Origin of the sequence: Microbacterium sp. MEJ108Y, assembly GCF_000834175.1 — a bacterium.
GTDB lineage: Bacteria > Actinomycetota > Actinomycetes > Actinomycetales > Microbacteriaceae > Microbacterium > Microbacterium forte.
The window spans coordinates 1-56202 of record NZ_JXQX01000006.1 but is presented as its reverse complement, the minus strand read 5'-3'; the positions used below and the strand labels follow the sequence as shown (position 1 = coordinate 56202).

The 56202-nt window shown below is 69.4% G+C and carries 55 protein-coding genes and 1 pseudogene (1 of these 56 only partly in view); 15 read left to right on the top strand and 41 right to left on the bottom strand.

Annotated elements, in window-relative coordinates:
- From RU09_RS03135 to RU09_RS03105, 7 genes are all read right to left on the bottom strand, one after another.
- On the bottom strand, positions 1-836 hold the 5' portion of the coding sequence (locus RU09_RS03135) for a molybdopterin-dependent oxidoreductase (RefSeq protein WP_042537388.1). It extends 706 nt beyond the left edge of the window; 836 of the gene's 1542 nt are visible here — the first part of the coding sequence; it begins with the start codon at positions 834-836; its stop codon lies off the left edge, out of view.
- Positions 837-879: 43 nt separating this feature from the next.
- Positions 880-2049: a glycoside hydrolase family 1 protein gene (locus RU09_RS03130; RefSeq protein WP_042537386.1), complete on the bottom strand. Its 1170-nt coding sequence runs from the start codon at positions 2047-2049 to the stop codon at positions 880-882.
- 32 nt (positions 2050-2081) lie between these two features.
- The gene (locus tag RU09_RS03125) at positions 2082-3803 is read right to left on the bottom strand and encodes an ABC transporter ATP-binding protein (RefSeq protein WP_156145860.1); all 1722 of its coding nucleotides are present in this window, start codon (positions 3801-3803) and stop codon (positions 2082-2084) included.
- Positions 3804-3808: 5 nt separating this feature from the next.
- Positions 3809-4723 carry an ABC transporter permease gene (locus tag RU09_RS03120; protein ID WP_042537384.1) on the bottom strand — a complete coding sequence of 305 codons (915 nt, stop codon included), beginning with the start codon at positions 4721-4723 and terminating at the stop codon, positions 3809-3811.
- On the bottom strand, positions 4720-5700 hold the full coding sequence (locus RU09_RS03115; protein ID WP_042537382.1) for an ABC transporter permease: 981 nt from the start codon (positions 5698-5700) through the stop codon (positions 4720-4722). Before RU09_RS03115 ends, RU09_RS03120 begins: the two co-directional genes overlap by 4 nt.
- Positions 5697-7361, bottom strand: coding sequence for an ABC transporter substrate-binding protein (locus tag RU09_RS03110; protein WP_228385543.1), 1665 nt, complete (start codon positions 7359-7361; stop codon positions 5697-5699). The genes RU09_RS03115 and RU09_RS03110 overlap by 4 nt, the downstream gene beginning before the upstream one ends.
- Before the next feature lie 179 nt (positions 7362-7540).
- Entirely contained in the window at positions 7541-7993 is a 453-nt protein-coding gene (locus RU09_RS03105; protein ID WP_042537379.1) for a MarR family winged helix-turn-helix transcriptional regulator, read from the bottom strand.
- A gap of 62 nt (positions 7994-8055) precedes the next feature.
- Here RU09_RS03105 and RU09_RS03100 point away from each other — a divergent pair, with 62 nt between their 5' ends.
- The gene (locus tag RU09_RS03100) at positions 8056-8424 is read left to right on the top strand and encodes a VOC family protein (RefSeq protein WP_042537376.1); all 369 of its coding nucleotides are present in this window, start codon (positions 8056-8058) and stop codon (positions 8422-8424) included.
- A 17-nt stretch (positions 8425-8441) separates the two neighbouring features.
- Here the strand turns inward: RU09_RS03100 and RU09_RS03095 are convergent, their stop codons facing one another.
- The 3 genes from RU09_RS03095 to rsmI are packed head-to-tail and all read right to left on the bottom strand — an operon-like array spanning position 8442 to position 11036.
- Positions 8442-9548, bottom strand: coding sequence for a LacI family DNA-binding transcriptional regulator (locus tag RU09_RS03095; RefSeq protein ID WP_042537374.1), 1107 nt, complete (start codon positions 9546-9548; stop codon positions 8442-8444).
- 49 nt (positions 9549-9597) lie between these two features.
- Positions 9598-10218: a class I SAM-dependent DNA methyltransferase gene (locus RU09_RS03090; RefSeq protein WP_042537372.1), complete on the bottom strand. Its 621-nt coding sequence runs from the start codon at positions 10216-10218 to the stop codon at positions 9598-9600.
- The gene (gene rsmI, locus RU09_RS03085; protein WP_042537369.1) at positions 10218-11036 is read right to left on the bottom strand and encodes a 16S rRNA (cytidine(1402)-2'-O)-methyltransferase; all 819 of its coding nucleotides are present in this window, start codon (positions 11034-11036) and stop codon (positions 10218-10220) included. The genes RU09_RS03090 and rsmI overlap by 1 nt, the downstream gene beginning before the upstream one ends.
- A gap of 48 nt (positions 11037-11084) precedes the next feature.
- Here rsmI and RU09_RS03080 point away from each other — a divergent pair, with 48 nt between their 5' ends.
- Positions 11085-12638 (top strand): dolichyl-phosphate-mannose--protein mannosyltransferase, encoded by a 1554-nt coding sequence (locus RU09_RS03080; protein ID WP_042537367.1) that lies wholly within the window; start codon positions 11085-11087, stop codon positions 12636-12638.
- Positions 12639-12642: 4 nt separating this feature from the next.
- Here RU09_RS03080 and RU09_RS03075 read toward each other — a convergent pair whose 3' ends face one another.
- The 7 genes from RU09_RS03075 to RU09_RS03045 form a co-directional block, all read right to left on the bottom strand.
- A complete protein-coding gene (locus tag RU09_RS03075) occupies positions 12643-13122 on the bottom strand; it encodes an Lrp/AsnC family transcriptional regulator (protein ID WP_042537365.1) in 480 nt (159 codons plus the stop codon).
- Positions 13123-13124: 2 nt separating this feature from the next.
- Positions 13125-14534 carry an amino acid permease gene (locus RU09_RS03070; RefSeq protein ID WP_042537363.1) on the bottom strand — a complete coding sequence of 470 codons (1410 nt, stop codon included), beginning with the start codon at positions 14532-14534 and terminating at the stop codon, positions 13125-13127.
- The gene (gene hisC, locus RU09_RS03065) at positions 14531-15604 is read right to left on the bottom strand and encodes a histidinol-phosphate transaminase (protein ID WP_042537360.1); all 1074 of its coding nucleotides are present in this window, start codon (positions 15602-15604) and stop codon (positions 14531-14533) included. Before hisC ends, RU09_RS03070 begins: the two co-directional genes overlap by 4 nt.
- A 217-nt stretch (positions 15605-15821) precedes the next feature.
- Entirely contained in the window at positions 15822-17621 is a 1800-nt protein-coding gene (locus tag RU09_RS03060) for a thioredoxin domain-containing protein (RefSeq protein WP_042537358.1), read from the bottom strand.
- A 37-nt stretch (positions 17622-17658) separates the two neighbouring features.
- Entirely contained in the window at positions 17659-18228 is a 570-nt protein-coding gene (gene msuE / locus RU09_RS03055) for an FMN reductase (RefSeq protein ID WP_042537450.1), read from the bottom strand.
- 76 nt (positions 18229-18304) lie between these two features.
- Positions 18305-19141 carry an aldo/keto reductase gene (locus tag RU09_RS03050; RefSeq protein ID WP_042537356.1) on the bottom strand — a complete coding sequence of 279 codons (837 nt, stop codon included), beginning with the start codon at positions 19139-19141 and terminating at the stop codon, positions 18305-18307.
- Positions 19138-20325, bottom strand: a complete 1188-nt coding sequence (locus RU09_RS03045) for a heparan-alpha-glucosaminide N-acetyltransferase domain-containing protein (RefSeq protein ID WP_231567455.1) — start codon at positions 20323-20325, stop codon at positions 19138-19140. Before RU09_RS03045 ends, RU09_RS03050 begins: the two co-directional genes overlap by 4 nt.
- A gap of 25 nt (positions 20326-20350) precedes the next feature.
- Between RU09_RS03045 and hrpA the strand changes: the two genes are divergently transcribed.
- Positions 20351-24241, top strand: a complete 3891-nt coding sequence (gene hrpA, locus RU09_RS03040; protein WP_042537352.1) for an ATP-dependent RNA helicase HrpA — start codon at positions 20351-20353, stop codon at positions 24239-24241.
- A 9-nt stretch (positions 24242-24250) separates the two neighbouring features.
- Positions 24251-25195: a quinone oxidoreductase family protein gene (locus RU09_RS03035; protein ID WP_052492839.1), complete on the top strand. Its 945-nt coding sequence runs from the start codon at positions 24251-24253 to the stop codon at positions 25193-25195.
- Positions 25196-25306: 111 nt separating this feature from the next.
- Here RU09_RS03035 and RU09_RS03030 read toward each other — a convergent pair whose 3' ends face one another.
- From RU09_RS03030 to RU09_RS02995, 8 genes are all read right to left on the bottom strand, one after another.
- On the bottom strand, positions 25307-25903 hold the full coding sequence (locus RU09_RS03030; RefSeq protein ID WP_042537350.1) for an alkylhydroperoxidase domain protein: 597 nt from the start codon (positions 25901-25903) through the stop codon (positions 25307-25309).
- Entirely contained in the window at positions 25900-26490 is a 591-nt protein-coding gene (locus RU09_RS03025) for a CMD domain protein (RefSeq protein ID WP_042537347.1), read from the bottom strand. Before RU09_RS03025 ends, RU09_RS03030 begins: the two co-directional genes overlap by 4 nt.
- A complete protein-coding gene (locus tag RU09_RS03020) occupies positions 26487-27506 on the bottom strand; it encodes a putative FMN-dependent luciferase-like monooxygenase (protein WP_042537345.1) in 1020 nt (339 codons plus the stop codon). Before RU09_RS03020 ends, RU09_RS03025 begins: the two co-directional genes overlap by 4 nt.
- Complete coding sequence (locus tag RU09_RS03015) at positions 27503-29131, bottom strand: dipeptide ABC transporter ATP-binding protein (protein WP_042537343.1); 1629 nt, start codon at positions 29129-29131, stop codon at positions 27503-27505. The genes RU09_RS03020 and RU09_RS03015 overlap by 4 nt, the downstream gene beginning before the upstream one ends.
- Positions 29128-30021, bottom strand: coding sequence for an ABC transporter permease (locus tag RU09_RS03010; protein WP_042537341.1), 894 nt, complete (start codon positions 30019-30021; stop codon positions 29128-29130). Before RU09_RS03010 ends, RU09_RS03015 begins: the two co-directional genes overlap by 4 nt.
- The gene (locus tag RU09_RS03005; protein ID WP_042537339.1) at positions 30018-30965 is read right to left on the bottom strand and encodes an ABC transporter permease; all 948 of its coding nucleotides are present in this window, start codon (positions 30963-30965) and stop codon (positions 30018-30020) included. The genes RU09_RS03010 and RU09_RS03005 overlap by 4 nt, the downstream gene beginning before the upstream one ends.
- A gap of 22 nt (positions 30966-30987) precedes the next feature.
- Positions 30988-32622, bottom strand: a complete 1635-nt coding sequence (locus tag RU09_RS03000) for a TIGR04028 family ABC transporter substrate-binding protein (RefSeq protein WP_042537337.1) — start codon at positions 32620-32622, stop codon at positions 30988-30990.
- 165 nt (positions 32623-32787) lie between these two features.
- On the bottom strand, positions 32788-34200 hold the full coding sequence (locus tag RU09_RS02995; RefSeq protein WP_042537335.1) for an NtaA/DmoA family FMN-dependent monooxygenase: 1413 nt from the start codon (positions 34198-34200) through the stop codon (positions 32788-32790).
- A gap of 126 nt (positions 34201-34326) precedes the next feature.
- Here RU09_RS02995 and RU09_RS02990 point away from each other — a divergent pair, with 126 nt between their 5' ends.
- Positions 34327-35322, top strand: coding sequence for a Gfo/Idh/MocA family protein (locus RU09_RS02990; RefSeq protein ID WP_042537333.1), 996 nt, complete (start codon positions 34327-34329; stop codon positions 35320-35322).
- Entirely contained in the window at positions 35315-36322 is a 1008-nt protein-coding gene (locus tag RU09_RS02985) for an NYN domain-containing protein (protein WP_042537331.1), read from the top strand. Before RU09_RS02990 ends, RU09_RS02985 begins: the two co-directional genes overlap by 8 nt.
- 39 nt (positions 36323-36361) lie before the next feature.
- Here RU09_RS02985 and RU09_RS02980 read toward each other — a convergent pair whose 3' ends face one another.
- The 8 genes from RU09_RS02980 to RU09_RS02945 all read right to left on the bottom strand — a co-directional run bounded on the left by RU09_RS02980 (position 36362) and on the right by RU09_RS02945 (position 44599).
- Entirely contained in the window at positions 36362-36655 is a 294-nt protein-coding gene (locus RU09_RS02980; protein WP_042537330.1) for a Dabb family protein, read from the bottom strand.
- Positions 36652-37677: a sugar phosphate isomerase/epimerase family protein gene (locus RU09_RS02975; RefSeq protein WP_042537328.1), complete on the bottom strand. Its 1026-nt coding sequence runs from the start codon at positions 37675-37677 to the stop codon at positions 36652-36654. The genes RU09_RS02980 and RU09_RS02975 overlap by 4 nt, the downstream gene beginning before the upstream one ends.
- A 28-nt stretch (positions 37678-37705) precedes the next feature.
- Entirely contained in the window at positions 37706-38557 is an 852-nt protein-coding gene (locus RU09_RS02970) for a sugar phosphate isomerase/epimerase family protein (RefSeq protein ID WP_042537326.1), read from the bottom strand.
- Between the two features lie 82 nt (positions 38558-38639).
- The gene (locus RU09_RS02965) at positions 38640-39836 is read right to left on the bottom strand and encodes a substrate-binding domain-containing protein (RefSeq protein ID WP_376708820.1); all 1197 of its coding nucleotides are present in this window, start codon (positions 39834-39836) and stop codon (positions 38640-38642) included.
- 14 nt (positions 39837-39850) lie between these two features.
- Complete coding sequence (locus tag RU09_RS02960) at positions 39851-40909, bottom strand: ABC transporter permease (RefSeq protein WP_042537322.1); 1059 nt, start codon at positions 40907-40909, stop codon at positions 39851-39853.
- Positions 40906-41988, bottom strand: a complete 1083-nt coding sequence (locus RU09_RS02955) for an ABC transporter permease (RefSeq protein ID WP_042537320.1) — start codon at positions 41986-41988, stop codon at positions 40906-40908. The genes RU09_RS02960 and RU09_RS02955 overlap by 4 nt, the downstream gene beginning before the upstream one ends.
- A complete protein-coding gene (locus tag RU09_RS02950) occupies positions 41985-43493 on the bottom strand; it encodes a sugar ABC transporter ATP-binding protein (RefSeq protein ID WP_042537446.1) in 1509 nt (502 codons plus the stop codon). The genes RU09_RS02955 and RU09_RS02950 overlap by 4 nt, the downstream gene beginning before the upstream one ends.
- Positions 43490-44599 (bottom strand): Gfo/Idh/MocA family protein, encoded by a 1110-nt coding sequence (locus RU09_RS02945; RefSeq protein ID WP_042537319.1) that lies wholly within the window; start codon positions 44597-44599, stop codon positions 43490-43492. The genes RU09_RS02950 and RU09_RS02945 overlap by 4 nt, the downstream gene beginning before the upstream one ends.
- Positions 44600-44712: 113 nt before the next feature.
- Here RU09_RS02945 and RU09_RS02940 point away from each other — a divergent pair, with 113 nt between their 5' ends.
- Complete coding sequence (locus RU09_RS02940; protein ID WP_042537317.1) at positions 44713-45909, top strand: ROK family transcriptional regulator; 1197 nt, start codon at positions 44713-44715, stop codon at positions 45907-45909.
- A gap of 29 nt (positions 45910-45938) precedes the next feature.
- On the opposite strand, the gene RU09_RS02935 is transcribed toward RU09_RS02940, so the two are convergent.
- Positions 45939-47078, bottom strand: a complete 1140-nt coding sequence (locus RU09_RS02935; protein WP_042537315.1) for a Gfo/Idh/MocA family protein — start codon at positions 47076-47078, stop codon at positions 45939-45941.
- Positions 47078-47884: a sugar phosphate isomerase/epimerase family protein gene (locus tag RU09_RS02930; protein ID WP_042537313.1), complete on the bottom strand. Its 807-nt coding sequence runs from the start codon at positions 47882-47884 to the stop codon at positions 47078-47080. The genes RU09_RS02935 and RU09_RS02930 overlap by 1 nt, the downstream gene beginning before the upstream one ends.
- A gap of 110 nt (positions 47885-47994) precedes the next feature.
- Between RU09_RS02930 and RU09_RS02925 the strand changes: the two genes are divergently transcribed.
- From RU09_RS02925 to RU09_RS02915, 3 genes are read left to right on the top strand one after another with little or no spacing between them, the layout of a single operon-like run.
- Positions 47995-48606, top strand: coding sequence for a TetR/AcrR family transcriptional regulator (locus RU09_RS02925; RefSeq protein WP_042537311.1), 612 nt, complete (start codon positions 47995-47997; stop codon positions 48604-48606).
- 9 nt (positions 48607-48615) lie between these two features.
- Complete coding sequence (locus RU09_RS02920) at positions 48616-49245, top strand: DUF4166 domain-containing protein (protein ID WP_042537309.1); 630 nt, start codon at positions 48616-48618, stop codon at positions 49243-49245.
- Positions 49242-50228 (top strand): epimerase, encoded by a 987-nt coding sequence (locus tag RU09_RS02915; RefSeq protein ID WP_269430298.1) that lies wholly within the window; start codon positions 49242-49244, stop codon positions 50226-50228. The genes RU09_RS02920 and RU09_RS02915 overlap by 4 nt, the downstream gene beginning before the upstream one ends.
- On the opposite strand, the gene RU09_RS02910 is transcribed toward RU09_RS02915, so the two are convergent.
- Genes RU09_RS02910 through RU09_RS02900 form a run of 3 tightly spaced genes read right to left on the bottom strand, consistent with a single transcriptional unit; the run spans position 50225 to position 51828 of the window.
- Entirely contained in the window at positions 50225-50632 is a 408-nt protein-coding gene (locus RU09_RS02910) for a PLD nuclease N-terminal domain-containing protein (RefSeq protein WP_042537307.1), read from the bottom strand. The two genes, RU09_RS02915 and RU09_RS02910, sit on opposite strands and share 4 nt — an antisense overlap.
- Positions 50633-50670: 38 nt before the next feature.
- Positions 50671-51600: an aldo/keto reductase gene (locus RU09_RS02905; protein ID WP_042537306.1), complete on the bottom strand. Its 930-nt coding sequence runs from the start codon at positions 51598-51600 to the stop codon at positions 50671-50673.
- Positions 51601-51609: 9 nt separating this feature from the next.
- The gene (locus RU09_RS02900; protein WP_042537305.1) at positions 51610-51828 is read right to left on the bottom strand and encodes a helix-turn-helix domain-containing protein; all 219 of its coding nucleotides are present in this window, start codon (positions 51826-51828) and stop codon (positions 51610-51612) included.
- Between the two features lie 94 nt (positions 51829-51922).
- Here RU09_RS02900 and RU09_RS02895 point away from each other — a divergent pair, with 94 nt between their 5' ends.
- The 3 genes from RU09_RS02895 to RU09_RS02885 are packed head-to-tail and all read left to right on the top strand — an operon-like array spanning position 51923 to position 53400.
- Positions 51923-52300: a helix-turn-helix domain-containing protein gene (locus RU09_RS02895; protein WP_228385547.1), complete on the top strand. Its 378-nt coding sequence runs from the start codon at positions 51923-51925 to the stop codon at positions 52298-52300.
- Between the two features lie 21 nt (positions 52301-52321).
- A complete protein-coding gene (locus RU09_RS02890) occupies positions 52322-52789 on the top strand; it encodes an ImmA/IrrE family metallo-endopeptidase (protein ID WP_082041020.1) in 468 nt (155 codons plus the stop codon).
- A gap of 8 nt (positions 52790-52797) precedes the next feature.
- Positions 52798-53400, top strand: coding sequence for a GNAT family N-acetyltransferase (locus RU09_RS02885; RefSeq protein ID WP_042537304.1), 603 nt, complete (start codon positions 52798-52800; stop codon positions 53398-53400).
- Here RU09_RS02885 and RU09_RS02880 read toward each other — a convergent pair whose 3' ends face one another.
- Positions 53401-53604, bottom strand: a complete 204-nt coding sequence (locus tag RU09_RS02880) for a hypothetical protein (RefSeq protein ID WP_042537303.1) — start codon at positions 53602-53604, stop codon at positions 53401-53403.
- A 105-nt stretch (positions 53605-53709) separates the two neighbouring features.
- Here RU09_RS02880 and RU09_RS02875 point away from each other — a divergent pair, with 105 nt between their 5' ends.
- The gene (locus tag RU09_RS02875; protein WP_042537302.1) at positions 53710-54321 is read left to right on the top strand and encodes a flavodoxin family protein; all 612 of its coding nucleotides are present in this window, start codon (positions 53710-53712) and stop codon (positions 54319-54321) included.
- Between the two features lies 1 nt (position 54322).
- Here RU09_RS02875 and RU09_RS02870 read toward each other — a convergent pair whose 3' ends face one another.
- Together RU09_RS02870 and RU09_RS02865 are read right to left on the bottom strand one after the other, a co-directional pair.
- Positions 54323-54655, bottom strand: a complete 333-nt coding sequence (locus tag RU09_RS02870; protein ID WP_042537301.1) for a DUF7882 family protein — start codon at positions 54653-54655, stop codon at positions 54323-54325.
- A 50-nt stretch (positions 54656-54705) separates the two neighbouring features.
- On the bottom strand, positions 54706-55725 hold the full coding sequence (locus RU09_RS02865; protein WP_042537300.1) for a hypothetical protein: 1020 nt from the start codon (positions 55723-55725) through the stop codon (positions 54706-54708).
- A gap of 72 nt (positions 55726-55797) precedes the next feature.
- Here RU09_RS02865 and RU09_RS02860 point away from each other — a divergent pair.
- Positions 55798-56202, top strand: a pseudogene (locus RU09_RS02860) (glucose-6-phosphate isomerase); the annotation flags it as partial.

Below are 56202 nucleotides of genomic sequence, written 5' to 3'. Positions count from 1 at the left end.
GTCACATGCGACTCCTGCATCGGCAGGGCGAGCAGTTCGTCCCACGTGACCACGATCTCTCGGTCGACCATCCCATGGATGCGGATCGACCAATCGGCCGGGTCGATGCGCGGCACGATCAGAGCGGTGTCGATGCGGTAGAACTGCGCATTCGGGGTGACGACGGGCGCAAGCCCCTGGATGTCGAGTTCTGCGGCGACCGGCACTGCCGGGGCCGGCGTGGCGGCCTTCGGCAGGCGCAGTGTGGACCGCACCGCCTCGATGGACCGGGTCACGCCGCGGGCCGCGTTGCCGATGGCGAGCGCCACGATGCCGGTGGCTGCGACGCCGACGGTCCACAGGAGGAACTGTCGGCGCTCCTCATGCTCGGCGCGGAGATACGGCACCGGGTGCACCTTGCGCATGAGCAGCCGCAGCGCGACGACCGCCGTCACTCCCGCGACGAGGCCGGGGAGCCAGGCGAACGGTCCCGCACCAGGACGGATCATCGCGGCCACCAGAGCGAGCACGCCGAGAGCAGCGAGGATCGTCGACCCCACTCCCGCCCGGCGGGATTCCAGGATGCCGGCGAGCGCCGCCAGTCCTGCCAGCACGATGGCGATCCCGGTGAGGAGCGCGACCTTGTCGCCGGTGCCGAACAGCGCGATCGCGGTGTCCTTCGCCCAGCTGGGCGCGAGGTCGATGAGCCCGCTGCCGATCACGGCGAACGGACTCGCGCTCGGTTCGACGATGGCGGCCACCAGCTCCGCCAGGCCGACCGCGACGACCGCCGCACTCAGCCCGGCGGCCGCCGATCGGAGCCTGTCACCGCGCGTCGTACGGGTTGCATGGCTCATGATCCGAGGGTAACCCCGGGGCAGAGCCCCGGGGTCGTCCGGCTCAGAGCCCGTTACGACGCGCGACCTCGCCGAGCCAGGCGAGCGACGGCTTCGGCGAGCGCTCGAACGTCTCGTGGTCGAAGCCGATCAGGCCGAAGGTCGGACGGAATCCGCTCGCCCACTCGTAGTTGTCGAGTGCACTCCAGTGCTGGTACGCCTTCACCTCGATGCCGTCGGAGATCGCCCGGTGCAGACCCTCGAGCGCGCCCTGCGTGTAGGCGATGCGACGAGTGTCGTCGGCGGTCGCGATGCCGTTCTCGGTCACGAGCACCGGCACTCCACCGCTGCGCTCCCAGGCGCTGCGCACGCCCATCTCGAGCGCCTCGGGGAAGAACTCCCACCCGGTGAGCGTCGTCTCGACATCGTCGGCGACCGGCCGCGGCCCCTCGGGTCCGATGAAGGTGCGCGTGTAGGCCTGCACGCCGACGAAGTCGTCGCCCGCCGACTGGTCGAGGTACCAGTGATCGCGCGGGTCGCCGTACTCGGCGAGCATCTCGTCTGCGCCGGGCTCGCCGGTGGAGTGGAAGGCCTGCGTGGCGATCGTCCATCCGGCCTGCACGCCCGAGACGGAGTGCAGGATCTCGGTCGCACGGTGGTGCGCGTCGAGCAGCGTGTCGGCGACAGCGAGGTCGGGGTTCGGCAGTCCGAACGCGACGAGGTTGGCCGCATCCTCACCCCCGGCGAGCATCGCCGCGATGTTCGGCTCGTTGATCGTGCAGACGTAGGTCACGCCCTCGAGGATCGGCAGCACCGTCTCGACGTAGCGCGAGAACAGGTCGACCGCGTCGTCCGCACGCCAGAAGCCGTCCTTCTGGAACCACTGCGGCACGGTGAAGTGCATCAGGGTCACCGTGGGGTCGAGCCCGTTCTCGCGAGCCGTGTCGATCATGCGGCGATAGTGATCGAGCATCGCCCGCGAGACGAACCCGCGCTCGGGCTCGATGCGGGCCCACTCCATCGAGAAGCGGTACGAGTTCAGACCGGCGTCCGCCAGCAGCCGCATGTCCTCCGGGTACCGGTGGAAGTGATCGGCGGCGTCGCCCGAGGGCTCCACCATGGGCGAGCCGGGAGCATGCTCCATGGCCCACCAGTTGCTGGTCGTGTTGTTCCCCTCCACCTGATGGGCTGCGGTCGCAGCGCCCCAGAGAAAGCCGTCAGGGAATGTGAGCACGAGTGCTCCTTTCGTCTTGCGATGGTCTTCGGTCAGCGTTCGGCCCGTGCCGGGTTCGGCACCGCATCCAGCAGCTGGACCGTGTACGGGTCCTCCGGATGCTGAAGCACCTGAGATGTCTCGCCGCGTTCGACGACGCGGCCGCTGTTGAGCACGAGGATGTTCTCGGTGACGAGACGCGCGCTGAGCAGGTCGTGCGTGATGTAGAGCATGCTGATGCCCCACCGTTCGCGCAGATCCTCGAGCAGCGCGAGCACGCCGGCTCGGAGCGACACGTCGAGCATCGACACGGGCTCGTCGGCGATCAGCACCTGCGGATCACTGGCCAGAGCCCGGGCGATGACGACACGCTGACGCTGGCCGCCCGAGAGCTGGTGCGGCAGCTTCGCTGCGAACTGCTCGACCGGCGTCAGCCCCACCGTCTCGAGCAGCTCGAGCACGCGGGCTCTCGCCTCCTGCCCTCGCAGCGGCGTGTAGTTGCGGATCGGTCGGCTGAGCGCGTACTCGACCGTGTGCAGCGGATTCAGCGCGGCATACGGATCCTGGAACACCATCTGCACGTCCTTGCGCAGATCGCGGAGGCCCTTGCGGCCCAGCATCGCGACGTCGACGTCACCGAAGCGCACGGTGCCCTCGGTCTGCTTCTCGACCCCGGTGATGAGCTTCGCGATCGTCGACTTGCCCGACCCCGACGCACCCACGAGCGCCAGCGCCTCACCGGGCTCGAGACGGAAAGACACGTCGTCGACCGCCGTCACGGGCTTCTCCCCCCGACGGGGGGCCGGGTAGCGCTTGGAGACGCCCTCGACCACGATCGCGGCATCGGCTCGTCGGGTGTCGCGCTGCGACACCGTGGGCAGGGTCTCGGTCAGATCGGTGCGCGAGTGCCCCTCGCGACGCCGGGTGCCGAGGTCGACGAACCCGGGGATCGAGATCGACTCGGCCCGCGGGTCGGCGTAGTGGCTCAGCAGCATCCGCGTGTACTCGTCCTGCGGGCGGTGCAGGATGTCGAGGCTCGGCGCGTCTTCGACGATCCGCCCCTCGTGCATGACCATCACGCGGTCAGTGGCCTCGAGCACGATGCCGAGGTCGTGACTGATGAGGATCGCGGTGAAGTGCTCGGAGCGCTGCAGGTCGCGGATCGTGTCCATGACCGCGTGCTGCACGAGCACGTCGAGCGCGGTGGTCGGCTCGTCGAACACCATGAGCTGCGGCTCGAGCGAGAGAGCCAGGGCGATCGACGCGCGCTGGCGCATTCCGCCCGACAGCTCTCCCGGGTACCGCGACAGCACGAGAGGGTCGAGACCCACCTTGCCGACCAGTTCCTTCGCCCTCGCATCCCGGGCGTCTCGGGCCACATGCCCGTGCGCGGCGAAGATGTCGCGGAAGTGGTTGCCGATCGTGCGGACGGGGTTCAGCGCGTTCATGCCCGACTGCAGCACCATCGCGAACCCGCCCTGACGCTGTCGACGCAGCTCCTCGGCGTCGAGGTCGCGGATGTCGCGGCCGTCGAACAGGATCCGCCCGTCGCTGATGCGAGCCGGCGGCTTCTGCAGCCGTGTCAGCGCGAAACCGAGCGTGGACTTGCCCGAGCCCGACTCGCCGACGAGGCCGACGAACTCGCCCCGACGCAGCGTGAACGACACGTTCTCGACGGCGGTGACCGGCGTCGCACCCGGCGAGGCGTACTCGACGGACAGGCCCTGGACATCGAGCAGGACGTCGTTCGTGGTCGCGGGGGTGTTCGCTTCCATGGCGCTCATCGTCCCTTCCCCTCTCGCAGGCGCGGATTGGAGATGCCGTCCACGCCGAAGTTGATCAGTGTCAGGCTCAGAGCGAGCAGGGCGATGCAGAGACCGGGGGCGAACAGCAGCAGCCACTGCCCGGTGAGCAGGGAGTTGGAGTTCTGCGCCCAGTAGAGCATCGTTCCCCAGCTGACGATGCTGGAGTCGCCGAGCCCGAGGAACTCGAGTCCGGCCTCGGCGAGGATCGCCGCGGTCGCTGCTCCGAAGAGCGTGCCGGCGATGATCGACGTCATGTTCGGCAGGATCTCGCGGAACACGATGCGCGCCCGGCTGTCACCCGAGAACTGCGCCGAGGTGACGAAGTCGTTGCCTCGCAGCGACTGGGTCTGGCTGCGCAGCACGCGCGCGCCCCACGCCCACCCGGTGACGACGATGACCGCGATGATCATCAGGATGCCGCCGTTCTGCAGGTACGCGGCGATCACGATCATGAGCGGGAGACCGGGGATCACGAGGAAGAGGTTGACGATGAAGCCGACCACCTCCCCCAGGAAACCGCGCATGTAGCCCCAGCTGAGACCGATCAGCACGGCGACGATCGTCGAGAGGATGCCGGCGGCCATGCCGACCAGCAGACTGACCTGCGAACCGTAGATCAGCTGGCTCAGCACGTCCTCGCCTGCAGCGGTGGTGCCGAGCCAGTGCGCGGCCGATGCATCGGCGTTGCGCTCGAACGTGTTGACCTTGGGGCCGTACGGGGCGAGCAGCGGTGCGAACACCGCGACCACGACGAACAGCCCGAGGATGATGAGGCCCAGTCGGGCCTTGCCGTTGGACCAGAGGGTGCCCACCATCCGGGCGAACGAGCGCCACGGGCTGGGAGCCGCGATCCGGTCGGAGGGAACCTTGACATTCATGGTGGAGGTCATCGGCGGGTCCTTGGATCCAGCACGCCGTACAGGATGTCGACGAGGAAGTTGGCGATGAGCACGCTGACGGTGATCATCAGGAAGAGCGCCTGCATGAGCGGGTAGTCCTGCCCGATCACGGCGTTGAAGAGCAGATAGCCGATGCCCGGGTATCCGAACACCTGCTCCACGAGGATCGATCCGCCGACCACACCGCCGAGCGTGAGCCCGAAGCCGGTGAGGTTCGGCAGGATCGCGTTGCGCGCGGCGTAGCGGAGGGCGATCGTGCGACCGTGCAGACCGTTCGCCTCGGCGAAGGTCACGTAGTCCTCACCCAGCGTGTTGATCATCGCGTTGCGCATGCCGATGATCCACCCGCCGAGCGAGGTCAGCAGGATGGTCAGCGCGGGGAGAACCGCATGCTGCGCGAGGTCGACGATGAAGTCCCAGGTGAACCCGGGCGTGGTCGTCGCCGCATACGCTCCCGTCGTCGGGAACCAGTGCAGCACGTAGCCGAAGAAGAACAGCAGCAGCAGCGCCGTCCAGAAGTACGGGAAGGTGCTGAGGAACGACCCCGTCAGAGTCGGCAGGCTGTCGAGCCATGTGCCGCGGCGCCAGGCCGCGGCGGTGCCGATCAGGGTGCCGATCACGAACGCGAGGATCGTGACGATGCCGACGAGGCCGATCGTGTAGGGCAGTGCGGTCGAGACCATGCTCGAGACGCTCTGCGGATAGAACGTGTACGAGACACCGAAGTCGAGTCGTGCGACCTGACCGAGGTACGCCACGTACTGATCCCAGATCGATCCGGTCGGCACGCCGAGCTGGGCCTCGATCGCGGCCCGCGTCGCATCCGACACCGGACCGTTCTGCGAGAGCTTCGCGATCGCGGCGTCTGCCGGCGAACCGGGCATGAGGCGCGGAAGGAAGAAGTTCAGCGTGATCGCTGCCCACAGCGTGAGCACGAACAGGCCGACCTTCTGGAGGACGTACTTCATCGGTCATCCTCCTTGACGCGCTCGAGCCGGGTGAAGATGCCCAGCGGCGCCGAGTCGTAGTTCTGCGGAATCATGTACGGGTCGTCCTCTGTGGGCCAGCCGGTGAACTTGGAGTCGTTGAAGAGGCCCCAGATCCCGCCGTAGTAGAGGCCGATGACGGGCAGGTCGTCGTAGACGATGCCCTGCAGCTCCTCGACGATCTCGGTCTGGCGGGCGGGGTCGACGGTCTCGCGGTACTCCTTGAGCAGGGCGTCGGCCTCGTCCGAGCGGTACCGCTCGAAGTTGTTCGCGGTCGCCTCGCCGGACGGCACGTAGAACTCGCTCGAGAGCAGGTTGTTGAACGCCTGGTAGACGTTGCCGTTGCCCATGCCGCCGATGGCCATCTCGAAGTCGCCGTTGCTGATGGCGCTCTGATATCCCGCCGGCTGCGGGAGCTTGAGAGTCACCTTGACGCCGACGTCTGCGAGCTGGCTCTGCACGGTCTGCGCCGCGCGGGTCCAGTCCGAGAAGCCGTTGGCGGTCGTCAGCGCGAACTCGAGCTGCGTGCCGTCGGCGCCCACGAGCCGGTCACCGTCGAGGGTGTACCCCGCCTCGGCGAACGCGGCGAGTGCGGCATCCGTGTCCTGGGTGATCATGCCCTGGTCGGGGATGCTCGGATCGAGGTACTCCTCCTGGTTGGGGAGGATGAGCCCGGTCTGCCCGGCGGGTTCCATGTACCCCTCGGATGCGGTCTCGGCGATCTCCTCGCGATCGAGCGAGAGGGCGATGCCGCGGCGCACGTTCACGTCGTCGAACGGAGCGACCTCGAGGTTCGGCATGAGCGCGATGACTCCACCCGGCGGGAACCACCAGGCGTTGTGCTCGCTGGCCGCACCCCAGGTGCCCTCGACGTCGGAGATGAACGAGTAGGCCCAGTCGTAGCCGCGGGTGACGGTGTCGAGCTGCGAGTTCGTGGACGGCAGGATGATGTGCTCGATCTCGATCTTGTCGGCCTGCCAGTAGTCGGGGTTCTTGTCGACCGAGTACTGCTGGTCGTTGTAGTTGCCGAGCACGAACGGTCCGGTGCCGACCGGGTTCTCGTTGCGGTAGGTGCCCGGATCCTTCACGTCGGCCCAGAGGTGCTCGGGCACGATCATGGTCTGACCGAGGATCGGCAGCGACGGGGCGTCGTCTGTCTGAAGGTGCATGATGACGTCGTCGCCGTCGACCTCGACGGTCTCGAGGTGCTGCCAGGCGCCCTTGATGTCGAGCGAGGGATTGTCCTTCAGCAACTGGAAGGTGAACGCCACGTCATCGGGCGTCAGCTTCTCGCCGTCGCTCCATTCGACGTCGTCGCGGATCGTCATCACGACCGTGCGGGCGTCGGGCTGCGACCATTCGCTCGCGAGCCACGGGTTCTCGGTTCCGTCGAGCGGGTTCACCAGGATCAGAGGCTCGTAGATCCACCTCGACGCCGTGCGCGTGTTGGTGAGGTACGGATTGAAGTTCCGCGTGAAGAACGGGTTCCCCTTGTCCGCATTGATGAGCATCGTGTCGTCGCCGATCGATGGATCGGGCTGCGAACTGATCTGGATGCTGCAACCGCTGAGCACGACGGCTGCTGCCGCCAGTCCCACGATCGCGGCTCTCCGCCAGCGCCGGAGCATGTGCGTCTTCGCCACACTGCCACCTCATGTCGTCTGTGTCATGAAGGGGGGTCCCGGGGGTCGGGGCGCCCCGCGGCCGAAGCCGCATGAGTGATTGTAAGCGCATACATTTTGCGAGCGCAAGCCCTCGACCACCGCACAACGAGGGCGACTTCCCCACCGTGACGAGGATGGGAGCGGTGCCAAACCTGTCTTTATCGCGGTGAATCGCGCAGCGAGCGCACCATGCTCCGCAGCGCCCGGAGCGCAGCCGCCTGCTCGTCGTCGGTCATGCCCGCGAGCATCCGCACCTCGACGGATCGCACCGCGGTCGTGGCCTGCGCCAGACTGCTCCTCCCCCGCGGCGTGAGCGTCGTCGGCAGCGCCTTGCCCACCGGAGCCTCGGGCGGTCTCGTGACGAATCCATCCCGCTCGAGCGCCTGCAGCAGCACGTTCATGGACTGCCGCGTCACGAACGCTCCGCGGGCCAGCTCGGAGTTCGAGAGGCCGGGCCGCTGGGCGAGCAGTTCGAGACACGAGTAGTGCGTGATGGTCATGCCGAGCGGACGCAGCACCTCCTCCATCGCCGAACGCAGCGCACTGGAGGCCTCCTTCAGGAGGTATCCGAGCGATGTGTCGAGGTCGATGCCGCCGCCGTCTTGACTCATGTCAGTATTCTGACATACATTGATCCGTGTCAGATAACTGACATCACAGGAAAGAGCACATCATGCCCGTCACCGGACCCGACTTCATCTCCCTCCAGACTCGCGACCTCGCCGCGTCCCAGGCGTTCTACGAGCAGTACCTCGGCCTCGTCCGCTCGCCGACGGGCCCGCCGCATGCCGTCGTCTTCGAGACCACACCCATCGCGTTCGCACCGCGCGATATCGCCCCCGGCACAGACCTCGACGGCGTCGACCAGCCGGGGATCGGCGCCGCGATCTGGCTGCATGCCAGCGACGTGCAGGCGATCCACGACGCTCTCGCCGCCGCAGGGCACACGATCGTCGCGGATCCGATCGACGGCCCGTTCGGCCGCACCTTCACGTTCGCCGACCCCGACGGCTACCGCATCACGCTGCACGATCGCGCCTGAGCGGGTCGTCGGACCGCTCAGGCGGGGCGCTGCGAGCTCTCGCGGACGAGGATCTGCAGCGGCAGGCGCACCGTCATCGGCTCGACATCCGGCTGCTCCAGTCGCCTGGCGAGCAGCTGCACGGCGGCGCGGCCGAGGTCGATCATCGGCTGACGCACCGTGGTCAGTGTCGGCCGCGAGAGCGCGGCAGCCTCGATGCCGTCGAATCCGGTGACCCGCACGTCGTCGGGAACCCGGATGCCGGCCGAGCGGAACGCATCGATCGCCCCGAGAGCCATCTGGTCGTTCGCCGCGACCAACGCGGCCGGTGCGCCGCGGGCGATCAGCTCCTCGGCGGCGCGGCGTCCCGATGCGCGCGTGAAGTCACCGCGCAGCACCGTCACATCATCCGCCGCGATGCCCGCCTCGGCTATGGCGGCAGCGAAGCCCTCCCAGCGCTGCGCACCGTCGGGCGAGTCCTCGGGGCCTGCGAGGAAGGCGAGGCCTCCCGGGTCGGCCTGCGCGAGCACCAGACGCGTGAGCTCCGACATCGCCTCGGCGTTGCTGACGGTCACGTGGTCGTAGCTGTCACCCCGCGCCGGACCCGAGAGCACAACCACGGGGATCCGCTGGGCGAGCCGAGCGAGCACGTCGTCCGGCACGCTCTGCGCCAGCACCATCAGCCCGTCGACCCGGCCGGCGATGTCGCGCACCGTCTCGCGGGCGGGGTCGCCCCGCCCGACGCCGATCATCAGCACGAACCCCTGCTTCCAGGCCTCCAGCTCGGCACCGCGCAGCACCTCGTCGAGGAAGAGCATGGTCGGATGCGGCGCCCCCGCGTCGGCAGAGGCCTGCTCGACCGTGAAAGGCGGCACCTCGGCCTGATCCCCGGCGAGCACATCGAGCACGGGAGCGTCCTCCGAGGCATCGAAGCCCGGGAAGTACAGCCCCAGCACGCCGGTGCGGCGTTCGGCCAGGCCGCGCGCGCTGCCGCTGGGCACATAGCCGAGGGCAGCCACCGAGTCGAGCACCCGCTCGCGGGTGACCGGACGCACCGCATCGGGCTGCCGCAGCACACGGGAGACCGTCGCGATCGACACGCCCGCACGCTCTGCGACGTCGTAGACGGTCGCCTTCTTGGTCACGCTCGGTCCTCCTCCGGTTGCGTGTGCACCAGGGTACCCGGGGCGAGACTCACCGTCGGCGCGCGACGAGCGAGCCGTGGGGCCTGGCGCTGATCTCGCCCTGCTCCCGGCCGCGGGTCTCACGGGACACGACCGCGAAGCCTGCATCGGCGAGAAGCTCCGCGAGCGCGTCGGCAGACCAGAAGAATGCCGGAGCGACGGCGTGCGCGAACGACTCGCGCGGCTCGCCGTCGAAGAATCCGATGAGGATGCTGCCGCCGGGTGCCAGCACGCGACCGAACTCGGCGAGGATCTCGGGCAGGTCCGCCGGAGGCGTATGGATCAGCGAATACCAGGCGAGGATGCCGCCGACGGAACCGCCGTCGAGCGGCAGGTCGCGGAACGTCCCGAGATCGAAGGGGACATCGGGGTGCCGTGTCCGCGCGGTCGCGATGAACTCGGCCGACAGGTCGACTCCCCGCGCCTCGCGCCCGCCCGTGCCGAGGAACCCGGTCCAGTGCCCGGGTCCGCATCCGGCATCGAGCAGCCGTCCAGGGGTCGCGTCACGCCAGGCAGCGATGACCGCCGCGTCCCGTGCATCCATCTGCTCGATCGCGCCGGCCAGCTCGACGTACTCCGCGGCCCTCGCGTCGTAGGCGGAGCCGATCGCGGCGTCAGTGCCCTGCACCATCAGCTGCGGGCGGCGAGCGCTGCCTGATACAGGTCGCGCGACGACAGACCGGTGGCGGCGGCGACCTCGGCGCACGCCTCTTTCAGGCGCACCCCGGATGCGACGAGGCTCTGCACCTGAGCGAGCGCGTCTTCGGCAGACGCCTCACGATGCGGCGCCCCCTCGACGACGACGACGATCTCACCCTTGACCCCCGCCGTGGCCCACTCGACGAGCTCGGCCGAGGTGCCTCGACGCACCTCCTCGTAGAACTTGGTCAGCTCACGACACACGGCGATGCGGCGGTCGGCACCGAACGCAGCGCCCATGTCGGCGAGCGACGACGCCAGCCTGGCGGGGGATTCGAAGAAGACCATGGTGCGGGGCTCTGCGGCGAGCGCCCGCAGGGTCGACCGCCGCTCCCCCGGCTTGCGGGGCAGGAACCCCTCGAAGGTGAAGCGATCCGTCGGCAGCCCGGAGATCGAGAGGGCCATCAGCACCGCACTGGGTCCGGGGATGGCCGTGACCGTCACGCCCTGCGCGACGGCTTCGGCGACGAGACCGTAGCCGGGATCGCTGATGGCCGGCATCCCCGCGTCGCTCACCACGACGACGTCGGTCTCGATGGCGAGGGTCGCGAGCTCTGCCGCCTTCTGCTTCTCGTTGTGATCGTGCAGCGCGATCAGCCGCGGACGGTTCGCGATCTGCAGAGCCTGCATCAGCTTCTGCGTGGTGCGGGTGTCCTCGGCGACGATGACCTCCGCGTTCTCCAGCACTTCGACGAGGCGACGCGAGACATCCCCCAGGTTTCCGATCGGTGTTGCGGCGAGGATGATCACCCGCCCAGCTTAGGCGGGCCCCATCGGCGGAGTGTCTAGGCTGGTGCGGTGACCGCGCCCCTGCCCCTGCTGCCTCCCCCCGAGCAGCGACCGACGCGCTACGAGCGACTGCGCGACCGCGTGCTGCAGGACCCCGACTGGGGGCGCATGATGCGCTGGTTCGCACCTCTCGTGGTGACCGCCCTGGCTGCGGTGCTGCGCCTGGTCAACCTCGGGCACCCGCACCAGCTCGCGTTCGACGAGACCTACTACGTCAAGGACGCCTGGTCGCTCTGGACTCTGGGATACGAGGGCACCTGGGGCAAGGACGCGAACGAGGCGTTCATCACGCTGCAGCAGCTGCCGCTGTCGGACGCAGGGGCGTTCATCGTGCATCCTCCCCTCGGCAAGTGGCTCATCGCCCTGGGGATGGCCGTCGGCGGCCCCGACAACACGGTGGGCTGGCGCATCGCGACGGCTCTTCTCGGCGCGGCCACCGTGCTGCTGACCTACCTGGTCGCCCGCAGACTGACCGGCTCGATCGTCGTGGCCACCGTCGCCGGCTCTCTGCTCGCCATCGACGGCCTCAGCATCGTGATGAGCCGCACCGCGCTGCTCGACGGCCCGCTGACGTTCTTCCTGATGCTCGGCGCACTGTTCATCCTGATCGACCGCGACCGGTCGATACCTCTGCTCGAACGCAGCGCCCCCGACTCCCCCGAGCCGATGTGGGGTCCCGTGCTCTGGCGCCGCCCCTGGCTGATCGCCGCGGGTGTCGCGCTCGGCGCGGCCTGCGCCGTGAAGTGGTCGGGGCTCTACGCACTGGCGGCGTTCGGCCTGTACACGGTGGTGACGGATGCTCTGGCGAGACGCCGCGCCGGAGTCGTCCTCTGGCCGACCGCGGCGGCGTTCCGTCAGGGGCCGGTCTCCTTCGTGCTGCTGGTCCTGCCGGCGCTCGCCACCTACCTCGTCAGCTGGACGGGGTGGCTCGTCACAGCCGGCGGCTATGCCCGTCAGAGTGACCCGAACCCGCTGATCGCACTGTGGAACTACCACGAGGCGATCCTGAACTTCCACGTCGGCCTCAGCAAGGGGCACCCCTACGCGAGCCCTGCGTGGGAGTGGCCGCTCCTGCTCCGGCCCACGGCGGTCTGGGTGGGCAGCGATCCGGGGCCCTGCGGTGTCGACCACTGCATCGCGGTGATCTCGACGATCCCCAACCCGATCATCTGGTACGCCGGTGTCGCCGCCGCCCTCTACCTGATCTACCGACTCGTGCGCGGGTGGATCGAACGCACGCCGGTCGGCCCCGCGTTCACGTTCCCGCTGGTCGGACTCGCGGCGACCTACGTGCCCTGGCTGCTGTTCCCCGAGCGCACGATCTTCCAGTTCTACACGGTCGCCATGGCGCCGTTCCTCGTGATCGCGCTCGCCGTCGCTCTGCGTCAGATCGCGGGCCGACGAGACGATCCCCTGCATCGCCGCCAGTCAGGCGAGCGCACGGTGCTGATCTTCCTCGCCGTGGTTCTGCTCGTCTCGGTGTTCTTCTACCCGGTGTGGACCGGCATGAGCGTGCCCTACGACTTCTGGCTGCTCCACAACTGGCTGCCCGGCTGGATCTGACCTGTCAGCCGGCGTCGCCGGCGACGTGCTCGACCAGCGGCAGCACGCGCCCCGACAGGTGGGTGCGCATCGCGATCGATGACGCCGTGCGCGAGACCCCCGGCACGAGAGCCACCCGATCGAGCACCTCCTGCAGCTGGGTCGCATCGCGAGCGACGAGTCGCAGCTGCATGTCGCTCGCACCGGTCACGGTGTGCATGTCGACGATCTCGGGCACCGCATCGGCGAGCGCCGTGGCGACATCATCGTGACCCACCTTCTGGTCGATCTCGACGAGGCAGAACGCGACGACCCCGTAGCCGAAGCCCGCGGGGTCGACACGTGGCACGATCGCCTCGATCACCCCGCCCTCATGCAGGCGCGCGAGACGGCTGGTCGCGGTGCCCCTGGCGACCCCCAGACGTCGTGCGCACTCGAGGATCGGCAGCTGCGGCGACTCGGTGAGCATGCGGATGAGCTCGGCGTCGAGGCGATCGATGTGCACGGTCAGTCCACCACCGCGCTGTCGCGCTCGCTGGTGACACCGGGGCGGGAGGCGTTCCGTGTGAGTCGCGCGACGATCAGGAGCACGACGGTCAGGCCGATGGTGAGCAGCAGCTGCACGCGCGCGGCGCCGTCGATCATCGTGAGCGCGATGACACCGGCGAGGAGCGCCAGGCACAGCCACGACAACCAGGGGAAGCCCCACATCCGCATCGGCATGTCCGCCCCGGCCCGATCGGCACGACGGCGAAGGATGATCTGCGACACGGCGGTCGCCGTCCAGATGACCAACAGCGTGGATCCGACGACGTTGAGGAGCGCGGGGAGCACCACGTCGGGGAACGCCCAGTTCAGTCCCACGGTGACGAAGCCGAACGCGACGGAGGCGAGCACGGCGACCACCGGCACGCCCTTCGACGTCGTGCGGGTCGCAGCGAGCGGAGCCAGACCGCGCTCCCCGAGCGAGTAGGCCATGCGCGATGCGCCGTAGATGTTCGCGTTCATCGCCGAGAGCAGCGCGATCACCACGATGAGGTCCATCACGAGCCCGACGCCGGGCAGCTGCAGGGTATCGAGCACGGCGGAGAACGGTCCGTCCTTGACGGCCGGGTCGTTCCACGGCAGCACCGACACGATGACGAAGATCGAGCCGACGTAGAAGATCAGGATGCGCACGAGCACCTCGCGCACGATCCGACGGATGTTGCGCGCGGGGTCGTCGGACTCGGCAGCCGCGATCGCGACGACCTCGGTGCCGCCGAACGCGAAGACCACGATCAGCAGCGCGGCGGCGATGCCGGTCAGTCCGTTCGGTGCGAAGCCGCCGTTGTCGACGAGGTTGGCGATGCCCGTCGCGGGAACACCGGGGATGAAGCCGACGATGGCGCACACGCCGACGACGAGGAACACGATGATCGCGGCGACCTTGATCGCGGCGAACCAGAACTCGAACGTGCCGTAGTTTCGCACCCCGAAGAGGTTCACCGCGGTCAGTGCCACCACGAAGACGAGCACCCACGCCCAGGCCGGGATGCCGGGGATCCACGCCGAGATGATCCCTCCGGCTCCGGTCGCCTCCGCCGCGATCACCACGACGAGCTGGATCCAGTAGAGCCAGCCGACGGCGCTGCCGGCGCTGCGTCCCATGGCCTTCTGCGCATACGAGCTGAAGGCACCGGAGCTCGGCCGGGCGGCGACCATCTCGGCGAGCATCGCCATGATCAGCACCACGATGCCACCCGCGACGAGGTACGAGATCAGCACAGCGGGGCCGGCGATGCTGATCGCCTGGCCCGAACCGACGAACAGCCCGGCGCCGATCGCGCCGCCGAGTCCCATCATCGAGATCTGCCGGCGGGTCAGTCCGGGGTGCAGACCTTTCGTCGTGGTCGTCGTGGTCGGAACCTCGGTCATGCGCGTGCCTCCAGCAGTGCGGTCTCAGCCTGGAGCGCTGACTGCACCCGGTCTATGTCCTCCATTGAACCCGATGAGATGCGGATCCCCTCACCGGCGAAGACCCGCGTGATCACCCCGCCCTCGTTCAGCAGGGACTCGAGTTCGTCGGTGCGGTCGCCCGCGGGGACCCAGACGAAGTTCGCCTGCGAGGTGACGGCGGGCCAGCCGGCATCGACGAGCAGCGCGCACAGGCGATCGCGGTGCGCGACGACCTCGTCGATGCGCACCGCGAGCTCGTCCTCCGCATCGAGGGATGCGAGCGCCGCGGCCTGGGCGAGGTCGGTCACCCCGAACGGCACGGCGACCTTGCGCTGACTGTCGGCCACCGCGAGCGGCGAAAGTGCGTAGCCGATGCGCAGACCGGCGAGGCCGTGCGCCTTCGAGAAGGTGTGCAGCACCGCGACGTGCGGATACCGGTGGAAGAGCTCGACGCCCGCCCCGTGCGACCCCGTGCGGTCGAAGTGCACGTAGGCCTCGTCGATCACGACGAGCACGTCGCGTGGCACCGCCGCGACGAATGCCTCCAGCTCTGCCGCTCCGACGACCGTTCCGGTCGGGTTGTTCGGGTTGCACACGAAGATCAGCCTCGTGCGCGGGGTGATCGCGGCGAGCATGGCATCGAGATCGTGGGCATGCTCGGCGTTCAGCGGCACCGCGACAGGAGTCGCTCCGGCGATGCGCACGAGTGACGGGTAGGCCTCGAACGACCGCCACGCAAACATGACCTCGTCTCCCTCACCGGCCACCGCGTGGATGAGCTGAGAGGCGATCTCGACGGACCCGGCACCCACGGTGACGGCCGCCGGCTCGACGCCGTAGCGCTCCGCCAGGCGCTCGCGCAGAGCGGCGGCGCTCATGTCGGGATAGCGATGGATGGTCGCGAGGCGCTGCTGCACCGCCTCGACGACGGACGGGAGCGGCGGGTGCGGAGACTCGTTGGAGGAGAGCTTCGAGGCACCGGCCGGGGCGGAACGCCCCTGGCGGTAGGCAGGCACGGCGTCGAGTCCGGCACGGGTGGGAAGAGTCATCGTCTGAGCGTCCTTGCTGAGATGCGGTGGCGTCCGGGCGGCGCCTGCTGTCGCGCAACACTAGACCGGATGATGAGAGGTGGGCAATCGGTGCAGCATCCGGTGCGCAACGCGCGCAACTGGCGGGGTGGAATCGCGGAACCGGCGAGCAGACTGCACAGTCAAGCGCGGGGCGAGCGCACCGCGCGGGAACACCCGCGCAACGCTCGCTGAGTCCTCACCGCGCGAGAGGAAGCTCTGCGGGATCGCTCACGGGGAGCCGGCACACGAACGATCGGCAGTCGAACGCCTGCTCGCCGGCACTCCCCTTGCCCTCGAACAGCTCGAAGCCGGCGTCCGCGAATGCCCCCGCCTGCTCCGGGGTGACGATCGCGACGACATCGGCGTCTGCCCGACGAGCGGCGGACGCGAGGGCACCCTGCGGCGCCTCGGTGACGACGACGACCTGCCTGGGGGCATCGACGAGCCCCGCGGCGACCCACAGCAGACTGCCGTGCGCGAACGGCTGACCGATCGCCGAGCCGGCGTGCTCGCGCACTCGCGCTGCCGCGGCTCCGCGATAGCGGTCCCCTGCACCGAGCCGCCAGGCCGTGAGCGATGCGGCGGCGACCGCGGCCGCATCCGAAGGCAGGTCTCCGTCGGTCTGATCGGGCGCGGCCGCGATGCCGTGCTCAGCGAGCAGCGGATCGCCCTGGATGCCGGAGAGGACCGCATCGAGCAGGTCGCGAGCCTCGACGGCCCACCGAGGATCGCCGGTCGCGGCGGCGAGCGAGAACAGCCCGTCGGCGAGCAGCGCGACATCAGCGGAGGTCGCGACGGCCTGCGACGCGACGCCGTCGAGAGACGCGCGCACCAGAGCGCCCGCCGTGTCGCGGTTCACCCGCAGCACGTATGCCGCGGCATCCTCCGCCTCGGCGACCCAGGTGGGCTCGCCGAGCCTCGACCCGGCGCGCGCCAGCGCCCCGATGGCGAGCCCGTTCCAGCCCGTGATGACCTTGCCGTCGACAGCCGGGGGCTCGAGTCCCGCCCGTTCGGTCACCGGTCGCAGGTAGTACCCGCCCTCGCTGCGCTGACCGTCGATCAACGACTCCGAATCCTGAGCGGCACCGAAACCGCCGCCCTCGCGGCGCAGAGTGCCCACGAGGAAGTCCGCGATACCGCGCGCGGTCGACTCGTCCCCCGCATCCAGTGCCACGAGCAGCAGCTGGGCGTTGTCGGTCAGCATCCGCTCGTAATGCGGCACGGTCCAGTCGCGCTGCGTCGCGTAGCGGAAGAAACCGCCGTCGGCATCGCGCAGATCGGATGCCGACATCGCGGCGAGCGCCCGATCGGCCGCGGCCGCGGCATCCGGAGCCTCCCGCCGCACCAGCGGCGTCTGCAGCAGGCCCAGGGTCGTCGCGACGGGGAACTTCGGGGCGCCGCCGAACCCGCCGAACTGCCGATCCTCGCGTGCAGCGATGGCCTCGGCCGCCCCGGCGAGCGCCGCGGCGTCAGGCAGATCCGAGGGCACGGCGGCCCCCGCTCTGGCGAGCGCATCGGTCACGGCATCCGCCGACTCCTCGGCCTGCACCCGGCGCAGGGTCCAGGCCTCGTTCACGGCCGCGAGGACATCGCGGAACGCGGGCAGCGGCTGTCGCGCCTCGGGCGGCCAGTAGGTGCCTGCATAGAACGTGCGGCCCCGCGGAGTCGTGAACACCGTCAGCGGCCACCCCAGGTTCTGCGTGAACGCCGACGCTGCGGCCATGTAGGCACCGTCGACGTCGGGGTGCTCCTCGCGGTCGACCTTGATCGCCACGAAGTCGCGGTTGATCAGGGCGGCCGTGTGCGGGTCGGCGAACGACTCCCTCGCCATCACGTGGCACCAATGGCATGTCGAATAGCCGATGGAGATCAGCAGCGGCACGTCGCGCCGCTGCGCTTCGGCGAAGGCCTCCGGCCCCCAGGGATACCACTCGACGGGGTTGTCCGCGTGCGCACGGAGGTAGGGGCTGAGCGTGTCGGCGAGCCGGTTCGTCATACGCCCACGCTACGCCGGTCGGGCCTCGACGAGACGGTCAGGAGACGAGCAGCTCCACGGGCCGGGAAGCGGCGTAGCCGACGAGAGGCAGCGCGCGGTCTGCGGCGAGCTCGATCCGTGCGCGGAGCACGTCGGATGCGATCACATAGCCGTCGAAGTCGGTGTCGCTGGCGTAGACGCCGAGCGGCAGCGTCAGCGCCTGGAAGAAGGCGAACAGCGGCCGCAGCTGGTGCTCGATGATCAGCGCGTGGCGCTCTCCTCCTCCGGTCGCCGCGAGCAGCACCGGCTTGCCGACGAGCTCGTACTGGCCGACGAAGTCGAACAGATGCTTGAACAGGCCGGTGAAGGACGCGCGGTAGACGGGGCTGCCCACGATCAGCAGGTCTGACGCCTCGATGGCCACGAGCTTCTCCTCGACGCTCGCCGGCAGCTGGTCGCGACGAAGCGCCCCCGCGAGCGACGGACCGATGTCGGTGAGCTCGATGACCTCGATCTCGACCTCGGCGCGCTCGGCGATCGCCCCCGCGATCGCACGGATGAGGGCCGTGGTCTTGCTGGGCTCGTGCAGAGAACCGGAGACGGCGACGACGCGGTAGGGAGCAGTCATGCCGTTGACGCTACTCACGACGACGCCCCGTGTCGCGCGAAGCGACACGGGGCGTCATCTGTCGAAACGGGACGCCTCAGTTGACGTCGTCGGGGTGCGAGCCGACACGGCCCGAGCCGTCGAGCGGGTCGAGCGCGTCGATCTTCGCGATCTCGGCGTCGGTCAGCTCGAAGCCGAAGACGTCGAGGTTCTCGCGCAGACGCTCTGCCCGCACCGACTTCGGGAAGACGATGAAGCCCTTCTGCAGGTGCCAGCGCAGAACGGCCTGGGCGGGGGTGACGCCGTGCGCCGCTGCAGCCTCGGCGATCGCCGGCGTGCCGAACAGGTCGTACTTGCCCTGGCCGAGCGGCCCCCACGATTCGATGCGGATGCCGTGCTCGGTCGCCCAGTCCACGACGTCGCGCTGCTGGTAGGCGGGGTGCAGTTCGATCTGGTTGACCGCCGGGGTGACGCCGGTCTCGGCCACGACGCGCTCGAGGTGCGGCACCAGGAAGTTCGAGACGCCGATGCTGCGCGTGAGGCCGGCGTCGCGCAGCTCGATGAGCTTGGCGAACGCGTGCACGTAGTCGTCCTTGGCCGGGGTCGGCCAATGCACGAGGTAGAGGTCGACCGCATCCAGGCCGAGCTTCTCGAGGCTCTCGCCGATCGCCGCACGCGGCTCCTCGCCGTGGTGCCGGTCGTTCCAGAGCTTGGTGGTGATGAACAGCTCGTCGCGGGCGATGCCGGATGCGGCGATGGCCGCGCCGACGCCCTCTTCGTTGCCGTAGATGGCGGCCGTGTCGATGTGGCGGTAGCCGATCTCGAGCGCCTCGCTCACGGCGCGCTCGGTCTCGTCGGCCGGAACCTTGAACACCCCGTAGCCGAGCTGCGGGATGGAATGGCCGTCGTTCAGTTCGAGTGCAGGAATCGTCATGGTCCCACCCTACGACCTGTGATGACAGGTGGCCCAGGGGGAACCGCGGCCATCCTCGTCGCAGCCCAGCCGACGAGTCGTTCGAGCGGCCCTCGTCCGAACAGGATCGACCACAGCGTCGTGGCGAGAAGGAGCACGATCGCTGTGGCGGCCCAGAACGCGTTGCTCGAGAAGAAGCCGCCGGGTCCTGCGATCAGCGCGACCGACGCGACGTGCACGCTGTAAGCCGACAGCGGCATCGATCCCAACGCCCCCAGCGGAAGCAGCACCGCGCGCAGCGGTCCGCTGAGCAGCACGCACAGCGCGATGACCGACAGGGCGAACCCGCCGGACCCCAGGATCTCGGCCGTTCCGCCGGAGTGCGGATCCACGGCGAAGATCGCCCGGACGACGGCCCCAGCCGGGTCCGCCGCGGCCAGCGCATCGGGGTAGGTGCTCCATCCTGCGGCGCCCTCTCCGCCTGTCATCCACGAGGAGGATCTGATGCCGCTGACACCTCCGACGAGGCCGAGCCCGTAGCCGACGAGCATGAGCCCCACGCCGACGCCGAACGTGATCGCCGCGGTCTCGAGCTTCTCGACGTGCAGGCGCCCGAGAGCCATGCCTGCGAAGACGAACGCGAGCCACGCCGTGATCGGATACGAGCCGTAGAGCACGAGGCTGATGCCCGCTCCGGCGGGGTACAGCGTGAGGGCGGCCAGCAGCGCGAGCACGGCCGGCGCCGCGAGCGCCAGGATGCCGGCGGCGATCAGCAGCTTCCAGGGCTGCCACCGGAGGAACGGGATGACGGCCACGTAGAGAAGGCCGTAGAGGGCGAGGATCACCGCGATCGGCGTGTTCAGCATCTCGAGCGCCAGACCGATCAGGAAGATCACCGCTCCGCGACCGACGAGCTGCAGGCGGATGCTCGGCATCCGCTCGGGGTCCGGAAGAGCGCTGCGCCCGGTCATCAAGGCGATCGAGATTCCGGCGAGCACCGCGAACAGGATCGACGAGCGCCCGTGCACCAGGTCGGTCCACGTCGACAGGTCGAACGGATCGAACGCCTCGGTCTCGCCGATGTGCGCGCCGGCCATGCCGAGGATCGCGAGGCCTCGGGCGACGTCGAGGCCGAGGATGCGCGGGGGCCGCCCGAACTCACGAAACCACCGCGTTGCAGGAAGGGGCTTCGACACAGTGCTCACGGATGAATCGTACGATGGGAGTTCTATGCCTTCCCCCGTGATCTTCTATCCTCCCGAGCTGCCCGTCAGCGCTGCGCGGGACGAGATCGCCGACGCCATCCGCGACAACCAGGTGGTCATCGTCGCCGGAGCCACCGGGTCGGGCAAGACGACTCAGCTTCCGAAGATCTGCCTCGACCTCGGGCGCGAGCGCATCGCGCACACGCAGCCCCGTCGACTGGCCGCCCGCACGATCGCCGAACGCGTCGCTGAGGAGCTGCAGGTCGAGCTCGGCACCCTCGTCGGTTACAAGGTGCGCTTCACCGACAAGGTGTCGGACGAGACGCGCATCGCGCTGATGACCGACGGCATCCTGCTCAACGAGATCCACCGCGACAGGCTGCTGCGTCGCTACGACACGATCATCATCGACGAGGCGCACGAGCGCTCGCTCAACGTCGACTTCCTGCTCGGCTACCTCGTGCGAATCCTCCCCGAGCGCCCCGATCTCAAGGTGATCATCACCTCGGCGACGATCGACCCCGAGAGCTTCGCCCGGCACTTCGCCTCGCCCGACGGCGTGCCTGCGCCGGTCATCGAGGTGTCGGGACGCACCTTCCCCGTCGAGATCCGCTATCGGGCCCAGACGGACGAGACGGAGAACGCCGAGGAGGCCGACGAGGTCACCGCGATCGTCGCCGCGCTGCGCGAGCTCGACCGCGAGGAACCGGGCGACGTGCTCGTGTTCCTGCCGGGCGAGGCCGAGATCAGGGACGCGGCGGATGCCGTGCGCGGCGCCTATTCGAAGGATCGCTCCCCCACCGAGGTGCTGCCGCTGTACGGCCGGTTGTCGGCCGCCGAGCAGCACCGGGTGTTCGAGAAGAGCCGCGTCGCCGGGGTGCGGCGCCGCGTCGTGCTCGCCACGAACGTCGCCGAGACCAGCCTCACGGTTCCCGGCATCCGCTATGTGATCGACACCGGCACCGCGCGCATCTCGCGCTACAGCAACCGGTCGAAGGTGCAGCGGCTGCCGATCGAGGCGATCTCGCAGGCATCCGCGAACCAGCGCTCCGGCCGTGCCGGGCGCACGAGCGACGGCATCGCGATCCGCCTCTACAGCGAGGAGGACTTCGAGAGTCGGGCGGAGTTCACGGAGCCCGAGATCCTGCGCACGTCGCTCGCCTCGGTCATCCTGCAGATGCTGTCGCTCGGGTTCGGCGACATCACGGCATTCCCGTTCCTCACTCCGCCGGACTCCCGCGGCGTGAAGGCCGCCGTCGATCTGCTCACCGAACTCGGCGCCGTGACCGGGAGCGGCGACACCCCTCGCCTCACCCGCATCGGCCGGGACATCTCGCGCATCCCGATCGACCCCCGCTTCGCCCGCATGCTCATCGAGGCCGGCCGGCCCGGCGGGGCGGATGTCACGCGCGACGTTCTCGCGATCGTCGCCGGCATGTCGATCCAGGACGTGCGCGAGCGTCCGTCGCAGGAGGCTCCCCAGAGCGTGCGCGACGAGGCCGACCGGATGCACGCGCGATTCGCCGACCCGACGAGCGACTTCCTCTCGATCCTGAACCTCTGGAACCACCTCAGAGAGCAGCAGCGCGAACTCGGCTCGAGCGCCTTCCGTCGACTCTGCCGGTCGGAGCACCTCAACTACGTCCGCGTACGCGAGTGGTTCGACGTGCATCGCCAGTTGCGGTCGCTGGTCAAGGACAAGGACTCAGGGCGCTCGGGCAGCGCGGATCCGGAGGCGATCCACCGCGCCCTGCTCGCGGGTCTGCTGTCGCAGATCGGCATCCTCGACGAGCGCAACACCGGCAAGGGCATCGATCCCAAGAAGAAGAGGATGGCGGAGTACCGCGGCGCCCGCGGCATCCGCTTCTCGATCTTCCCCGGCTCCGCGCTGCGCAAGAAGGCCCCGCAGGCGGTCATGGCCGCCGAGATCGTCGAGACCTCACGCACCTACGCCCGCACGGTCGCCGCGATCGATCCCGCCTGGGCCGAGGCGCTCGCGGGCGACCTTGCGAAGCGCCAGATCACCGAGCCACACTGGTCGAAGGATGCGGGGGCCGCTGTCGCCTACGAGAAGGTGACGCTGTTCGGGGTCGAGATCATCCCCCGCCGTCGCGTGCAGTTCGCCCGCATCGACCGCGCAGCCTCGCGCGAGATGTTCGTGCGGCATGCGCTCGTCGAGGGCGAGTGGGACCCGACCCGCATCGACAAGCGGGTCAGCGCGTTCTGGCGCAGCAACGCCGAGCTGCGCAAGCGCCTCGAGAAGCTCGAGGAGCGCGAACGCCGCCGCGACATCCTCGCCGGCGACGAGGCGGTCTTCCGCTTCTACGACGAGCGCATCCCGGCCGACGTCTTCGACGTGCGCTCGTTCGAGAAGTGGTGGCGCGAGACCCTGGCCGCCACACCGAAGCTGCTCGTGATGCGCGAGGCGGACCTGCTCGACGACGAGAGCAGAGCGGATCAGAGCGAGTTCCCCACCCGATGGACCCAGGGCGATCAGGTGCTCGGACTCGCCTACCGCTTCGAACCGGGAGCCGCGGACGACGGCGTCAGCGTCGTGATCCCGCTCCCCCTTCTCGCGCAGATCGAGGATCGCGGGTTCGACTGGCAGGTACCCGGCCTGCGAGCGGAACTCGTCACCGGACTGCTCCGCGCGCTGCCGAAGGCGATCCGCCGCCATGTGGTGCCCGCGGCCGACTGGGCCGACAAGTTCGGGGTCGAGCTCGCCGGAGACGGGCCGGAGTCGCACGGCGGCCTCCCGAACCGCACGCTGAAAGAGGCGCTCGCACGCCTCATCCAGCCCCTCGCGAATCAGCTCGTGTCCGCGGCGGACTTCGAGGACGACCGGGTGCCGGCGCACCTGCGCATGAACTTCCGTGCCGTCGACGAGCGCGGACGCGTCGCAGGATCGAACCGCGACCTCAGCACCCTGCAGGCGGAGCTCGCCGATCGGGCCCGCAGCAGCGTTGCCCGGTCGATCGCAGCCCCGCCCCGCCGACCGGGGCCCTCTAAGGGTCCGCAGCCGGCAGCGGCGGCCGCCGCTTCCATCGAGCAGGAAGGCCTCACCGCCTGGACGTTCGGCGAGCTCCCCGAGGTGCTCGACACCCGCGTCGCCGGCGGTGTCGTCCGCGGCTATCCGGCGATCGTCGATCAGGGCAAGACCGTCTCGGTGCGCGTGGAATCGACAGCCGACGCTGCGATCACGGCCACTCGCGCGGGCGTGCAGCGACTGGTGCTGCTCGGCGTGCCCTCGCCCTCGTCGTATGTGCAGCAGCACCTCACCAGCCAGGAGAAGCTCGCACTCGCCGCGTCGCCGTATCAGTCCGCGGCGGCCCTCATCGAGGACTGCCGTGCCGCCGTGGTGCAGAAGCTGATCGACCGCGAGGCTCCCGGCGGGATCGTGCGCACCCAGGTCGAGTTCGAGCGCGTGCGCGACGCCGTCTCGGCATCCCTCGTCGACGAGCTGTTCGCCTGCGTCTCGCTCGTCGCCCGCATCCTCACGAAGGCGCGTGACGTCGAGCGCGGCATCAGGTCGCAGAACTCGCTCGCTCTGCTCGGGCCGCTCAACGACATCCGCACGCAGCTCTCCGGCCTCCTGCACCCGGGCTTCGTCTCTGCCGCGGGCGTCGATCGCCTCGCGCACTTCCCCCGGTACCTCGACGGGATGCTCGACCGGCTGAAGACCCTGGCGAACGAACCGGGCAAGGACCGCACCCGCATGAGCGAGTTCGAGCGCATGGCGAAGGTGTTCGAGGATGCCGGTGGGACGATCCCGCTCGAGCCCGGAGCCCCCGCTGCGCTCGTCGAGACCCGCTGGCTGCTCGAGGAGTATCGCGTGAGCGTGTTCGCGCAGCGGCTCGGCACCGCCCAGCCCGTCTCGCCGCAGCGCATCATGAAGGTGCTGGCATCCCGGGGGTAGCCTGAGGGCATGGCTCGCGCGATCGTCTACACAGAGTTCGGTTCCCCTGATGTGCTGCACCTGATCGAGGTCCCCGATCCGATCGCGCTCGACGGCGAGGCCGTGGTGCGCATCGAAGCGGCAGGGGCCAACCCGATCGACGCCAAGCTGCGCAGCGCGAAGCGGCCATCGCCGCCGATCACCGAGCCCCGCGCCGTCGGCTTCGACGGCGCCGGGGTGATCGAGTCGCTCGGCGACGACGTCGACGGCTTCGCCGTGGGCGACCGCGTGGCCATCCGCGACACCCTCGGCACCTACGCGAGCCTGCTCGCCGTGCCGGTCGAGAAGATGGTGGCGCTGCCCGATGCGGTCACCGCGGCCGAGGGCGCCGGCATCGGCATCCCGGCCGGCACCGCCTATCAGGCCCTCCGCTCGCTCGGGCTCGCGGAAGGCGACGTGCTGCTCGTGCACGGCGGCTCCGGCTCGGTCGGCCAGGCGGCCGTGCAGTTCGCCGTCGCCTGGGGCGCCACCGTGATCGCCACCGCCAGCCCTGCTCGACACGATCAGCTGCGCGAACTCGGCGCCACACCCGTCGCCTACGGGGACGGGCTGCTCGAACGAGTGCGCGAGGCCGCTCCTGACGGCGTGACCGTCGTCCTCGACTGCGCAGGCACCGACGAGGCGATCGACGTCTCGCTCGAGCTCGTCGCAGACCGCGACCGCATCGCGACGATCGTGCGCGGCCCGGATGCCGCGTCGTTCGGCATCCGCGCCTTCTCCGGCGGCTCCCCCACCCCGCTCTCCGAGCAGGAGCTCGCGTGGCGGGCCGAGGCGCTGGGCGCGACCGTCGAGCTGCTGGCGGCCGGCGACTTCGTCATCGAGCTCGGACCCGAGCTGCCGCTCGCCGAGGCGGCGCAGGCCCATGAGCTCATGGAGTCCGGCACCGCCTCGGGCAAGATCGTGCTGATTCCGTAAAGCCTCAGGACCAGGCGCCGGCCGCAGTGGATGCTGTGGCCAGCGAGATCGAGTTCGCGGTGATCAGTCGGCGCGTGGCTTCGGCGGGCTGGTTCTGAGTCCTCGCCTGGTTCAGGCGGCAGCGACCGGGCGGCCGAGCGAGAGCATCAGTCGGTTCGCCCAGTTGAAGAACGCTGCCCCGTGGATGACGTCGGCGATCTCGAGATCGTCGAGGCCCGCCGCGCGCAGACGGGCGATCTCGTCGGCGCCGAACGCATTCGGGGTGTCGGTCAGCGCGACGGACGCCGCCACCACGGCGTTCCACCGCTCGCCGAGGTCGGCATCCACGCCCTCGTCGAGCAGGCGATCGACGTCGTCGACGCGCTTGCTGTGGTGCGCCGCGAAGCGCGAGTGCACCGAGGCGCAGAACACGCAGCCGTTGCGTCGGGATGCGGCCGTCGCCGAGAGCTCGCGCTCGGCGCGAGGCAGCCCTTCAGCGGCGTTGTAGAAGATGTCCTTGTCGACGAGCGTGCGCGCCTTGAGCACCTCGGGGTCGCGCGCGAGCAGACGGAAGTAGTCGTTCTTCGCGCGCGAGGCGTCGACGAGTCCGTCGTAGTGGCGCTCGGTCAGCTCCTCCTCGGCGAGTGGCGGGAGGTGAGGAGTCCAGCCGACCTCGGCCCGTGTGAACGCCTCGGGGTGCGGTGCGATGTCATGCAGCAGAGCGGTCATGCGGCGATTCCCTTCTGAAGTGCGGTCAGTCCTGTGACCACGCGCTGCTGGAACGCGAGGAACGACACCAGCTGCGACAGCGTCACGATGCCGTCGGCCGACCACCCCGCATCCACCAGCCGCTGGATGTCGTCCGCCGACGACTCCCGCGGACGGAACACGAGCAGGTGCGTGTGCGCGAGGGCCGCGGCGAGACGGTCGCCCAGCACTTCTGCGACCTCGGCCGACGGGGCGTAGCGCTCACCGTCGGTGTTCTCGGCCTGCAGCCCCGCCTCGGTGTAGGAGCCGAACGGCCCGGCGACCGCGGCATCCGTTGTCTCGGCGATCACGACCGCCGCGCGCTGCGGGTCCGCCGTCAGCGCCCGGTCTGCGTAGAACCTCCCTGTGGCGTCGTCGTCTCCGGCGAGGCGCGTGGCGAACGCGGCGATCAGCTCGCGCTCGGCCTGCGACACCTCCGTCGTCGAAACCGGCGCGAAGAGCGCATCGAAGCTCGCCTGCAGCTGCTCCCTGGTGACGGGGCGACGGCGCCGCAGCGCATCGAGCTCGGGCGTCACCCCCGCGATCTGATCGACGATGTCAGTGGTCATGCCTTCTCCTTGATGGTGTCGGTGCGGGTGTAGTCGAGAGCAGGGGCCACCTGCTCTGCGAACAGCTCGATCGAGCGCAGCACGTGCTCGTGCGGCGCGTCGACCGAGTGGACCTGGAATGCCACCTCGGTGGCTCTCGCGAGGGTCGAGTCGGAGGCGAGCGACTCGGCGACCTGCTCGGGGGTGCCGAGGTGGGTGTCGAGCGCGAGGATCAGCTCGTCGAGGTCGTCGCCGGGGATCGTCTGCCCCTGACGACGGAAGCCGTCGGCGGCACGGCGCAGGCCGACCTCCGCGAAGCGCAGGGCCTCGGCGCGGTCGTCTGCCACGAACACAGTGCGCGAGGCGGTGATGCGCGGAGCGGTGCCGTCGGGCAGAGCTTCGAGATACGCGTCGATGATCGGATCCTGCAGCGCCGAGAGCGGGGCGTTCAGCGCGTCCGTCGACCGCGGCTGGGTACGCGACAGCAGCAGGCCGTGTCCGTGGGTGCCGGCGCGGTGACCGCCTGGCGACGAGAACGTGGCCTGCCAGATGCGGTCGGCGAGGCTGCCGGCATCCGGATAGAGAGTGTTGTCCGCGCCGATGTCTCGCCCCGAGAGCGCGTCGAGGAGAAGTCGGAGCTTGCGGTCGTAGGTCGGCGCCTTGTCGCGCACGTCCTCGCCGAACGGGATGAACGACGCCGGCGTCCCTCCGCTTCCCAGCCCCAGATCGATGCGGCCGCCCGAGAGCAGATCGGCGACGACGGCATCCTCGGCGACGCGCACCGCATCTTCGAGCGGAAGCGTGACGACGCCGGTGCCCAGGCGGATGCGCGACGTCTGCGCGGCGACGTTCGCCAGGAACACGAGCGGTGAAGGGAGCCCGCCCTCCGCCGCACGGAAGTGATGCTGCGCCACCCAGGCACGTCCGACGCCGTGACGCTCGGCGTGCTGGATCTGCTCGGTGGCGAGCGCGTATCGCTCGGCAGGAGACGCGTCATCGAGCAGACGTGTGAAGAAGGCGATCGTGGGTCCGGTCATGCGGGCTGCTCCGTTCGTCCGGGGACGGCTGCGAGCAGTTCCCTGGTGTACTCGTGCTGAGGGTCGTGGAAGAGGTCCTCGGTGTTGCCCTCCTCGACGATGCGCCCGCGGCGCATGACCGAGACCGTGTGGCTGATCCGGCGCACGACGGCGAGATCGTGCGAGATGAACAGGTAGGTCAGGCCGAGTTCCGACTGCAGCGAGGTGAGCAGTTCGAGGATGCGCGCCTGCACCGTCACGTCGAGGGCCGAGACCGCCTCGTCGAGCACGACGATCTCGGGGTCGATGGCGAGCGCCCTCGCGATCGCCACCCGCTGCCGCTGACCGCCCGAGAGCTCGCCCGGCGTGCGTCGGGCGACGTCGCTCGGCAGCGACACCCTGTCGAGCAGCGCCAGCGAGCGCTCCCTGCGTTCGGCGCGCGAGCCGACGCCGAAGTTCTGCAGCGGCTCGGCGACGATGTCGACGATCTGCTGCCGCGGGTCCAACGACGCGAACGGGTTCTGATAGACGAGCTGGATGCGGCGACGCAGGGCGCGCAGGCGCTGCCCCGACAGCCCGGTCACATCCTCTCCGTCGATCTCGATCGCACCGGCATCCGGCTGATGGAACCGCGTGACCAGTCGCGCGGTCGTGGTCTTGCCCGAACCCGACTCCCCGACCAGGGCGTGCGTCGTTCCCCTGCGCACCCGGAACGACACGTCGTCGACCGCGCGGAAGCGCTCACGCCCGGCGACCGCGAACTCCTTCACGAGTCCGGTCGCGGTGATCGCGAACGGGTTCTCCGCGGCCACCGCCGCAGCATCCCTCAGGAATGGCGGTGCCTCCGGCCGACGGAAACCGGTGGTGAATGCCGGAGCGTCGGCGAGCAGCTGCTTCGTGTACCCGTCGGAGGGTGCTGCGAGCACCTGCGCGCTCGCGCCCTGCTCGACGATGCGCCCGTCCTTGAGCACCACCAGTCGCTGCGCGCGGTCGGCGGCGACTCCGAGATCGTGGGTGACGAGCAGGATGCTCGTGCCCTCCTCGCGGCGCAGCTCGTCGAGCAGATCGAGCACCTTGCGCTGCACGGTGGCATCCAGTGCGCTGGTCGGCTCGTCGGCGATCAGCAGGCGGGGGCGCAGGGCGATCGCGGATGCGATGAGCACGCGCTGGCGCATGCCCCCGGAGAGCTCGTGCGGGTACTGGCGCACGCGCAGGTCAGGGTCGTCGATGCCGACCCGCTCGAGCAGCTCGATCGCCCGCGCCCGGCGCGACCGACGGTCGCGGTGGCCGTGCAGCCGCAGCACCTCCTCGACCTGTGCGCCGATCGTGCGCACGGGATCGAGCGAGGTCACCGGGTCCTGCGGGACGAGACCGATCTCAGGACCGCGGATGCCGCGCAGCGCGCGATCCGACCAGCCCGAGATGTCGAGATCGCCGAGGCGCACCGCACCACCCTCGACCCTGCCGCCGGCCGGCAGCAGGCAGAGCAGGGCATGCGCGGTGGTGGACTTGCCCGACCCCGACTCGCCCACCAGCGCGAGCGCCTCCCCCTCGGCGATCTCGAACGAGACGCCGTGCACGACCTCGCGCCGACCCTCCCTGGTGGCGTACGAGACCCTGAGGTCGTCGACGGCGAGAACGGTCATCGTGATCTCCTTCCGATGCGGTGCGAGATGCGGTTGGCACTGAGCACGACCGCGACCACGACAAGACCGGGCAGCGCGGTCAGCCACCAGGCGGTGGCGGTGTAGTTGCGACCCTCGGCGATGAGCAGACCCCATTCGGGGGTGGGCGGCGGAGCCCCGTAGCCGAGGAAGCCGAGTGTCGAGATCGCCAGGATCGCGGTGCCGAACTGCAATGCGGCGAGCGCCACGATCGGGGTGAGCGAGTTCGGCAGCACATGCCGGCGGAGCACCGTGAAGAACGTGCCACCGCTGCCGTACGCCGCCTCGACGTACTCGCTGCGACGCACCCGCGCGACCTCCGACCGCATCAGACGGGCGAACGCCGCGACGCTGCCGAGACCGACGGCGATGGCCGCGTTCACCGTGCCGAATCCGAGCAGGATGATCACCGAGAGCGACAGCAGCAGGCCGGGGATCGCCAGCAGCACGTCGACCACGCGCATCAGGATGTCGTCGACGACGCCGCCGACGGCTCCGGCGATCGCGCCGAGGATGGTGCCCAGCGCGAGGCCGAGCGTGACGGCGATGAGGGCGCCGGAGAGCGAGTGCACGGCGCCGTGCACGACGCGCCCGAACAGGTCGCGCCCCAGGGTGTCGGTGCCGAACCAGTGCGCCGCGCTCGGCGGCAGCAGCTTGTCTGCAGGGGTGCCGGTGAGCGGGTCACCCGGGGCGAACGCCCCGGGGATCACCGCCCAGAGCACTGCGAGAGCGATCACGGCGACAGCGAGGTACAGATCCCACTGTCGTGCCCCGAGTCGCCGAGGTCGGCTGCTCGGGACGGATGCCGTGGCATCCTGCTGCGGAGGCTCGACGGCGGGGTCGGCGGATGCGGCGATGGCTGCGACGGTCATGCCGAGACTCCTGTCTTCGAGAGGGCGCGCTGGCGGGGATCGATCAGCGGGGTGACGAGGTCGACGGCGAAGCTGATGAGAACGAAGCCGAGCGCCGACAGCAGCACGACGCCCTGCAGCACGGGGATGTCCTGGTTGGACACCGCCTGCTCGGTGAGCCTGCCGATGCCGGTGCGGCCGAACACGGTCTCGGTGACGACCGCTCCCCCGACCAGTTCGCCGAAGAGCACGCCGGCGATCGTGAGCGTCGGCAGCGCCGCGTTGCGCGCCACCGAGCGGGTGAGGACCCACGATGGCGGTGCGCCCTTGGCGCGCACCACGGTGATGAAGGGCTGCGCCTGCACCTGGTCGATCGCTCGCACCAGCACCTGTGCGAGTGGCGCCGAGATCGGCACGGCGAGCGTGAGCACGGGCAGGATCAGCCCCGCGACCGGATCGGCGCCGACGACCGGCACCCAGCCGAGGCCGAACGAGAAGACCTGGATGAGCAGGATGCCGAGCCAGAAGACCGGCACGGCGACGAACAGACCCGGCACCTGGCGGATGCCGTCGCGCAGCCAGGCGAACGGTGCGAGCGAGGAGAGTCCTGCGACGAGCACCGCGATCAGCAGCGCCACCACGAGTCCGAGCGACGCGAGCAGCAGGGTCGACGGCAGCGCCTCGGCGAGCATCGTCAGCACCGGGGTGCCGAACTGCGTCGAGAAGCCGAAGTCGCCGCCGAGGAACCCGAGCCCCGCATGCAGGTACTGCTGCCACCACGGCAGGTCGGTGCCGTACGTGGCGCGGATCCCGTCGAGCTGCTCCGGCGACAGCCCGAGGCTGGGGTCGGAGAACTTGATCAGGATCGCGTCGCCCGGCAGCAGCTGCAGCAGGAAGAAGGTGGCCGTGAAGGCCGCGATCAGGACGATCGCGGCCTGCCCGGCCCGTCGGAGGACGAAGTTCATCGATGCACCGTGTCGCTCGGGCTCAGTGCTCGGAGAGCCAGACGCCCGAGAAGGTGGGGCGACCGACCGACTCGAAGTCCACGCCGTGCACATAGGTCGCGGTGCCGTAGACCTGCGGCTCCTCGAACAGCGGGATGACGTATGCCTGCTCGGCGATGTAGTCCTGCACGGCCTGCGAGGCCTCGGCGCGCTTCCCGGTGTCCGGCTCCGAGGCGACCGCCTCCAGCAGAGCGTCGAGCTCGGCGTCGTTCGAGATCAGCACGTCGCGGTTCTTCGTGTGGTACTGGCTCTTGATCACGTCGAAGTCCGCGCGTCCGACCATCGAGTGGTAGAACCCCGTCTTCAGCGCGTCACGCGTGTCCTCGGCATACGAACCCGCATCCGCCGGCTTCACCGTGAGCTCCACACCGACCTTCGCGAGCTGCTGGGCGACGAGTTCGAGCGTCTGCTTCGAGAGCGGCTGCGGAGCGGCCTCGTAGACGGTGATCGACAGACGCTCTCCGTCCTTCTCGCGGATGCCGTCGGATCCCTCCGTCCATCCGGCCTCGTCGAGCAGCTCCTCGGCCTTCTCCGGGTCGTAGGCGTAGTGCTCGGACTCATCCTTGTAGCCGAGCGCCTCCTGCGACAGCACCGACGTCGCGACCGGGTAGTTCTCGGTGAACAGGGTGTCGACGACCTCCTGAGCGTCGACGGCGGCGACGAGGGCCTGACGCACCTTGATGTCGGCCAGAAGCGGGTTCTCGGGGCGCAGCGCGATGGAGTTGTTCACTCCGCGGGTCTGCGGCGCGTAGAGCGTGAAGCCCGCGCTCTCGACGCGATCCTCGTCGAAGGCCTGCACGTAGCGCACGTAGTCCGCCTGACCGGCGAGCAGCGAGCCGATGCGCACCGAGTCCTCGGGCGTCACGAGGACATGCACGGCGTCGACGTAGGGCCGCCCCTGGTTTTCGGCGCTCTCGGGTGCCCACGCGTAGTCCTCGCGAGCGGTCAGAGTGAACTCGGTGCCCAGCTTCTCGTCGGTGACCGTGAAGGGCCCTGCGCCGACGATGGCCTCGGCGTTGCCCGCACCGAAGTCCTCGATCGTGCCGTCGAGCGTGTCGGAGGAGAGGAGTCCGGAGTTGATGGTGGAGGTCGCCTGCAGGAACCCCGGGGCCGGGGCCGAGAAGCGGAACGTGACGGTGTCGTCGTCGACGACCTCGCTCGATGCGTAGTTGTTGATCGCCTCCGAGACGGTGAGTCCGCGCTCCGGATCGCCCAGGCCGTAGGTGTCGAAGTTCTTCGCCACGGCTGCGGCATCCACCGGGGTGCCGTCCGAGAACGTCACATCCGGCTTCAGGTTGAACGTGTACTCGGTGGCGTCGGCGTTCACCGTCCAGTCCGACGCGATCCACGGCTCGATCTCGAGCGAGTCCGGGTTCTGCCAGGTGAGGCGGGCGGTGATGTTGTTGACCACGCCGCCATTCGGATAGAACCCCGCCTGCGGCGGATACAGGTTCGTGAACGTCTGGTGCTCGAGGTACGTGAGCGTGCCCCCGGTGATGGGGTCGCCGCCGGCGTCCGACTTGCCGGAGGGAGCCGGAGACGAGGCGCACGCCGCGAGGCTCGCGGCGAGGACGAGCGGAAGCGCGACTGCTGCTGCGCGGATGAGACGGCGGGTCATGCGGTCCTCCTGGGAAGGGATGCTGTGGTTCGTGGTGTGCGGGTGATGGTCACGCTAGGGACTCCCCGAGCCCCGCCGCGAATGGAGTCGTCACGCGCGGACGTGACCTGTCATGAGGCGTCATGACAGGTCACCGGGCGCAATCCGGCGTAATGATCCAGGGGGTCACCGGGTGGCGAGCGCGGACGAGGCTGCGTCTCGTCGGCCGACACCGAGACGGTCGCGCAAGGTGCCGGTGCTGCCCTCGTCCGCGCGCCTGAGCAGGCCACGGCGACGCAGCTCTGGCCCCGCAAGGCGCGTGAACGCCTCGAACTGCGCGGGCTGGAAGGCCGACAGCACGTTGAAGCCGTCCGCCGCACCCTCGTCGCGCCAGGTCTCGAAGTGATAGGCGATCGTGGAGGCATCGCCGACCACGAAGGCTGCGGGCACGGCGTGCACCGCCACCAGATGGCGCCAGGTGAGCGCGTGCGAGCTGCCCTGCCCCTCGACGTGCAGTCCCGCGATGCGGGCGAGCCGGTCGATCAGCGCGGCGCCGGCGTCGCCCAGTCGCCGCGCATCATCCGCTGATACCTCGTCGTCGAAACCGGCCGCGCGCAGCCGGTCGTCCGGTGCCACCCCGAGCGCGTCGGCCAGTGCCGCGACCGATCGGTTCGTCGGGAAGGCCGCGCGCGACGGCTGATGCCCTTCGGCGAGGGGCACGAGGGCGAGCAGCCGTTCGACGATGCGGTGCGCCTCGGCATCCGAGTCGGCGACGACGGGAAGCACGGGAGCGATCACCGCGAGCGCCTCGGGCGAGCGCCCGGCGGCGGCTGCGATGTCGCGCAGGTCACGCCGGGTGGCGATCGCATCCGCGAGGTTCGGGGCCGCGATCAGTGCCAGGTCTGCCTCGGTGGCCGCGAGCACGCGCGACCGAGCAGACGTCCCCGCGTGCACGATCGGGATCTGCCCCTGCGGCGGCCTGGCCACGTTCAGCGGACCGGAGACCCGCAGATGCTCCCCGTCCAGGTCGGCGCCACGGAGGCCGTCCGGGTCGATCAGCACGCCGCGCTCGGCATCCGCGATCCAGGCGTCGTCACTCCACGAGTCCCACAGGCGTCGCAGCGCCGCGACGAACTCCTCGGCGCGGTCGTATCGGGTCTCGTTGTCGGCGTGCGCGTCTCGGCCGTGGTTGCCCGCGGCGCGAGGCTCGGCGCCGGTGACGAGGTTGATGCCGGCGCGTCCACGGGTCAGCACGTCGAGGGAGGCGAGCGAGCGAGCGGTCGCGTAGGGGTCGGCGTAGGTCGTGTTCACGGTGGCGATGAGGCCGATGCGCGACGTGACGCCGGCGAGGAACAGCACCGCACTCACCGGGTCTATGCGCGCCAGCAGATACGGGTCGCGGAACTCGAGGTCGGGCCCGGTGGCCAGCCAGTCGCCGAAGAACAGGTAGTCGAGCCCGGCGTCCTCGCCCTCGCGCGCGATGTGACGGAGGATGTCGGCATCCGACGAGGGGTTCCGGTGCGCTCCCGGCTGACGCCAACCCGACGGATAGGCGCCGAGGGTGCGCACCATGGCGCCGATGATGAGGGGTTCGGTCATGCCCCCGAAAGTACGAGCGCCGTGGGCGGCCGCCAATCGCCGGGGAAGCTCGGAGACACGCAGCGCAATACGCCGACACATCCTCGCGGCGATCCAGCTGTCGGTGCGACCCTCTACGCTGAGACCATGACTGGTCTTCGTTGGGGAATCCTCGCGACCGGCGGCATCGCCGGCGCGTTCGCATCCGATCTGCGCACGGCAGGGCTCGACCTCGTCGCTGTCGGCTCGCGCTCGCAGGAGTCGGCCGACGCGTTCGCGGCCCGCTTCGACATCCCCCGCGCGCACCCCACGTACGAGGCCCTCGTCGCCGACCCGGACGTCGACATCATCTACGTCTCCACGCCGCACCCGCTGCACCACGAGAACGCCCGCCTCGCGCTCGAGGCCGGCAAGCACGTGCTGGTCGAGAAGGCCTTCACCCTCAACCGGGGCGAGGCCGAAGACCTGCAGCGCCTCGCCGCCGAACGCGGGCTGCTGGCGATGGAGGCCATGTGGACCCGGTATCTGCCGCACATGGTGCGCATCCGCGAGATCGTCGCCGACGGAACGCTCGGAGAGATCCGCGCCGTCACCGCCGACCACACCCAGCTCCTGCCGGACGACCCCACCCACCGCCTGAACGCTCTCGAACTCGGCGGCGGTGCACTGCTCGACCTCGGGATCTACCCGATCTCGTTCGTGTGGGACGTCCTGGGCGCCCCGACCGCCGTCCACGCCGTGGCCCGGCTCATCGAGACCGGAGCGGATGCCGAGGTCGCCACCGTCATGACCCACGAGGGCGGCGCGATCTCGACCACTCTCTCCTCGTCGCGAGCCGCCGGCCCGAACGCCGCGAGCATCGTCGGCACGAAGGCCCGCATCGACATCGATCGCGTCTGGTACACCCCGACGACCTTCCGCGTCGTGCTCCCCGACGGCACAGTCGTCGAGGAGTACGTGTCCGAGGTGGCCGGCCGCGGCATGCAGTATCAGGCGCATGCGGCCGAGCGCCTCGTCGCCGACGGCGTGCTCGAGGGAGACATCCTGCCGATCGCAGAGAGTGTCGCGATCATGGGAACGCTCGACGACATCCGCGCCCAGATCGGGGTGCGCTACCCGCGCGAAGGAGTCAACCATGGCTGAAGCCAACGACGCCCGTGTCGCCGTCTATCTCGACTTCGACAACATCGTCATCTCCTGGTACGACCGCGTGCACGGACGCAACGCCTACGGCAAAGACCGTCAGCGCATCACCGAGAACCCGACCGATCCCGAGGTCACCGAGCGGCTCTCCCGCGCCATGATCGAGGTCGGGGCGATCATCGACTACGCGGCGTCCTTCGGCACACTCGTGCTCACGCGTGCCTACGCCGACTGGTCGTCGCCGGTGAACGCCGTGTACCGCTCGCAGCTCGTGGCCCGCGCCGTCGATCTCGTGCAGCTCTTCCCGGCCGCCGCCTATGCGAAGAACGGCGCTGACATCCGCCTCGCCGTCGACGCGGTCGAAGACATGTTCCGTCTGCCCGACCTCACGCACGTCGTGATCGTCGCCGGCGACAGCGACTACGTCCCCCTCGCGCAGCGCTGCAAGCGCCTCGGCCGCTACGTCATCGGCGTCGGCGTCGCGGGGTCCACGGCCAAGTCGCTCGCCGCGGCGTGCGATGAGTTCGAGGCATACGACTCGCTGCCCGGAGTGGTGCGCCCGAGCAAGACCGCTCCGGCCACCGTCGTCGCGGTGCCGGAAGCCACAGTCGAACCCGCCGTCGAACCGGCCGCAGAGCCTGCCGCGAAGACGAGGACGAGGCAGCCTGCCAAGACCGCCAAGGCCAAGGCCCAGGCAGCCGCCACCACGGCTGCGAGCGCGACTCCGGCCAAGGTCGACGAACACGCCGAGGGTACGGAGCAGGGCGAGGCGACAGAGCTGCTGCATCGCGCGCTGCGTCTCGGGCATGACAAGGCCGACGCCGACGAATGGCTGCACAGCTCGGCCGTGAAGACGCACATGCGCCGCATGGACCCCTCCTTCAGCGAGAAGGCCCTCGGCTACCGGTCGTTCTCGGACTTCCTCAAGTCGCGCGAGAGCATCGCAGAGCTCGAGGAGACCGGGCACGAGCGTCTCGTGAAGCTGCGCGACTCGGCCTGACCCCGCACGACTCGACCGGCCTGTCACGCCACCGGACGATCACTCCTCGAAGTCGTATTCCTGGAAGGCGGCGACCTCGGGCACCCAGCGCTCCGACACGAACGCGGTGTGCGCAGGGTGCGCGTCGTAGGCGCGGTACGCCGCTCGGTCGTGGAACACCATCGAGAACTGGTGCTCCAGGTCGCTCTTCGGGCTCACCTGGCGACGGATCGCGAAGTCCTCGACCCCGGGGATCGACGTGAGCACGGCTCTGGCGGTGGCGAGGAACTCGCGCTCCTCGGGGCTGCCCGCCTCGTGCACGAGGCGGAAGACGACGGTGTGCTGGATGGTCATGCGGTGTCTCCGGTCGTCTGGTTGCTGAAGGCGGCGTCGAAGGACGCGGTGGGCACGGGCCACAGCAGCGACCGCACGTAGGCGAGCGCCTGCGGAGCCCCGTGCAGGCGGTCCATTCCGGCATCCTCCCACTCGATCGAGATGGGACCCTCATAGCCGATCGCGCCCAGCGCGCGGAACGAGTCCTCCCATGGCACGTCGCCGTGACCCGTCGAGACGAAGTCCCACCCGCGCCGGGGATCCCCCCATGGCAGGTGCGAGCCGAGCACTCCCGCACGCCCGTTGTGCGGCCGCATCCGGGTGTCCTTGCAGTCGACGTGATAGATCCGGTCGGCGAAGTCGACGATGAACCCGACCGGGTCGATGTTCTGCCACATCATGTGCGACGGGTCCCAGTTGAACCCGAACGCCTCGCGGTGGTCGATCGCATCCAACGCCCGCACCGACGACCAGTAGTCATAGGCGATCTCGCCCGGATGCACCTCGTGCGCGAAGCGCACGCCCTCGCCGTCGAACACGTCGAGGATCGGGTTCCAGCGGGCGGCGAAGTCGTCGAAACCGGCCTCGATGACGGATGCCGGCACCGGCGGGAACATCGCCAGATACGGCCAGATCGACGAGCCGGTGAACCCCACGACGGTGTCGACGCCGAGCTTGCGCGCCACTCGAGCCGCGCGTCTCATGTCCTCCGCCGCGCGGCCGCGCACGCCCTCCGCCTCCCCGTCTCCCCACACGTAGTCGCGCAGGATCGCCCGGTGGCGGAAGTCGATGGGCGCATCGCACACCGCCTGCCCCGCGAGATGATTCGAGATCGCGAAGATCTGCAGTCCGTGTCGGTCGAGGATCTCGAGGCGCGAGGCGACGTACGCGTCATCCTCATCGGCCCGCCGCAGGTCGAGGTGATCGCCCGAGGCGGCGACCTCGAGGCCGTCGTACCCCCACTTCGCCGCGAGGCGCGCGACCTCCTCGAAGGGCAGATCTGCCCATTGGCCGGTGAACAGGGTGACCGGGTGCGTGGTCATGGACACTCCTTCGTATCGCGTGACGGTTTCAGGCGCCGAGCACTCTCAGCGCCTGGATGCTGCGTGCGGCGAGTTCGTCCTGACTCTCCGCGAGTGGTCGCCACACGGACGCGGCGACCGCGATCGTCGCGTTCTCACCCGTGAAGCTCTCGAGCCCGAGCGGGCCCCGATACCCCGCGTCGTCGAGGGCTCGCAGGATCTCCGGCCAATCGGTGTGATCGTCGCCGACCGCTCCCCGATCGCTGCCGCACACCTGCACGTGGGCGATCGCCGACCCCGCCGCACGGATGGCCTGCGTCGGCTTCTTCTCCTCGATGTTCAGGTGATAGGTGTCGAGAGCGAGCCCCACGCCCGCACCGAGCAACGGCGCGAGCGCGTCGAGGCTCTGCTCGACGGTGTTGAGCACGCTGGTCTCATAGCGGTTGAGCGGCTCGATGGCGAGGGTGACCCCGGCATCGGCGGCATCCGATGCCAGCGGTTCGAGGTTCTCGCGCAGCTCCCGCACCATCTGAGCGCGTTCATCCGCCGACATCCGCCAGGTCGCGCCCGTGGGTGCGTAGAAGGGGCCGGCGACCACGGCGGAGCCGAGCATCGCCGCTGCGGCGATGCACGCTCGCAGGTAGTCCTGGGTCGCGCCGACGTCGCCCGCCTGCGCGAGCAGCGAGCGCCCCGGCCCCATGGCTCCGATGACGATGGCGCCGAGGCCGAGCTCGTCGAGCACGTCGCGGGATCGCGCCGGATCCCAGTCCCCGATGCTCTCGAGCGGCAGTTCGAGCGCCTGATACCCCATGGCGGCGGCCCTGCGCGCGAGCGGTACGAGCGTCGCGTCGGTGAGCGGAGACGTCCACACCCACGTGTTGACGGCGATCGTGCGAGGCATCCTGCTCCTTCGGGGATGACGCGAGTGCTCCCACCCTCCCATCCGCGGGACGCGGAGGGAAGGGCGGGAGCATCACAGAGGGTTACGGGATCTGACGTTCCTGCCACACCGTCGGGTAGCCGGGGAGGTTCTCCCCGCCGAACTTCGCGTAGTGCCCGTCAGGCATGCCCTCGTTGGCGGCGAGGTAGTCGTCGAGCTCTCCCTCGGTGATCGGCTTCTGCGGCAGCACCCACTCCTTCGGCACCTCTTCACCCGCGAAGATCATCTGCGCGGCGAGCAGGGGCGTGCGCCATTGGAAGTTCGAGTAGACCGGTGCGAGACCGGTGAGACCCGTGTCCTTCCACTTGCGGAGGAAGCTCATCTCGTCTTCTCCGGTCATCACCGGGTAATCGGCGCCGGCGTCCTCGAAGGCCTCGATCGCGGCGACAGCGCCGTCACCGGCATCCATCCAGACGCCCTGGACATCGCCCTTGGCGAGCTCGTCGCTGATGATGCTCTTGATCTCTGCCGGGTCCGCGCCTGTGAAGTAGTCCACCGCCTCGATACCCGCCTCGTCGAAGAGCTTCTCCGCCGCGGCCCACCGGTGCTCGAGCACGTCGACGCCGGGGAGGATGCGGAGCGCCACGACCTTGTCGCCCTCTTCGAGGTTGTCGATGAGGAACTCGGCGGTGTCGATGCCCCACGCGAATCCGCCGATCGGGTGGATGAACGTGACGGGGCAGTCGGTGTCGACGCCGCGGTCGAACACGATCACCGGCTTGCCGGTCTCGCATGCCCGCTCGACGGCCGGGGTCATCGCCGCGGTGCTGTTGGGCGAGATGAGGAAGACGTCGCAGTCGCCCTCCGAGATGAAGTAGTCGATGTCGGCGATCTGCGTGTCATCGGAGTCCTGCGCGTCGCGGGTCTCCATCTCGCTGATCGCGCCGGCCTCCTGCAGAGACTTCAGCTGCTCGTTCATCGTGATCCAGCCCGTCTGCCGCCACGGGTTCGAGATCGAGGCGTTCGCGAAGCAGGCCTTCTTGGCCCCTTCGCTCGCGAACTCCGAGGTGTCGACCATCTCGGCGTTGATGTGCTGGAGGTACGGCTCGTCCGCCGGGCCCTGGGGCTCGACGCCCCGCTCCTCCATCTGCTTGTCGAAGAGCTCCTGGTCGAACCACTCGGTGGTCTCCGCCGACTCCTCCGGGTTCTCCGACTCCGCCGGCGCCACGGACGGGTCTGTCGTACACCCGGCGAGCGCGATGAGGCCGAAGAGAGCCACCCCTGCGGTGGCGATCTTCATTGATCGTCGCATTGCTAATCTCCTCTGGTTTCTGTGTGGATGGTGCTGGTTGTTGCGGGTTCTGCGGTCTGTGCGGGTTCTGCGGTCGAGAGATCGAGAGAGGTCTGCGGGCCTCGCTTGCGCCGTGCGCGGAAGGCTACGGCGGAGTAGGCGACGGCGGCGATGATGATGACGCCCTGCACGGCGTCTCGCAGCGTCGACGGGACACCGGCGATGTTCAGCAGCATGAAGAGGGCCTCGAGAGCGAAGGCACCGGCAGCCGCCGCGACGATCCAGCCTCGACCGCCGCCCAGAACGACGCCACCGAGGACGACGGCCGTGATCGCGACGAATTCGTAGCCGCGGCCGACCGAGGGGTGCACCCCGGCGTATCCCACGAGCAGCACGGCCGAGAGCGTCGCCGACAGCGACGAGATCACGAAGGCGCGGGTGGTGACCCAGGCGCTGCGCGCACCGGCGAAGTCGACCGCCGTGGCGTTGTCGCCCACCGCGATGAGCAGCTTGCCGAGCGGGCGCTTGGTGATCCAGATGCCGAGGGCGAGCCAGCCGATGAGGATGAACACCGCCCACGGGATGAACTCGAGAAGCGGCACATCGCGGATGCCGCCGCGGCCGATCTCGCGGAAGCTGTCTGCCGGGTTTCCCGTGGCCGCTCCGCCCGTCCACCACATGACGCCGCCGAGAAGGGCGAGCATCATGCCGAGCGTGACGATGAAGGAGGGCACCTTGAGCAGCGTCGTGATGACCCCGTTGACGAGTCCGACGACCACTCCGAAGACGATCATGAGCAGCAGCACGGGGATCGTGCGCGAGTCGTCCTGCCCGACGAGGTTGCCGGCGATGATCACCTGGGCCGTGATCAGCGAGCCCTGCGACAGGTCGAACTCGCCCGCGATGATGACGAAGTACTGACCGATGGCGACGATCGCGATCGGGGCGACGCGCTGGATGAACCTCATGACCTGGCCCGGCTCGGCGAAGCTCGGGTTGAGGATCATGACCGCCACGAGCAGGATCACGAGCAGCAGGAACACCGCGCCCCGAGGGCTCACGAGTGTGCGCAGCGAGTTCATGCGCGTCCTCCTTCCGCCACGGGGTTCGTATCGGCGAGCTCCGATGCGGCGGCCGCCATCTCGGACTCGGCCGCCTTCGCGGCGTCGTCTCCCCCGGTTCTCGTGCCGCCTGCTCCGAAGCGCGGGCGGCGGCTGACGATCGAGCGCCGGCTGTAGACCGCCACCGCGGCGACGATCACGACGCCGCGGACGACGTCCTTCAGGAACGGGTTGACCTGCATGACGCTCATGACGTTGTCGACGACCGCGAGGATCGCGACGCCGCCGATCGCTCCCCAGATCGAGCCGCGTCCGCCCAGCAGCAGCGTGCCGCCGAGCACGACCGCGGCGATCGACAGCAGCGCGTAGCCGCCCTGCTGGCCGACGGTGGGGCTGCCGACGCCGAGACGGCTGGCGAGCAGCAGACCGGCGAGCCCTGCGAACACCGAGCACAGCACGTGCGCGGCGATCAGCGGCGGCTTGGTGCGCACACCGGACAGGCGGGCGATCTCCGGGTCGCCGCCGACCGCGTACAGATGGGCGCCGGTGCGGGTGCGGTTGAGCAGGAACCAGACGAGCACGGCGAGCGCGATCATGATGATCGTCGAGACGGGAACGGGCCCGACGCCGGTGGCGCCGATGAGCTGGAACTCCCAGGGCACGCTGCCTGCCGAGCCCTCGAAGTTGGTGTTGAGGATGCCCTGCAGAACGAGCCCCACGCCGAGGGTGGCGATGAAGCCGTTGACCTTGAGCACGGTGACGATCAGGCCGTTGACCAGGCCGATGCCTGCGCAGACGAGCAGGGTGACGGCGACGGCCGCCGGCACGTTCGAGGGGTTCCCGTTCATGATCGTCGCAGCCAGCAGGCTCGAGAGACTCACGACGTAGGTCACCGACAGATCGAGCGATGCTCCGAGCACCACCAGGGTCTGGCCGATCGCGACGAGTCCGAGCACGCTCATGCCGGTGAGGATGTCGCGGATGTTCCCGGGGCTGAAGAAGTTGCGCCCCACGGTGCCGACGAGGATTGCGCCGACGATGAGGGTCAGGATCAGGATGCCGAGGACGATGACCGTCGAGTCGATCCGAAGCCGCTTCATCGTGCACCTCCGTCGATGGTGGCGCCCGTGGCCGCGCCGAGGATCTCATGCTCGGCCGACCCTGCGGGCAGCTCGGCGACGAGCTCGCCGTCGTGCATCACGAGGATCCGATCGCTCATGCCGATCACCTCGGGCAGCTCGCTCGACACCATCAGCACCGCCTTGCCCTGAGCCGCCAGCTCGCGCATGAGCTGGTACACCGCGTACTTCGCACCGACGTCGATGCCGCGGGTCGGCTCGTCGAAGAGCACGATCTGCGGCTGGGTGAGCAGCCACTTGGCGAGGACGACCTTCTGCTGGTTGCCGCCGGAGAGGAACCGCACCTCCTGGTCGACGCCCCTCGAGCTGATCTCCAGGGAGCTGAGCACTCCGGGCACCTCCCGCCTGGACGAGGCGGTGCGAGCAGCGAAGACGCTGCGGGTCACGAGCAGGGCGTTGTCGAGCACCGACTGCCCCAGCGCGAGCCCCTGGGCCTTGCGGTCCTCCGAGACGAGCGCGAACCCGGCGCGCACTGCCGCCCTGGCGCTCGTGATGCGCGCCGGTGAGCCGTCGACCCGCATCGAGCCCCGCACGAACGGGTCGATCCCGAAGATGCCTTCGACCAGTTCGGTGCGCCCGGAGCCCTGGAGTCCCGCGAGTCCGACGATCTCTCCCGCGCGCAGGGTCAGCGACACCCCGTCGACGAAGGCGTTGCCGCAGCCGTCGAGCTCGAGACGCGGCTCCCCCACGACCGTGCCCGCAACGGCATCCGGGTAGTACGACTGGATCGAGCGGCCGACCATGCGGCGCACGAGCTCCTCGGTCGTCAGCGCGCCCGTCTCGTCGGTCGACACGAGAGCGCCGTCCTTGAGAATCGTGATGCGGTCGCACAGGTCGAAGATCTCCTTCAGCCGGTGCGAGACGTAGATCACCGCCACCCCGCGCGAGGTGAGCCGACGGATGATGGCGTAGAGCAGCTCGACCTCGCGATCGCTGAGTGCGGCGGTCGGCTCATCCATCGAGATGACCTGCGCCTCGAACGAGAGCGCCTTGACGATCTCGACGATCTGCTGCTCCGCGACCGTCAGCGACCCGACCCGCGCCTGGGGGTCGATGAACGAGACACCGAGATCGGCGAGCAGCTCGCCGGTGCGGCGGACCATCGCCTTCTGATCCACGAAGCCGGCACGGCGGGGCTCGCGTCCGAGGTAGACGTTCTGCGCGACCGTGCGCTCTGGCAGCAGGGTGAACTCCTGGAAGACGGTCACGATGCCGTCGTCCATCGCCTGTCGAGGGTGCGCGTACCGCACCTCTCCGCCGCGGTACCGCACGACGCCGTCGTCGGCGGGTTGCACCCCGGCGATGATCTTCATGAGAGTCGACTTGCCTGCGCCGTTCTCGCCGACGAGGCCGTGCACCTCACCCGGACGCACGTCGAAGTCGATGCCCTTCAGCACCTCGACGCCGAAGAACGACTTGCGGATGCCCGACACCTCGAGCACCGGCTGGGTGATCGTCGCGGTCATGCCGCCACCTCCGTCCATCGTCCGTCAGCGGCCGCGGAGGCGAGGACCGCCTCGGTCAGCACGGCCGAGCGGAACCCGTCCTCGAACGTCGGCAGCCCCTCGGGGTTCGCACCGCCGATCGCCGCGTACACGTCGGCGATGAAGCCGTTGAAGGCATCCTGGTAGCCCATCGCGTGCCCCGAGGGCACCCGCTGCAGGCGGGCCGATTCGGGCGCGGCCGTGGCGGGATCGCGCAGCAGCAGTCGTGACTCGTCGCGCATGCCGATCCACAGCTCCTCCGGCCGCTCCTGCTCGAAGCGGAGTGTCTGCCTGGATCCGTGCAGCTCGAGCGTCAGAGCGTTCTTGCGTCCGGCCGCCATCTGCGAGATGAGCAGCGTGCCGAGGGCACCGGACTCCGTCTCGACGAGGATCGCGACGATGTCCTCGGTGTCGACCGCCTGGCCCGCTCGCTCGTCGAACACCCTGCGGGTGCGCGCGCTCAGCGCGCTGATGCGCTGGCCGATCACGAACTCGATGAGGTCGCACAGATGCGAACCGATGTCGGCGAACGCCCGGGACGACCCGCCGGATGCCGAGCGCACCCGCCAGTCGTCGTCGGTGGGATGCAGCATCCAGTCCTGCAGATACGAGCAGTCGAGCGTGAGAAGCTCGCCGATGTCTCCCCTGGCGACGCGGGCACGCGCCTCGCGCACCATCGGGTGGTAGCGGTAGACGAAGGGAACCGCGCCGACCCGCCCTCGCGACGCCGCGGTCTCGGCGAGCCTGCGGGCGTCTGCGGCGTTCGTGGCCAGGGGCTTCTCGCAGATGACGTGCTTGCCGGACTCGAGCGCTCGGAGTGCCAGTGCGGCGTGTGTGGCGTTGGGGGTGCAGATGTGCACGACGTCGATGTCGTCGGCGTCGAGGAGCGCGGCGGCATCGACCTCGGCGCGCGCGGCACCCAGTTCGTCTGCGGCCAGTCGTCCGCCCGAGGCGGAGCGGGTGGCGACGGCGCGGAGCTCGCCGCCCGCGTCCCTGGCCGCGGTGCGATGCACGCGTGCCATGAATCCCCCGCCGAGGATGCCGGCTCGGATCGTCCCGAGACCGGTGTCAGTGACATCCGTTGTCATGCGGGTGAGTCTGACACAGGCGCTCCGACTTTTGCTAGACCTCCGTCAAAAGTTCTTTGTAACGAATCGGAAGTCGATCGAGCCCTGTTCCAAGTCTGTGGTTTACTGACGCAATGGTCGACGCACTCCGCACCGCCGCGGCAGCGAACCCCGGCGCCGGCGAGATCTTCCAGATCCTTCGCGACGGCACCGCTCGCACCAAGGCCGAGCTCGCAGCCATCACCGGCCTCGCCCGTTCGACCGTCGCGCTGCGCGTCGACGCCCTGCTCGCCGCGGACCTCCTTCGCCCTGCGGGCGAGGCCGTCTCGACCGGCGGGCGTCCGCCGGCGCGGCTGGCCTTCAATTCCCGCGCCGGAGTCGTGCTCGCCGTCGACCTCGGCGCCACCCATGCCACGATCGCCGTCGCGGATCTCGCCGGCGTGATCCTCGATTCGCGCACACGCACGATCGACATCGCCGACGGACCGGACAATCTGCTCGACGTGATCCTCGCCGACGGGGCGACCCTGCTCGAGACTCCGGCGGCCGTAGGCATCCCGCTGCTCGGCATCGGGATCGGCGTGCCCGGGCCCGTCGAGCACTCGACGGGTCGGCCGACCAACCCTCCGATCATGCCCGGCTGGGACCGCTTCGACGTCCCCGGCTACGTGCAGCGCACGTTCGACGTGCCGGTGCTGGTCGACAACGACGTGAACATCCTCGCCCTCGGCGAGCACGCGACGATGTGGCCGCACGTCGACGACCTGATCTTCGTGAAGGTCTCGACCGGCATCGGAGCCGGCATCATCGCCGGCGGGCAGCTGCAACGGGGGGCGCAGGGCTCAGCCGGCGACATGGGGCATGTCCAGGTGCCGAGAGTGGCCGGGTCCACCAGGGAACCCGGCGACGAGCGCGACCTCGAGGCGCTCGCGAGCGGGTCGGCCCTCGCGACGGCGCTGCGCGGCGCGGGGCACGAGGCGCACAGCCCGGCCGATGTGATCGAGCTGGTGCGCTCCGGCAATGCCGCAGCCATCGAGGCGACACGGCAGGCGGGACGCGATGTGGGCGAGGTCCTGGCGACGGTGGTCAATCTGCTCAATCCGTCGATCATCGTGCTCGGCGGCAGCATCGCCAGGGCCGGCGAGCACCTGCTCGCCGGGGTGCGCGAGGTCGTCTACAGACGGTCCATCCCGCTGGCGACCCAGCATCTGGCCATCGTGCAGTCGCAGGCGGGCGACAGGGCCGCCGTGCTCGGGGCCGCGATCATGGTCGCCCGCGAGGTGCTCTCACCCGCGAGCGTCGACCGCTATGTGGTGACGAAGGCGCGCTGACCGCGCCCTCGTCACCACATCGGCCGATCTCAGAGCGTCGCCTCGAACGGGTCGAAGTCGGCGTCGAGTGAGCCGACCTCGTCGATCGTGCTCGCGACCTGCACGAAGCTGCGCGATTCGGCGGCCTCTTCGATCGACAGCAGGGTGTCGAGCACGTGGTAGCCGAACTCACCGGTCGCGACATGCGGGCGGTCGGCGGCGATCGAACGCGCCATGTCGAGCAGACCGACGCCGCGACCCGAGAGCACGCCTTCCTGGACCACGTCGACGACCTCCTGCGTCATGGGCGCCGGCGGCACGAAGGCCTGCGTCAGCGGCCGGGTGATGGTGATCTCGCCTCCGAAGGTGTTCGGGTCGGGGATCACGATCGTCCCCTCGGTGCCGGTGATCTCGACGATGCCCGTGCGCAGCAGCGGCGAGTCGGTGCTGTACAGGCTCTGCGCCTGTCCACCCTGCTCGAAGTCCATCAGCACGCTCAGCGTCGACGGGATCTCGACGGGGAACTCCTGACCGGCGAGCTCGCCGACCTGCACGGTGCGGGTCGGGCTGCCCTGGAGACCGAGCGCGGCGACGGCGGCGACCGGTCCGAACACGTGCACGAGAGCCGAGACGTAGTACGGCCCCATGTCGAGCAGCGGCCCCGCGCCCTTGGCGTACAGGAACGCGGGGTTCGGGTGGAAGATCTCCGGCCCCTGCCATTGGAACGTGGTCTGGGCGAACAGCGGACGACCGATGTCACCCCGGGCGATGGCGCGCTTCGCCGTCTGCACGCCCGGCCCGAGGACCGTGTCTGGCGCGACGCCGACGCGCAGCCCCGCGGCATCCGCCTTCTGCAGCAGGCGCAGCGACTCGTCGCGGCTGACGCCGATCGGCTTCTCGGTCCACACGTGCTTGCCTGCGGCGAGGATCGCCTCGGACACCTCGACATGCACCGCGGGGATCGTCAGGTTCACCACGATGTCGATCTCGGGGTCGTTCAGCACGAGCTCGACGCCGCCCGCCCGCGGGACGCCGTACTTCTCCGCCTGCGCCTTCGCGCGCTCCTCGAGCAGGTCGCCGATGGCGAGCACCCGCACGTCGGGGAACGTGGTCAGGTTCGACAGGTACTGGTCGCTGATGTTGCCCGCGCCGATGATGCCGACGCCGACGGGCCCGTTGCCGATCGCCATCAGCCGGCCACCTTCTCGTCGAGGTAGACGCGGCTGCGCTCGATGGCGTCCCAGAGGTCGCCGTCGAAGTGGTCGAACTCCACGATCGCGAGCTCGAGTGCCGGGGCTGCGGCGATGGCCTCGACCAGCGGGACCACGCCCTCTCCTGCCGCGACCTGGTCGGCGGGCGGGTAGGCGCTCAGCAGCGAGGGATCGAGCGTGCCGTCCTTGGCGTGCACGGCGATGACCCGGTCGCCCAGACGCTGCAGAAGAGCGACCGGGTCGACGCCGCCGCGGGCGACCCAGTACAGGTCGACCTCGAGCACGACGCGCTCGTCGAGCAGGCCCGCGAGCACCTCGAGTCCGGTGACCCCGTCGAAGACGGCCTCGAGCTCGTGGGCGTGGTTGTGATAGCCGACGCGCACGTCGACGGTGGCGCCCACGGCGGCCGCCTCGTTGAGCAGACGTGCGGTCTCCTCGATCTGCTCGACCGTCTCCCAGCGCGCGGGCTCGGTGTACGGGTCGATGACCGTGTCCATGCCGAGCACCTTCGCGGCGGCGAACACCTCAGCGGGCGAGGGCACGGGAAGCGTGGTGCCGCTGCCGTCCGGGTTCACGAACGACTCGGAGGCGAGGAACGCGTGCCCCGAGGGCGCGGTGAGACCCGCGTCGGCCAGCGCATCGGCGAGCGGCTGCGCACGACGCACGAAGTCATAGGGCTCGACGGCCGTGAAGCCTCGCGCGGCGACCTCTTTCAGTGAGCCCTCGAGGTCGGTCTCGAGCTGATCCTTGATCGTGAACAGCTGGATGGAAGTCTGAATCGCCACGGGGTCTCCTTCGGTCGTCGGTGACGTGCGGGCCGTCTTCGCCCGTCTGTCCGAGCACGCTATCACCAAATACCTCCGCGCGGAAGTTTTCGTGTCGTTACACTCTCACCATGACCGACGATCAGGATCGCCCACGGCAACGCGGTGCGTATGCGAAGGGCATCGCCCGTCGTCAGGAGATCCTCGATCGCGCCATCGAGGTCTTCGCCGAGCGCGGGGCAGACCGCACGAGCCTGCGCTCCATCGCGAGCGCCGTCGGCGTCACCCACTCAGCCCTCACGCACTACTTCGGGTCGCTCGAAGAGCTGCTCGTCGCGGTCTACCAGGAGAGCACGGCACCAGAGCGCCAGCATCCCGACGCTTTTCAGCCGGATGCGACCCCCGTCGAGCGGATGATCGAGTCCGCGCGCACCAACCGCGAGGTGCCCGGTCTCGTGCAGCTGTATTCGATGCTGGTCGCCGCTGCTCTCGAAGAAGGGCACCCGGCCGCCCGCGAGTTCGCGACGACTCGATTCGCGCGGTTGCGAGCGGACATGGCCGCGGTCGTGCGGGAACAGCAGAGCACCGGACGCATGCGGGAGGACGTGGATGCCGAGGCCGTCGCCGCCCTGGTGGTCGCCGCCTCCGACGGCCTGCAGACGCAGTGGCTGCTCGATGACACCGCCCCGCAGCACGAGGCGCTCGCGCTGCTCGACCGGCTGCTGCGGCCGACCGCTCGATAGGGTGAAGGCGTGACAGCACCAGGCACGGATCGACGTTCGCCCTACGAGCGCGCGCTCGGCGACCGCATCTCGGAACTCCACCCGAAGACCGCCTGGTACTTCCGCACGATCCCCGAAGGCCACGTCGGTGTCGGCACCGGGGTCTTCACGACCGCGGGATCCCGTCATCGCTGGCTCTGGCCCGTGTTCCGCATCGCGGAGTCTCTCGGAGTCGCGTTCGCCGGGTGGGAGCACGACGTGCCGTTCCGCATCGAGAACCGCACGGTCGCGGGCGAGGCCCTGGCGGTGAGGCACTTCGACCTTCCGGGGCGCACGTGGGTCATGCCCGACATCGTCTCGCTCGGCGCGAACCGCATCCTGCGCAACGAGATCGGCCCTCATCGCACGGTCGTCACGACCTTCGACATCGACGTGCGCGGCGGCGCGGTCGTACTGACCATCCGCCGCGTCGGGATGCGTTTCGGGCGGCTGCGCATCGCGGCCCCGCGTTTCCTTCGTCCGCGCATCGGCCTCGTCGAGCGCTGGGACGAGCAGCGTGAACGGCACCACGTGAACATGACCATCGATGCCCCTCTGCTCGGTCGCGTCTACGAGTACACCGGCTTCTTCGAGTACGCGATCGAGAGCGAGACTCCGTGACAGATCCGACACCCCTCGCCTCAGGCCCCGTCGTGATCGGCGGCTCGACCGGTTTCATGGGGCAGTACCTGATCCCGCACCTGCAGTCAGCCGGGCGGGAGGTCATCACGATCTCGCGCTCGGGCGCCGACATCTCCTGGGGCGACCAGGCGGCGATCGATCGCGCCGTCGACGGCGCATCGCTCGTGATCGGCCTGGCGGGCAAGAGCGTGAACTGCCGCTACACGCCCGAGAACCGCGCGGCGATCTTCCGTTCGCGTCTCGACACCACCTCGTCGCTGAGCTCCGCGATCGCAAGAGCCGCGAGTCCTCCCCCGCTGTGGATCAACTCGTCGACGGCGACGATCTACCGCCATGCGGAGGAGCGACCGATGACCGAGTCGTCGGGCGAGATCGGCACAGGGTTCTCCGTCGAGGTCGCGAAGGCATGGGAGCGCGCCCTGTTCGCCGACGATCTGCCGCACACGCGTCGGGTGGCCCTGCGCAGCGCGATCGTACTGGGCCACGGAGGCGTGCTCGGCCCGCTGAAGAACCTGGCACGACTCGGCCTCGGCGGGGCGCAGCACGACGGCCGGTGGCCGATCAGTCGCGCGCGCCGGGCCGCCGGCACCGCGCACCGCCCGGGAGCACGCCGCGGTCGGCAGCGGTTCAGCTGGGTGCACGTCGAGGACATCGCCCGCATCATCGACTTCCTCGAGGTCACGCCGACGCTCGATGGCCCTGTGAACGCCGCCTCCCCGAATCCGACGGACAACGCCGACTTCATGGCGACCGTCCGGCGGGTGCTCGGAGTGCGCATCGGACCGCCGATGCCCCGGTGGATGCTCGAGCTCGGCGCCATCGCCATCCGCACCGAGACCGAGCTGATCCTCAAGAGCCGATGGGTGATCCCCGAGAAGCTCACGGTCGCCGGCTTCGAGTTCGCGTACCCGGACCTCGAAGACGCCCTGCGGGAGTCGTTCGATCTCGAGCGCGTCCGCTAGCGAGGCGCGTCAGTCGTCCCGCTCGACGAGTCTCCGCCGCCTTCGCGCCTGCGCTTCTCGATCTCCTGACGCAGCCGCCACTCCTCGATCTCGCGATCGAGATCGGCGATCTGCTGCTCGGTGCTGCGGGCGTCGACGGGCGGTGTCGGGCGCGGTTCCGGTCGAGCAGCCGCAGGTCGAGCAGCCGGCCGCATGCGGGGGATCCGCGGGATCCGAAGACCGGCCTCGGAGTACTCCCTGCCGATCGCGAACCACAGCAGACTGCCGATGAGGGGCAGCAGGATCACGATGATGACCCACGCCATCTTCGGCAGGTACCTCACCTGCGCGTCGTCTCTCCGGATGATGTCGACCATCGCGCCGACCATCAGCGCGATGACGAGGAGCGAGAACAGGAACGGCATGCGTTCAGGGTAGACGACCGGGCCGGGTCTTGCCGCTGCTAGGGCAGCAGGTGACCGGCCGCGCGGAACAGCTCGTACCACTCGGCCCGGGTGAGCTCGATGTCGGCACCCGCTGCGGCGTCCTGCACGCGCTGCGGAGTCGTGGTGCCGAGCACGACCTGCATCTTGGCGGGGTGACGCGTGATCCACGCCGTCGCGATCGCGATCGGTGCGACTCCGTACGACGCCGCCAGACGATCGATCACCCCGTTGAGCTCCGCATACTCGGGGTTTCCGAGGAAGACGCCCGTGAAGAATCCGCCCTGGAACGGCGACCAGGCCTGGATCGTGATGCCGTTAATGCGGCAGTACTCGACGATGCCGCCACCGTCGCGGACGATGCTCTGGTCTTCGCCGGCCATGTTCGCGGCGACGGGCTGCGCGAGGATCGGCGCGTGCGTGATCGAGAGCTGCAGCTGGTTGGCGACCAGGGGCTGGGTGACGGCGGTGCGGAGCAGATCGATCTGCCGAGGGGTGTGGTTCGAGACGCCGAACGCGCGGACCTTGCCCGCGGCCTCGAGCTCGTCGAACGCCCTGGCCACCTCTTCGGGTTCGACCAGCGCATCCGGGCGATGCAGCAGCAGCACGTCGATGTGCTCGGTGCGCAGCGCCGCGAGCGACCCCTCGACCTGGCGGACGATGTGATCGTACGAGAAGTCGAACGTGCCCTCAGCGGGGTTGATGCCGCACTTGGTCTGCAGCACGATCTCGTCGCGCTCGGCGGCGCTCAGCCCCAGCGCCTCGGCGAAGCGGCCCTCACAGAAGTGCATGCTTCCGCCGTAGATGTCGGCGTGGTCGAAGAAGTCGATGCCTGCGCCGCGGGCCGTGTCGTAGAGTTCGCGGATCTGCGCGTCATCCTTGTCATCGATGCGCATCATTCCGGCGACGACGGCGGGGGCAGTGGCGGATCCGAACGGGATGGTCTTCATACCCCCACGCTAGTGCGGACGAGGGGTGAGCTGTGCGACTGCGATGCCGAGCGCCTGCGCGATCTCGGCCAGATCGGTGACGGTGAAGTCGACCTCGCCCGCGAGCTTCCGCCGCAGCTCGGTGCCGGTGATGCCCACGCGCGCCGAGAGCCACTGGCTGCTGCGCCCAGCCCGCAGCAGTTCCTCTTCGACCGCATCAGCCACCACACGTCGCACATCTGTCGTCATTCATAGACAGTATCGCCGCAGGCGTAGCACATCAAGCATCGATGGCGCCAGTATGACGGCATCCTGGCTTCATCTCGGTGCTATCGTGACTCACGTGAAGACACCGGGTGAGCAGTTCAACGCGGCAGTCGGCCGCCAGCTCCGTGCCGAGATCGGCGCCGCAGGCAGCAGCATCGCCGCGATGGCACGCGAGATCGGCATCGCCAGGAGCGCGCTCGACAATTACGTCACGGGCAAGCGTTCCATCCCGGTCCCCATCGTGTACGCGGTCAGCGCGTCGCTCGACATCGCTCCCCACATCATGATCACCCGTGCGGAAGAGCGGCTTCGCTCCGAGGTCGAGCGCGGCGGCGCCACCATCACCCCGCTCCACCCCCGCACCGATGTCCGTGGTCGACGCGAGGATCGATCCGAAGTCGCGTTCGAGTCTCCCCTCGCCCACGCCGACGACACCGACGATCTCTACGACTGACGACCTGCGACGAGGAGGACCATGGAGGCCCTCCTCCGCCTGCTCGAACAGAACGGGCTGCACCTCGTCGAACGCCGAGGTCGGTGCCACGGCGGCTACGAACCGCAGACGGCGACCATCCGCGTCTCCCCCGGACTCAGCCGGAGAGCGACCAGCAGCGTGATCGCCCACGAGCTGGCGCACGCCGTGCTCGGCCACACTCCCACGGCAGACCCGTCGATCCGTGCGCGACAGGAGCGACGCGCCGACGAGTGGGCTGCGCGCCTGCTGATCAGCGCCGACGCCTACGCCGAGGCCGAGAAGGCGCGAGGCACCCACCCGGCCAGCCTCGCGTTCGAGCTGGGGGTGACGATCGAGATCGTGACCGCCTACCAGCGGCTGCTCCGCCGCGTCGGCGACGCCACGTACGTCGGCGCGAAGATGGGCCGAGGCCAGTGGGAGCACCGCACCCTGATCGCGGGATCCGCCACCGGGCGCCGCGCTGATTGAATGGCTGCATGACCTTCCGCACCACTCCGGCCCCGATCACGCTCACCGGACGCCTCGTCGAGCTCCGCCCGCTGGAGACCTCGCATCACGACGGACTCCTCGACGCGCTGCGCGAAGGCGATCTGTGGAAGCAGGCCTGGTACACCTCCGTGCCCTCTCCCGACGGACTCGCCGCCGAGATCGACCGTCGCATCGGTCTGATCGAGAGCGGCGGCATGATCCCCTTCACGGCGTTCGACGCCTCGGGGCGCATCCTCGGCCTCACCTCGTACTACGACCTCGAGGGTGACGTCCCACGGCTGCACATCGGGTACACCTGGAACCGCCCGTCGGCGCACGGAACGGGCACCAACGCCGAGTCGAAGCTGCTGCTGCTCCGGCACGCATTCGAAGAGCTCGGCGTCTTCCGGGTGGGCCTGACCACTCAGTGGGTCAACTTCCAGTCGCGCGCCGCGATCGAACGCCTGGGAGCGAAGCAGGACGGCGTCATGCGCGCGATGAGCCGGTACCGCAACGGCGCACTGCGCGACAGCGTCGAGTTCTCGATCATCGAACCGGAATGGCCCGCAGTGCGGGCCAACCTCGAGGCGAGGCTGGCCAGACGACGCTGATCACTCGGTGGCGTTGCCCGACCAGTTGTCCTTGCGACGAGTGGCCGAACCACCTGCACGCATCATGAATGCGAGCGACAGGCTGGTGATGAGAAGTCCACCGACGAAGACGATCGCCTGGAAGTCCTCGAGCGACTGCGCGAGCCCCATGAGCCAGATGCCTCCGAGGAAGAGGATCATGAAGAAGATGAAGCTGAGGATCACGGGATCTCCTGTCGTAGCGGCCGTCATCCAGGATACCGTCTAGCGCACACCTGCCAGCGACGGAACCCCCTGGGCTATCGGCGTCGACGATGATTTCGTGCAGGGATGACCGCACAACTGACTGCCCTCGCCATCTCCTGCACTCTCAAGCCCTCCCCCGCGGAATCGAGCACCGACCTTCTCGGTTCGCAGATCCTCTCAGCGCTCGCCGAGCACGGAGTGACCGGCGAGCTCGTGCGCGCCGTAGACCACGTCATCAGCCCCGGCGTCGAGGCCGACATGGGCGGAGACGACCAGTGGCCCACGTTGCGCGAGAAGGTTCATGCCGCCGACATCCTGGTTCTCCTGACGCCCACCTGGATGGGACAGCAGTCGAGTGTCGCCCAGCGGGTGCTCGAACGCCTCGACGCGGAGCTGAGCGAGACGGACGACGCAGGACGACCGATCCTCTTCGACAAGGTCGCGCTCGCCGGCATCGTCGGCAACGAGGACGGCGCACACCACATCGCCGCGATCCTGTTCCAGTCTCTGAACGACGTCGGATACTCCGTGCCTGCCCAGGCATCGGTCTACTGGAACGGGGAGGCGATGCAGACCGTCGACTACAAGGATCTCGACGAGACCCCCGAGAAGGTCGCCCAGGCGACGGCGACAGCCGCGCGCAACGCGGCGCGCCTGGCAGGCCTGCTCAAGGCGGACGGCTACCCGGCCGAGTAGGTCAGGACTTCGCCTTGCTCCCGTCGGCGATCTTCGCCTGCACGTAGTCGTCGATCACGAGTTCCCCGGTCGCGTTGAGCGCGTGCATGATCTCCTCGACGCGGGGCTTCTGGATGGCCTGGGGTTCCGCTGACGTGAAGAGGAACTGCAGGGGGATCGCCGGGTGGATCCATACCGTGACGCGCCCAGGATCGCCGCCCTCGGAAGGAAGCCAGGTCATCATGAAGCTCTCCTGGCGGCGGAGTTTCGTGCCGACGACGACCTTCAGATGAGCCAGTGTCTCGTCGTCGATGAGGATCGGCTCCGATGTGCCGTCATATCGCAGTCTTCCCATGAAGGAAACCGTACCCCGGGGTACGCGTCATCGTGTACACGCAGGCGTGATCAGACGCGACGGAACGTCACGACCTCATCACGGCGAGACCGTTCGACGCGCAATCCCGCGAGTTCGAGCCGGCGGAAGACGCGGCGCGGCAGCGCGGGCAGCTCGCCGGTGCGGCCCGGCGACGGCGCGGCGAGCCCGGCGATCAGCGAGAGGTCGACGCCCGCACCCCGCACCTCGATGCGGGCGTAGTCCGAGCGGGTTCGCCAGACGAGGTGCTGCAGGTGACGGAACGGGATGCGGTGCGTCGCGGTCCCCGCACGGATGCGCAGCTCGTCAGTGCCGAATGCGACGCCGCACGAGAGCGTACGACGGCGGAGCGCTCCTCTGAGCAGCAGATAGATCGGCAGGCCGACGACGACGCCCACCAGGATGATCGCGAGACGGGCCCCGACGCGCATCACCGCGTCGTCGAAGGCGATGAGCAGAGCCGTTCCCGCGAGGCCGACGACCAGGACCACGCCCACGATGGCGAGTGTCAGCGTCCGCATCCGCAGGTCGAGGGCCGTGAACTCGACGCCGGAGCCGTCGCGGCCCTCCTCCCGCTCCCACTCGGGTGCAGCGGGAGGCGGTCGTCGCTTCGCATCGCGTCGCCCGATGAGATCGGTGAGGCGCGAGAGGAGCGCGAGCCAGATCCACCCGGCTGCGGGGCCGGCGGCGATCTGCAGCACGACGACGACCGCGCTCACCGGGTCGGGCAGCCCTGCCAGCAGCCCGTCGTCGGACTCGATCACGAGGATCATCCCGGCAGTCAGGCCGACCGCGACACCGAGATGCACCGCGACGCCGGTGCGCACCGGGCGCATCTCCATCGTCGCGTTGACGAACGAGAACGCGACGCTCCAGCCACCGAGCAGCATGAGCAGGAACGGGAAGAAGCTCAGGTCGTCGCCCGCGATGGTCCAGACCATCGCGGCGATCAGGAACAGCAGTCCCCATGCGAACGGAGCACGCACGAACCGGCGACCGACCTCGCGCCTCAGCCGCCTCTCCGAGGTCGTCTCGGGCGCGGTGTCGGTCATCGCAGCAATCCTAGGACGAGACCCGACGTCATCGCGGGCGCTTCGGGTCGCGTGCGGCAGTACCGTGGATCCATGACCGCTCCTGTTGATCCGACACACACTCCCGCCTGGTCCGAGCTCGCCGCGCTGCGCGAGTCGATCACCGCCGATCTGCGGGGCTGGTTCGCCGCCGATCCGGACCGCGCTGAACGTCTCTCGTTCCCGCTCGCGGACCTCCATGTCGATCTGTCGAAGAACCTCGTCACCGATGAGGTTCTGGCCGCGCTGCTGCGCCTCGCCGAGCAGACGGGTGTCGCCGAGCGCTACGCCGCGATGCTCGAGGGGAGCCATCTCAACACGTCCGAAGACCGGGCTGTGCTGCACACCGCACTGCGCCGACCGGCCGGGGCCTCCCCCGCGCTCGTCGTCGACGGACAGGACGTGGATGCCGATGTGCATGCCGTGCTCGACTCGCTCAGCGCGTTCGCCGCCCGGGTT

Coding starts and splice junctions, on each gene's coding strand:
- RU09_RS03125 (WP_156145860.1), bottom strand. CDS start 3,803: ATGGAAGCGAACACCCCCGCGACCACGAACGACGTCCTGCTCGATGTC.
- RU09_RS03120 (WP_042537384.1), bottom strand. CDS start 4,723: ATGACCTCCACCATGAATGTCAAGGTTCCCTCCGACCGGATCGCGGCT.
- RU09_RS03115 (WP_042537382.1), bottom strand. CDS start 5,700: ATGAAGTACGTCCTCCAGAAGGTCGGCCTGTTCGTGCTCACGCTGTGG.
- RU09_RS03105 (WP_042537379.1), bottom strand. CDS start 7,993: ATGAGTCAAGACGGCGGCGGCATCGACCTCGACACATCGCTCGGATAC.
- RU09_RS03100 (WP_042537376.1), top strand. CDS start 8,056: ATGCCCGTCACCGGACCCGACTTCATCTCCCTCCAGACTCGCGACCTC.
- RU09_RS03090 (WP_042537372.1), bottom strand. CDS start 10,218: ATGGTGCAGGGCACTGACGCCGCGATCGGCTCCGCCTACGACGCGAGG.
- RU09_RS03070 (WP_042537363.1), bottom strand. CDS start 14,534: ATGACCGAGGTTCCGACCACGACGACCACGACGAAAGGTCTGCACCCC.
- hisC (WP_042537360.1), bottom strand. CDS start 15,604: ATGACTCTTCCCACCCGTGCCGGACTCGACGCCGTGCCTGCCTACCGC.
- RU09_RS03060 (WP_042537358.1), bottom strand. CDS start 17,621: ATGACGAACCGGCTCGCCGACACGCTCAGCCCCTACCTCCGTGCGCAC.
- msuE (WP_042537450.1), bottom strand. CDS start 18,228: ATGACTGCTCCCTACCGCGTCGTCGCCGTCTCCGGTTCTCTGCACGAG.
- RU09_RS03050 (WP_042537356.1), bottom strand. CDS start 19,141: ATGACGATTCCTGCACTCGAACTGAACGACGGCCATTCCATCCCGCAG.
- hrpA (WP_042537352.1), top strand. CDS start 20,351: ATGCCTTCCCCCGTGATCTTCTATCCTCCCGAGCTGCCCGTCAGCGCT.
- RU09_RS03035 (WP_052492839.1), top strand. CDS start 24,251: ATGGCTCGCGCGATCGTCTACACAGAGTTCGGTTCCCCTGATGTGCTG.
- RU09_RS03030 (WP_042537350.1), bottom strand. CDS start 25,903: ATGACCGCTCTGCTGCATGACATCGCACCGCACCCCGAGGCGTTCACA.
- RU09_RS03025 (WP_042537347.1), bottom strand. CDS start 26,490: ATGACCACTGACATCGTCGATCAGATCGCGGGGGTGACGCCCGAGCTC.
- RU09_RS03020 (WP_042537345.1), bottom strand. CDS start 27,506: ATGACCGGACCCACGATCGCCTTCTTCACACGTCTGCTCGATGACGCG.
- RU09_RS03015 (WP_042537343.1), bottom strand. CDS start 29,131: ATGACCGTTCTCGCCGTCGACGACCTCAGGGTCTCGTACGCCACCAGG.
- RU09_RS03010 (WP_042537341.1), bottom strand. CDS start 30,021: ATGACCGTCGCAGCCATCGCCGCATCCGCCGACCCCGCCGTCGAGCCT.
- RU09_RS03005 (WP_042537339.1), bottom strand. CDS start 30,965: ATGAACTTCGTCCTCCGACGGGCCGGGCAGGCCGCGATCGTCCTGATC.
- RU09_RS03000 (WP_042537337.1), bottom strand. CDS start 32,622: ATGACCCGCCGTCTCATCCGCGCAGCAGCAGTCGCGCTTCCGCTCGTC.
- RU09_RS02995 (WP_042537335.1), bottom strand. CDS start 34,200: ATGACCGAACCCCTCATCATCGGCGCCATGGTGCGCACCCTCGGCGCC.
- RU09_RS02990 (WP_042537333.1), top strand. CDS start 34,327: ATGACTGGTCTTCGTTGGGGAATCCTCGCGACCGGCGGCATCGCCGGC.
- RU09_RS02985 (WP_042537331.1), top strand. CDS start 35,315: ATGGCTGAAGCCAACGACGCCCGTGTCGCCGTCTATCTCGACTTCGAC.
- RU09_RS02980 (WP_042537330.1), bottom strand. CDS start 36,655: ATGACCATCCAGCACACCGTCGTCTTCCGCCTCGTGCACGAGGCGGGC.
- RU09_RS02975 (WP_042537328.1), bottom strand. CDS start 37,677: ATGACCACGCACCCGGTCACCCTGTTCACCGGCCAATGGGCAGATCTG.
- RU09_RS02970 (WP_042537326.1), bottom strand. CDS start 38,557: ATGCCTCGCACGATCGCCGTCAACACGTGGGTGTGGACGTCTCCGCTC.
- RU09_RS02965 (WP_376708820.1), bottom strand. CDS start 39,836: ATGAAGATCGCCACCGCAGGGGTGGCTCTCTTCGGCCTCATCGCGCTC.
- RU09_RS02960 (WP_042537322.1), bottom strand. CDS start 40,909: ATGAACTCGCTGCGCACACTCGTGAGCCCTCGGGGCGCGGTGTTCCTG.
- RU09_RS02955 (WP_042537320.1), bottom strand. CDS start 41,988: ATGAAGCGGCTTCGGATCGACTCGACGGTCATCGTCCTCGGCATCCTG.
- RU09_RS02950 (WP_042537446.1), bottom strand. CDS start 43,493: ATGACCGCGACGATCACCCAGCCGGTGCTCGAGGTGTCGGGCATCCGC.
- RU09_RS02945 (WP_042537319.1), bottom strand. CDS start 44,599: ATGACAACGGATGTCACTGACACCGGTCTCGGGACGATCCGAGCCGGC.
- RU09_RS02940 (WP_042537317.1), top strand. CDS start 44,713: ATGGTCGACGCACTCCGCACCGCCGCGGCAGCGAACCCCGGCGCCGGC.
- RU09_RS02935 (WP_042537315.1), bottom strand. CDS start 47,078: ATGGCGATCGGCAACGGGCCCGTCGGCGTCGGCATCATCGGCGCGGGC.
- RU09_RS02925 (WP_042537311.1), top strand. CDS start 47,995: ATGACCGACGATCAGGATCGCCCACGGCAACGCGGTGCGTATGCGAAG.
- RU09_RS02910 (WP_042537307.1), bottom strand. CDS start 50,632: ATGCCGTTCCTGTTCTCGCTCCTCGTCATCGCGCTGATGGTCGGCGCG.
- RU09_RS02905 (WP_042537306.1), bottom strand. CDS start 51,600: ATGAAGACCATCCCGTTCGGATCCGCCACTGCCCCCGCCGTCGTCGCC.
- RU09_RS02900 (WP_042537305.1), bottom strand. CDS start 51,828: ATGACGACAGATGTGCGACGTGTGGTGGCTGATGCGGTCGAAGAGGAA.
- RU09_RS02890 (WP_082041020.1), top strand. CDS start 52,322: ATGGAGGCCCTCCTCCGCCTGCTCGAACAGAACGGGCTGCACCTCGTC.
- RU09_RS02885 (WP_042537304.1), top strand. CDS start 52,798: ATGACCTTCCGCACCACTCCGGCCCCGATCACGCTCACCGGACGCCTC.
- RU09_RS02875 (WP_042537302.1), top strand. CDS start 53,710: ATGACCGCACAACTGACTGCCCTCGCCATCTCCTGCACTCTCAAGCCC.
- RU09_RS02870 (WP_042537301.1), bottom strand. CDS start 54,655: ATGGGAAGACTGCGATATGACGGCACATCGGAGCCGATCCTCATCGAC.
- RU09_RS02865 (WP_042537300.1), bottom strand. CDS start 55,725: ATGACCGACACCGCGCCCGAGACGACCTCGGAGAGGCGGCTGAGGCGC.